The sequence below is a fragment of the Balneolaceae bacterium genome (genome assembly GCA_034521495.1).
Lineage (GTDB): Bacteria > Bacteroidota > Rhodothermia > Balneolales > Balneolaceae > Rhodohalobacter.
On sequence record JAXHMK010000009.1, the window covers coordinates 115,344 to 173,014 of the forward strand.

Here is a 57,671-nt window from a genome sequence, read left to right on the forward strand (position 1 = left end):
AGATAAGTCACCAACCAAAAAAAGATTATCATGAAAACCGTTGCACAACTTACCTATATACCCCTTTACACCGATCACCCGAAAGAAAAAGTACAAGACCTGATAGAGTTCGTTGCCCAACATGATGTAGAGGTCGATATCAACTACCTGTCCACGAGCGTGAAGGGGGATACAGATGTTGTTTTCGACCTGATTAGGGAAATTTACGATACCATGACTCTTGAAGATGAAGCCTTTCGTTTTCATGTGGAGCTGCTAAGCCCGACGGAAGATTAATTTCAGAGTTGAGAAATGAGACCTGAGATGTGAGAAGGCAAAACGCAAAAGTGAAAAGGCACATGTGAGACGTCATTGGGTGGAAACGACAGCGATGAAGCTGCAATTTACAATCGTAAAGATGACCTTACTCGAAATCATATTTGAGGATTGGCGAACTTCATTCAATTTGTTAGCTCCGCTTGCAATGACACATTTACTTCTCACGTTTCACTTTTGCCTTTTCACTCAAACTAAAAGAGATAACATTTCGCTGTAATGACCGTTTCGAATTTGTATATTTAAGGCTTCAGTAATTTTAGTCTTTTTCTTATTTGAATGAAGAATATTCGGAACTTTTGCATTATTGCGCACATCGATCATGGCAAATCTACGCTGGCCGATCGTCTGCTTGAACGCACCGGCACCATTAGTGAAAGAGAGATGCAGGAACAGGTTCTCGATGATATGGACCTGGAACGCGAGCGTGGAATCACTATTAAAAGCCATGCCATCCGAATGGATTACAAACGTCCTAACGGAGAAGTAGTAACCTTCAACCTGATCGACACACCGGGTCATGTTGATTTTTCGTATGAGGTGTCTCGTGCCCTGAAAGCATGTGAAGGTGCATTGCTGGTAGTGGATGCCGCGCAGGGGATTGAAGCGCAGACTATTTCGAATCTCTACCAGGCACTTGACCAGGAACTGGAGATTATACCGGTTCTCAATAAGATTGATCTTCCCGGTGCAGATATCGAAGGCGTGGGACAGCAAATTGTAGATCTGATCGGTGGGACACATGAAGAAATTTTGCATGTATCTGGTAAAACCGGTGAAGGAATTGAGGACCTTCTGGAGGCGATTGTTGAACGAATTCCGCCTCCTAAGCAGGAAGTTGACAAACCTCTGAAAGCATTGATTTTTGATTCCATTTTTAACACCTACCGTGGCTCTATCTGTTATGTTCGGGTGATGGAAGGTGTTCTCGAAAAAGGAGAGGGCATCACGTTTATGGCGACTAAAAAGGAGTATGATGCCGAAGAGATCGGTTACCTGAAGCTGAAAAAGGAGAAAACGGATAAACTGGAAGCCGGTGACGTTGGTTACGTGATCGGGAGTGTAAAATCTCTTCAGGATGCAAAAGTGGGGGATACAGTTACAAATACGAAAAACAAAGCAGATTCTCCCATCCCCGGTTATAAAGAAGTGAAACCGATGGTGTTTAGCGGAATTTTTCCTACCAACTCAGAAGATTTTGAAGATCTGCGGGGAGCACTTGAAAAACTTCAGTTAAATGATGCATCTCTTTCCTATCAACCCGAAACCTCGAAAGCACTTGGTTTTGGTTTTCGGGCGGGATTTTTGGGACTCCTTCATATGGAAATTATCCAGGAACGGCTCGATCGTGAGTTCGATATGGATATTATTACCACAGTCCCCAATGTTCGGTATGAAATTGACCTTGAAGACGGAGAGCGAATCAAAGTAGATAACCCCAGCGAAATGCCGGAGGTCGGTAAAATTGATTCCGTTTGGGAACCGTATATCAAAGCGAGTATCCTAACGCCGGCGGATTACATCGGGCCTATTATGTCGCTCTGCCAGGATCGGCGGGGAGTTTACGTCAATCAACACTTTATGCAGAACAACCGCGTTGAGATAACGTACGAACTGCCGATGGCCGAGGTGGTGTTCGACTTTCTACGATCGGCTGAAGAGCGGAACACGCGGATATGCATCGCTCGATTATGAATTTTTGGAATACCGAAAAGGCGATCTGGTACGTTTGGATATTCTGTTGAATGGCGACCAGGTGGACGCACTCTCGAGCATTACGCACAGGGATAAAGCGTACTACCTGGGCCGCAAGATCTGTGGCAAACTGAAGGAACTTATTCCGCGACAGCAGTTTGAAGTAGCAGTGCAGGCGGCAATTGGATCGAGGGTGATTGCCCGCGATACAATTCGTGCACTGAAGAAAGATGTGACTGCCAAATGTTATGGCGGCGATATCTCCCGAAAACGAAAACTCATTGAAAAACAGAAAGAAGGTAAAAAACGAATGAAACAAGTGGGATCGGTTGAAATTCCCCAGGAAGCGTTTTTGGCTGTACTTTCAATGGATGAAGAAGATTAAATCATTAAAAACATATGATGAGAAAGTTATTTTTAGTTGTTCTTTTTCTTTTTGGCTCGGTCTCAATTGCCTTTGCTCAATTTGAAGATCCCGAAATTGTAAAAGTTGAACCATCTGAAAAGAGCCAGTTCGAAAATCGATTTAGCGATATTAAATGGACCGGCCAGGGGCTATACAATCCAACTACAATAGATAGAATTCCAACCATTGAGCTCCGGTCACGATTGCAGGCTGTGTTTGGGGAACCAACTCAAACCATTGGAGATCTTATTAACGAGCAAAACTTCCGTCCCGGAAAGGCGATCCAGTTTGAGTATTGGTTTGTGGTAGACGGCCAGATGCCGCTGATGATTTTGGATCTTGATGGACCATTTGAAAATGGGCTTGTATATGTAGGAGCCAGCCGTTTTATTGATTTGATGCCACAGGTAAAACGAACGTTAAACAGACTTTTAATGAGTGAACAGGGCGATCCGGTAGAATTTCAGGATTATTTTTACTCGCCGGAGCGGAAACAATGGTACCTTGTTCAGTACGAAGACGGCGAATTCCAGCGGGATATGATCGACCGTCCAACATTTAACTAACAGTGTCTCTAAGAAAACGTCAATCTCTGCGTTTCGCTTCGCGGGATAAAAGAGGAGCACTCGCCCCAAAAATGCTTCCCGAGCAGTCGGGACGTTTTTTTGGGACTTCGTGCGCCTTGATCTTGACGTTTCCTTAGGACACTATGAGTTTTCTTACAAACACTAACTAATTTTTAGACATTGAAAAACAATAAAAGCTCTTCGGGGAAACGGTCAGCGAGATCGGAACGAAGAAAATCAGAAGAGACAAAAGCAAAACATTGGGCAAAAGAGTGGCTGGACGCGCTGATTTGGGCGGGTATAGCTGCCATTATTCTACGCACATTTTTCTTCGGAGCCTACCGAATTCCTACCCCAAGTATGGAAAAAACCCTTCTTACCGGCGACTTCCTGATCGTAACAAAGCTGGCATATGGTCCGCGAACACCGATGACGCTTTCTGTTCCATTTACCGATATCTATATGCCGGGCGTAAACTTGCCCTGGACTCGAATTCCTGGTTATACCGATATCAAACGAAATGACATTGTGGTATTCAACTACCCGATTGATGTAGCCCCGATCTCCGTTAAAACCAATTACATTAAGCGAGCAGTTGGGGTACCGGGTGACCAGTTACGACTTGATGACAAAGTACTTTACGTGAATGGAGAAGAAGCTGAAACGTTTGATACATATATGTATAACTATCGCGTGGATGTTCGGGAACGAATTCGCTTAAGCCCCTCAAAAGTACGAGAAGCCGGAGCTGAAATTGTACAGAATGGGAATGGATTTCACATCATAAATATGACGGAACAGATCGCATCTGAACTGCGCGAATGGCCGGAAATTGATAATGTTCAGAAGTTTGTATTACCCGATGATTACGACGGCTTTAGCCGACGCGGATTTAATTTTTCAGACGGATTTGCCAACCATGATAATATGAAGGAATTTACTGTTCCCGCTGAGGGAATGGAGATACAACTTACGCCGGAGAACTGGCATATCTATGAAGATATACTTCTTCGATACGAGCGAAATTTGGTTGAGCGAAATGGCGATCAGTTTATCATCAACGGTGTTGAGACCAACAGCTATACCATCCAGCAGGATTACTATTTTATGATGGGAGACAACCGCGATGACAGTGAAGACAGCCGCTATTGGGGTTTTGTACCGCAGGATCACGTGATCGGTAAGGCCGGAATTATCTACTTCTCATGGGATGGCGAAAACTGGCTGCCTCGATTTAATCGAATTTTTGATCTGATTCATTCCTAAACTGTAAGAAGGTTTTGCAAAATTCTGACCGTCATTCTATACTTGATTCAGGATCTCCAGATACTGGCTATAAAGACGAATGGAGAATCTGAATCGAGTTCAGATTGACCAATAACCACGGTTTTGCATAGCCCTCTGTAAATGACTCAAAAGTCATAACAGTTAGCTTTCTTGGAGATTTACATCTTGTTTGTAAACAGTAACGCCAACTCTCCTGATATGATCGAGTAGTTCAGGATTGGTAATATTGTGAAAAATGGACACATCGAACTTCCAGGGAAGCAGAAGGTCATCCAGTTCATTTTCAAGCCTCAGCTGATCTTTTGTAGTGATCTCTTCTCCTTTCAAAACCAGATCGATGTCTGAAGCCTCTTTGTGTGTACCTTTCGCCCTGGAACCATAAAGAATCACCTCTTCAATCCGATCATTTTTTTTCACGCAACTGATAATTTGATTCCAAATATGTGGCTTCAGGCCGTATTTCATTTCAGGTTTTCCATTTTTCTATTAAATGAATCAAAAAGGTTGAAATAAACATTTACGATGTTTTCTGCGATCTCCTGAGCGGTTGCTTCATTGTACAGATGTGCTGTTTGATTTCGGCTTTTAATCATCTCCATCCAACCTTCTCCCTCTGAAATAATTTCCTTTTGAAACGATTCCCTGATAGCATCTCTTGAGCCTGTTATGCCTGTAATTCCCTGAAATTCAAGGTAATCTTTCATTACTTTCCAGGCTAATTCATAGGTATACTCAAATCTTTGAATAAGACCTTCTTTTTCTAAGTCTGTCAGCTGACCCAATGTTTTGTTCTCAACGACTTCGGCAAGTTTGCCAAATGCTTTTTGATAATTTGAGAATCGTTGTTTCCATCGAATATCTTGATCAGGCATTGTATCTTTTTTTATGATAGAGTTTATTCAATTTGCTCATACATTCCAATAACATCAACTATTACTGTAAAATGAAAAATAGAATGAATGAAAAAACCCGCTGCGAATGGGCCGAAGGCCAGTTTGACGAATACATCCAATACCACGATGAAGAGTGGGGTGTGCCGGTTCATGATGATCAAACGCATTTCGAATTTTTGATATTGGAGGGAGCCCAGGCCGGGTTGAGCTGGTCCACGATTTTGAAAAGAAGAGAGGGCTATCGACAATCCTTTGCCAATTTTGATCCGAAGAAAGTGGCCAAATTTGATGAAGAGAAAATCCAGGAACTGCTTCAATTTGAAGGGATCATTCGTAACAAACTGAAAGTTCGGTCAGCCGTAACCAACGCTCAAAAATTTCTCGAAATCCAGGATGAATTCGGCAGTTTCGACGAGTACATCTGGCGATTTGTCGACGGAGAGCCGATCGTCAATCACTGGAAAAGTTTGAAAGAAGTTCCGGCCACAACTAAAGAATCCGACGCCCTCAGCAAAGACCTTAAAAAGCGCGGGTTCAAATTCACGGGAAGCACCATTATGTACGCTCACATGCAGGCTTGCGGCCTGGTCAATGATCATACTGTGGATTGTTTCCGGTATGAAGAACTGGTAGGTTTAGCATAGTTAGTTTCTGATTAACCTGAGTTCAGGTTAAGAACGTTGAAGATGAAATCCCCTCCTATGATTAGGAGGGGTTAGGGGAGGTAGAAAGGAGATTTAAACTTTAAAACAAATGTCTGTTTCTCCGTTGGAAGCCTTTGGTGCAACCACCCCTAAGTGAGGCTGTCCAAAAAGGATGTGCTTTAAGCATATAAACTCAATTTTGTCATGCCGGACCCCGATCCGGTATCTCCAAGCATAGTTAAAGAGTGGAGATTCTGAATCGAGTTCAGAATGACATCCTTTTTGGATAGCCTCATTTTTCCATATCAATTTTAATATTCTTATGCCGAACACACGTTTTTTAAAATGATGCATGATGGAATATCGAATTAAGATAGTGTACTGCACCCAATGCCGATGGCTTCCCCGAGCCTGCTGGATGGCCCAGGAACTGCTGACCACGTTTGAACAAGAGTTGGATGAAGTGGCGTTGGCTCCGGGAACCGGCGGTACATTTGATATTTTCCTCAACGGTGAGATGATCTTTTCAAGAGCTGAAAAAGATCGTTTCCCGGAATCGAAGGAATTAAAGCAATTGGTTCGGGACCAGATTAATCCCAACCGTGATTTGGGGCACAGCGATCGTTAAAGTGTTCTTTTATCAACGAAATTAGGTTAGCCGTCAGACCGCTCCAAGCGGTCAGACGGCTCTTGTGCTCTCAAAAAACTATTCACTCCATGGCGGTACAATTCCATTCATCCGCGCATAGGAGATGGATTGACCCACATGCTCACTCTTATGCGTAATAAGCTGCATCAGCACAGCCTGCCCGTTTACGGTTCTTCCATACATCTCCGTTTCTTCCAGCAGCTTTGACTCAGGCATCGCTCCGATATGTTCTTTTACATGCTCAATGGAGCGCTCCAATATTTCTAACACATCTTCTTTACCGGTAATAGATTCCATATTCTCAACATCCAGATCCTCGGGTGCCGGGATACCAAGCGATTCTTCCAGGTAATAGAAATTGTATCGTGCAATGTGGGTATAAACTTCTTCCACCGAAAAGACACCCTCGTCAGGCCGCCACGAATACAGATCGGCAGGCATTTCTTCAGCCAGCGACAGCACACGAGAGGCATAATTAAAATGTTGATTAAACTGGCTTTTGAAATTATTTGATTCTTGAGCCTGTATCATTTGCGCAGATAAAGCTACAATCAAAAAGGATGATAAAAATATGTTTGCTAATTTTTTCATGAATATCTGATTGGTTTCGAGTTGAGATAATCCTTCAAATACAGCTTCTAATGTAAGAAAGGAAATTACCAAAGATCTATTAACTCAAAATTCATGTGTTAGATCTCCAAAAAACTAAAATTTTTGCCTACTGCCTACTGCCTACTGCCTACTGCCTACTGCCTACTGCGCCTCATATTCACTCTCCACAAACTCAATTCGCCCGGCAATCTCTTCCCATTTGTGCATTAGATCTGTGAGGTCGGTTTTGATCGTTTCATATTCCAGTGAAATCTCTTTTACCTCATCAGAATCATCATAAAAATCGGGCTGTGCCATTATCTCTTCGATCTCAGCTTTTCTTTCTTCCATCGTTTCTACTTTACTCTCAATGGTTTCAAGACGTTTTTTAAGCGGTTTGAGTTTTTTAGAGAGTGCTTGCCGTTTTTGAGCCTCAATCCTTCGCTCCTCTTTTCGGCTGAGTTTCTTTGGTTCATCAGATTCTTCATTTGACTCCAAATCAACCGAGTCATCAAACGACTTTTTATCAAGATAATAGCTGATATTTCCAAGCCAGGTTTTAATATGTCCGGGTTGAATTTCAAGTGTTTTATTGACGATGGGATCGAGGAAATCACGATCGTGGGAGACGATCATAAGCGTACCCTCAAACTGATCGAGAGCTTGCTGAAGAATATTTTTTGAGCGCATATCCAGGTGGTTGGTCGGCTCATCAAAGATCAAAAAATTACCGGAATTCAACAGCATTTTAGCCAGGGCAAGACGACTCTTTTCACCGCCGGAGAGCACTCCAACTTTTTTAAAAACATCATCTCCCTGGAAAAGAAAACATCCCAAAATGGTTCTGAGCCGGGTTTCCGATTCTCTCGATCCAGCCAGTTGCATCTCATCCAGAGCAGTGTTTTTTGGGTTCAATTCTTCCGCTTGATGCTGGGCAAAATATCCGGGTGTTACATTGTAGCCCAGCTCCCGTTTCCCGGAGGTTATCGGCTCAAGCCCTGCCAGTATTCGAATCAACGTTGATTTCCCGGCACCATTCGGCCCCACAACTGCAATCTTATCCCCGCGCTCTACTTCATAATCGATGCCATCGAATACGGTATTCTCTCCATATTTTTTAACAACATCTCTGAGTTCAATAACCACCTGCCCGGATCGATCAGGCGGCGGAAACTGAAATGTAATTTCCGATTGCTCCTCTTCAAGCTCAATCTTCTCCATCTTTTCAAGTTGCTTGATTCGGCTCTGTACCTGTTTTGCTTTGGAAGCTTTATACCGAAATCGGTCGATAAACTCTTCAGTTTGTTTAATCTCTTTCTGCTGATTTTCATATCGTTTTTTCAGCAGTTCGAGCTCCTCCTCATGTTTTTTGGTGTAATAGGAATAGTTACCGGCATAATCCTTCAGATCTCCGTGCTGAAATGCCAGCGTCCGGTTTGTCACGCTGTTCAAAAACGCTTTGTCGTGCGAAACGAGAATGACAGCTCCATCATAATTATTCAAAAAGTTTTCGATCCAGCGTAGCGATTCAATATCCAGGTGGTTGGTCGGCTCATCCAAAAGCAGATAGGTAGGTTGTTTGAGGAGAAGTTTCGCCAGTGCAATTCTCATCAGCCAACCACCGCTGAACTCAGTTGTGGGACGTTTAAAGTCTTCTTCATGAAAGCCCAATCCTTTCAATACACGCTCAATATCAGCCCCGAGAGAGTAGGCATCCCTGTTTTCAAGTTTATGCTGAACAGTTCCAAACTCTTCCAATGCCTGGGCATGTTCCTCAGAATCTGACGAATAGGAGTTCATCTTTTGCTGCAGTTCGGTCTGGCGATCTTTTAATGCAAGGATCTCTTCAAAAACCCGTTCAACTTCTTTAAAAACTGTCAGATTCGGATCGGGTTCCACACCATCCTGTGGTAAGTATCCCACTGTATCTGCATTTCCCATTTTTACATTGCCACTGTCGGGATTCAGTTCGCCTGCAATAATTTTCAGCAGTGTAGATTTACCCGCACCGTTGGGACCAACCAGCCCGATTCGTTCTCCTTTATTAATTGTGACGGAAAGGTTTTCAAAAAGTGTATGTTCACCGAAGTGCAGCGATAATTTATCGAGTTGTAACATTCAGGTCTTGAAGGGTTCAAAAATACAGTGGACGTAAAAATAAGAATCAAATTGGAAGGGAAATAGATAAAATGAAATTAAAAATTCGGACGTGATTCAGGGGACTCAACGGATGAGGGTTTTGAGGTAGACTTTAGATAACAGATGAGTACACTTATCCGATGAATGAGAGATATTTTCAATCGAATCGGCTGCAGAGTCCATCTCGGTTCATTCGTGAGAGGGGGGTCGGCAGGTGATTAACCCAATCGCCGAGAGGTTATGGGATTGTAAAATTCGGCAGTTGAAAAAAGCAATCAACAGCCGATAAGGTAGAAGTTTTTTTATGATCAAATGTCAATTAAGCCGAACAAAGTTAGCATATCCGGCGGGAGTGGAGTATTTTCAAACCTTGATGAACTTTCTGATAAGTTAATGCAGATTTGTTGATGTTTAAAAAAGCAGTTCTACTACTTTCCGTAATTCTTTTTGCCATCTCTTGCGAGGAACAACCTCTTCAGCGTCCGCTCATGGAATATGTGATGAGTAATCCCGCTCAGAGCGGATCAAGATATCCCCATTTCTATAAAGACAATTCCGGCCGCCTGTATATGAGCTGGATGACCATAATAGAAGAGGAAATTTTTGCCCTGCAATATTCTACCTATAAAAACGGGCGATGGACGGAACCACAAACGGTTCAAATAGATATGAATTTTTTCGTGAACTGGGCTGATTTTCCATCGGTTGTTGGTTTGAATGGAACCGAACTTGCAGCGCATCGGCTCCGGAAAATACAGGGTGGACCTTACGCCTATAATGTTGAACTTTCATTTTATAATGAAGCCGACGGAGGCAGTTGGGGCGAAGGTATCACTCCTCACCAGGATGGAACAGCTACAGAACACGGTTTTGTTTCATTGGAACCGATAGATTCAGACAAGGTACTTGCTGTTTGGCTGGATGGCAGAGAAACAGAAGACCGCGCAGATGATGAATATGCTGATACCAGTAAATCGATGACGTTACGATCGGCCGAAGTATCGAGATCGGGCGAGATTATCAACAAACAGGTGATTGATCATACAGTTTGCGATTGCTGCCCGACAGATCTTGCCAAAACAGATGAGGGATACGTAACTGTCTACCGGGGGCGAAGTGCTGATGAAATTCGCGATATTAAAATTGCCCGGTATAACTCTGAAAGTGGTAATTGGAGTGATCCGGTAACCGTTCATGATGACAACTGGAAGATAATGGCATGTCCTGTGAATGGACCCAGTGTGTCGTCTACTGGAAACAGTGTGGCTGTTGCCTGGTACACCGCAGAAAATGATAATCCGCGAATTCTGCTTGCGCGTTCAACAGACAGCGGGCGAACTTTCAGTGAACCAATTCAGGTCAACAATACAGATTACAGGATTTTGGGCCGAACCGATCTTACAATGAGTGAAGACGGAACCATCTATGTAAGCTGGATGCAGGAGTTCGAAGGTTTAGGATACGTAATGATGCGGGAGATTCATCCTGATGAGACAATGTCGGCCCCTCAAACAGTGGGAATTACAGATTCATCTCGTGCAAGTGGTTTCCCTCAAATTTCTTTGATAGATAATTCTCTTCTCTTAGCCTGGACGCAAACCAAGCCAATTCTCCGTATTCGCACAGCAAAAATTGATCTGAGTCAATAGATTGGCAACTCTTTTAAATATCACATAAATAAAATGGTATGTATTCATTTTTAAGAAAAATCAGTCTTAGTTTTTTCATTTTTACTTTTCTGTTAACCGGCGTACTCTACTCGCAAGACAGGGAAGATTACCGGGATGAAGCAATCGAGATTTTGGAAAGTGTTCCTCTATTTGATGGACATAACGATACACCCTGGCAGTACAGAAACCGGGCATCATACAAATTTTCAGAGCTCGATTTTTATGATACAACACAGTTTGAAAATCCCATGCATACGGATATACCCCGTTTGCAAGAGGGGCGGGTTGGAGCGCAGTGGTGGTCGGTTTATGTAAATGCTCATATACCAGAAAATGAGGCGGTTGTTCGAACGATGGAACAGATCGATTTTGTGAAGAGGATGGCTCATACATATCCCGATCTGTTTGAGATGGCCTATACCGCTGATGATGTAGAACGGATTTTTGAGGATGGTAAAATCGCATCACTGATCGGGATGGAAGGCGGGCACTCCATTGCCAATTCACTGGGAGTGTTGCGACAATTTTACGATCTGGGCGCACGGTATATGACGATTACCCACAGCCGAACGCTTGACTGGGCCGATGCTGCCAGTGACAATCCAGAGCACGACGGACTGAGCGAATTTGGAGAAGAGGTAATTCGCGAAATGAACCGTCTTGGAATGCTGGTGGATCTCTCTCACGTAACACCCGCTACCATGCGCGATGCGATAGAAATTTCCGAAGCCCCCGTAATGTTTTCTCACTCCTCTGCGCGAGCCGTTTCGGGACATGTACGAAATGTGCCCGATGAAATTCTTCCTCTTGTAAAAGAGAACAACGGCATTATAATGGTTACGTATGTGGGTTCGTTTGTATCCGAAGAACTGAGGCAATATTACGCCGATCGTGCTGCATATCAGAGAAGAGTGGAGTATCTCCATCCCGGTGAAGTGGATGTGATTGCAGAAAAGATGGAAGCTTGGGATGATAAGCATGAAGCTCCAACCCCGACATTAAATCAGCTTGCCGATCATATTGATCATATTCGTGATGAGATTGGAGTCAATCACATCGGCATTGGTGCAGATTACGACGGAACCTCTGGTTTACCCGAGGGGCTCGAAGACGTCTCAACCTATCCCGACCTGTTCGCCGAACTGCTAAAACGCGGATATTCTGAGGAAGACCTAAAAAAAATCGCCGGACTTAACATGCTTCGGGTAATGAGAGGTGCAGAAAAAACGGCGAAAAGATTACAAGAAGAGCAAGAGCCTTCCGAAGTGCTGATTTCAGATTTTGAATAATGTACAACGGGCAGCTTGCCCGTTACTGACGTACGTAAACCGACTTCTGAATGCAGATTAGATTATCTGTTCACAGTCCTATCTTTTGAATTTGCATTCTCTTTAGGCATACAGATTATCGTACAAGTACAACGGGCTGCCAGCCCGTTACTGATCAACTCAATTCCATTGATATTCGTGGAATAGGATGCCTGAATTTTATTCAAAGACACGACCACTTGCTTTGTATAGGAACTAAATATGTACGAGTGCGCGTCGTACAACGCGCTGCCGTTACTGATCAACTCATTCATGATACTCGATTCAGATTCTCACATTCGTCTTTATAGCCAGTATTCGATGGACTGATCTCTGAATCGATCAGTTCAGGATCACGGTCAGAGTTTTGCAAAACCTTCTGTATAGGAACTAAATATATCGTGCCGGACAGGCTGTCCGGCGTACTATTTTTAAACAGCCTTCTCCATCAACTCATCCGAGTAATACGCGTTCACTTTATCCCTGAGATTAAACCCACTGCTCATGACTTCGCCATAAGCACCAGCGCTTCGGATGGCAATAAGATCTCCGCGCTGCACTTTGGGCAGTGAAATTCCTCTTCGGAATGTATCGGAAGATTCACAGATCGGGCCCACTACATCATAGGTAGCCGGTTCTTTGCTGCTTGTGAGAACCTCAATAGAATGTTTTGCCTGGTACAAGGCGGGCCGGATCAGTTCGGTCATACCGGCATCGATCACCGCGAAATGAGTGGATACCCCTTCTTTGATGAAGAGCACTTTTGAGATCAAACTGCCACATTGACCGACAATGCTTCGGCCGAGTTCGAAGTGGACTTCCTGGTCATCCTTAACCTGAAGGTGCTCATCAAACAGTTCAAAAAACGATTTAAAATCGGGTATTGCCTCCTCTTCCGGATTTTCATAATTGATACCTAAACCACCACCCAAATTGATATGCTGGAGATTGTATCCCTTTTCTTCGAAGATTTTTTGAAAATCATTCACCCGTTCGCAGAGTTGGCGGTAAGATTCGAGATCTCTTACTTGTGAGCCAATGTGAAAATGAATGCCCGTCAGGTTAATTGCGTCCAGCGTAGGCAGCAGTTCAAACAGTTCAGAAAACCGGTCCGGGTGGATGCCAAACTTGTTTTCATGAAGGCCGGTGGTAATATATTTGTGTGTTTTTGCGGATACATTTGGGTTGAGTCGAAGTGCAACTTTTGCCGTTTTCCCGGATTTTGAAGCCAATTCGTTCAAAATTTCCAACTCCTGGAGCGATTCGCAATTGAATGAAAAAATATCGTGATCCAAGCCAGTTTGAATTTCTTCATCGGTTTTACCAACACCGGCAAATGCAATCTGATCGGGGCTAAATCCGGCTTCAATGGTCCGTTCTATTTCCCGACCGCTCACGCAGTCTATTCCAAAACCGGCCTTTAGCATCTTCTCCAATATCCTGAAGTTATAATTGGCCTTAATCGCAAAGTGAATATGATATCCTTTCGACTGTCCGTGTTCCTTTACCTGATCAATGGTTCGATCGAGCAGATCCATATCATAAAAGTAAAACGGCGTTTTTAGCGACTTGAAATGTTTCTATTTGGCTTTTGTGTAAACATCAGATTGATTTATTTAGCAGGATGCTAAGAATACAAATTTTAGAAATGAAATGTGATATGTACAACGGGCAGCTTGTCCGTTACTGATTAACTCAATTCCTATCGATGCTTGTGGAACAGGATGCCTGAATTTCGTTCAACAACACAACCTCCCGGACTTTGCCAAAACTAAAGTCTGCCAGTGCCGGACAAGCTGTCCGGCGTACAAGGAACCATTCAATCCCATAAAGCTGAACACCTTCATCTTCATACTCATCTCCTGAAACCCAGAAAGGTGCTTCGGCAGCATTTGCAATTTGTTGAGCCGAAAGAATATATGCTCTTGCATAGTTGGTTACATATTCAAAATTGATTGTACTTGATTCATCCGTTGGCTGATGGTAGTAATATCGAAGTTCCTCATTGAATGCAGTAAATCCAAGACTAAACGTCGGGGCAGGTATTCCCTGTCGTGCAAAATGCACATTGTCCGATCGGTTGAAAAGGCCCAATTCCGGTACCGGGCTTGGAATGGCTTCAAGGCCAAATGCTTGTACCGAAGATTCAAAAATGGATTCCGCATCGGTTCGTTCCAGTCCCACCACGGTTACTTTTGTAGTGTCGTTATACCCGGCTCCGTCGATATTCAGATTGTAAACAATTTGATCCAGAGGTACAGCAGGATTTTCGGCAAAATAACTGCTCCCGATTAAGCCAATTTCCTCTGCGGTCCAGAGTGCAAAAATAACGGATCTCTTTGGGGGATGATCCGCAAAATATTTTCCGGCTGCCATCACCGTGGCAACACCCACGGCATTATCGCGTGCACCATTGTAGATGGAATCACCCTCGGCGGTTGCGGGTCCAACTCCAACATGATCGTAATGAGCGGCCAACAACACGTATTCATCACGAAGATCGGGATCTGAACCCTCAACCACACCGATTACATTTTTACTTTTTACGACAGATGAGTCCCGCAGTGTAACATCGAATTCCTGGAAATAGGAATTGTATCCGGGAGCTGTTGAAACCTCATAAGTCCGGAACCAATCCGCGATAAATCTGGCTGATATATCAAGTTCGGGAGTTCCGGTAGCACGGCCTCTCAGTTCATCAGAAGAAAGAAAATGGATTTTCATTTCAAGATCGTCCTGTGAAACCGCAGTTTTAATTTGTTCGACGGAATCCTGGGCCTGGCTGCAGGAAACGGACCAGATAGTTGCAAGAATAATTGATATGACTGTAAACTGTTTCATGAAGAAAATTTCAAGGAATAATCAAAACGCCTGTTACGGTTAAGATCAATAAGTGTTTATTTTCTATCGTAGAAGGCTTTGCAAAACCGTGGTTATCGGTCAATCTGAACTCGATTCAGATTCTCCATTCGTCTTTATACCCAGTATCTGGAGATCCTGAATCGAGTTCAGGATGACGGTCAGAGTTTTGCAAAGCCTTCTCGGAATTATTTGGTTGATAAATATAAGAAAAGAGAGTAGAAGAATTGCAGTGGGTCAGATTCAATTTTAGGTACCAACGATCAAGAAAATCTGATAGAACCGGATAACAGGATCAACTAAAAAGATATGCAGGAACTGATTTTTTATTCCAACTGTAAAAACCTCAGTTTTACATTCTTGTGAATTTTAGTACAATAAGAGTAGTTATAATGATTAAATGCCAACATGAATAAAAGAGTATCAGGAAGGAGATCGCCTTTTTTACTATGATTTGGCACGTATGGATCGGAGTATTTCTGTTTGGAGTTTTGATTATCACGAGGGTTGATTAGCATTTTTAGTTTAATTCACTCATTAAATAGATTGCCATGGAAAAAATTGAGACGTTTTTTCTGCCAATAAAACCACATTGGAACTTCCTGTATATCGCTCTTTTTTTAATTGCAGTAAGTTGTACGGGAGCCCGTGAAGCGGGTGTGAGTGGAGGTGATAATGGCTACTACAAGAATCATCTGCAGTCGCAAGTGGTCAGGGATCAGATCAATGAAGGCTTCAGATCAGTTGTGCGAATTCAGAACAATGTGATCTACAGGACCTACCAGTTTTATGTGGATGACCTGCCTCTCAGATCAGAATTGGAAGGTGAAGAGTTTGAAGATGTAGCAGCCCAATCGTACCTGGACGATCAGTCGACCGCTGGAACAGCCATCGTTTTGAGTGAGTATCGAGGCAAATATGCTATGCTAACGGCATCTCATACTGTTTTTTACCCGGATACAATTTGGCATTATCGCCCTGCACCAGCGAATGAAGGTGGACGATATGTGGAGGCTGTTTCTGTAAGAGAATCGGTGAATTATATTTTACTGAATGAGAGAGGAGTAATAAAATTGGAGCTCGTTGCGTATGATACCAGCCGTGACCTTGCTGTGATGACAAACTCCGAATCACGTGAAAACTTGATGACTTCCCTGTCGCTTCCTGTCGGCGAGTCTGATGAACTAAGCTGGGGAGATATCGTCTATGCGTTGGGTTATCCAAAAGGAGCGAAGATGGTAACGATGGGTATCGCCAGCCGCAGTGACCATCCATCCCGAAGTATTCTAATTGATGCGTCGTTTAATCGCGGATTTAGCGGCGGAGCACTTTTTGCTGTTCGCAATGATGGATCGGGTCTGGAATTTATAGGCATCGTTACATCTGCATTGGGTCAAAGTGAAACCTACCTGGCCCCCGAAACTATCCAAAGAGATGAGTATGATCCGGATGTTCCGTATACAGGTGAGGTTTTTGTGCGTACAGCACCACGAATTAATTATGGAATTACCAATGCCGTAGATACAGAAGTAATCATGGAGTTTTTCAGAGAGAAAGAGGATCAATTAAACGATTTTGGGTTGATCGTTCCAAGGCAATAATTGCTAAAGTTTATTGGGTATTTTACCAAATCCGCCACCACCGGGAGTTTCTAAAACGAATATATCGCCGGAGTTTAGTTTAGCGCCGTCTCGCCAGGAGAGTTTTTGTTTTGTTCCATCTTTTCGAATCAGTTTTTGTTGCCCAGTTTTTCCATTTTTACCACCTTTCAAGGCCATAGGGAGGAACGGTTCTGTGTTGGGTTAACACCGAAAGAGTTACCGGTTCCGTAAATTTCATCTCTCGAATGATCCCGTTGCCGCCTTTCCATTTTCCGTTTCCACCTGATTTCTTTCGGATTTGATATCGGTTGAGGATCACCGGATAGCGATGTTCCAGAATTTCGGGATCGGTGGCACGGGTGTTTGTCATATGTTGGTGAACCGCATCCGCTCCGTGGAATCCATTCCCGGCACCTGTTCCGCCTGCAACCGTTTCATAGTATCCGAAGGAATCATTTCCAAATAGAACGTTATTCATTGTTCCGTAACTGCATGCAGCCATATTGAACGCTTTGAGAAGCGTATCTGTCAAGCGCTGGCTTGTTTCAATATTTCCGCCAACCACAGCCGGGCATTTTGTAGGATCTGAGGGAAACTCGGGATTCAGCATACCCCTTGGAATAGTGATCTCAACAGGTTCCAGTAAACCGTCATTCAACGGAAGAGGTTCGTCAATCAAAAGTCGAAGAACATAAATAATTACACTGTTTACAATAGATGGATTGGCATTCAGATTACCAGGATGAACACCGGATGTGCCCTCAAAATCGATCGAAAGTGAACTGCCGGATACCATACATTTCACTGACAGTTCAGACTTGTCATCCAGCTGTTCAGTTGCCTGGTAAACTCCATCTTCTATATTTTTCAGGGTTGATTTCATCCGCTCTGAAGCATACGATTTCAGCTTGTCCATATATCGAAGAACTTCAATTTTCCCGTAATTTTTAACGAGCTTTTTTAGCTCCTCTGCTCCCCTGTAGTTTGCAGCAACCGCCGCGCGGATATCCGCCATATTTTCATCGAAAGAACGGGTTGGATATGGATTTTCTTTGAGCAGGTTTTCAAGTGTTGACCAATCATACTCTCCATCTTTTGCGATCTGTGTTGGCGGAATCACAACACCCTCTTCAGCCAGGTTATTCGCATCCGGGGGCATGGAACCGGGTTGTTTTCCGCCAATTTCAGCGTGATGAGCGCGGCTGGCCGTAAATCCTATTCTTTCTCCATCCACAAAAACGGGTGTTACAACGGTTACATCCGGCAGGTGAGAGCCGCCGAACCCGGGGTGATTTGTAACGATAACATCACCTTCTGCCAGACCTCCAAAGTTTTGGAAACTTTGGAGGTCTCGAATGAGCGTTCGTACGCAAGTTCCCATTGCTCCAAGATGAACCGGAATATGAGGTGCATTCACCACCAGATATCCGTTGGCATCAAGGAGAGCGCAGGAAAAATCCAACCGTTCTTTTACGTTCACGGAGATGGCCGTTCGCCGAAGCATTTCTCCCATCTGGTCGGCAACGGACGTAAACCGGTTCGTGTACAATTGCAGGTTGATGCTCTCGGATTTTTCATAATCACTTTTTATTCCACTTTGTGAAATCTGTTCAAACTGCCAGGTGCCGTCTGCTCTATAGATTCCTTTCCAACCCGGTTCAATGACCGTTGTGCTATGTGGGTCTAAAATCAGGGCCGGGCCTTTGAGATTCATTCCAGGTTTTAGGGATTCTTTTCGATACACGGAAGCAGTTTGAGCCTCCCCGTTATGGATAATTCCGGATTCTTTAAATGGTGAAATCGCAGCAGATTTTTCTTTCTCTGAAGAGAATGTGTTATCTACTTTTTGATCAGATTTTATTTCAGAAGCAATCACCCGAATCGCCTCCAATTCAATCTCCCGGTTTTCCACCCAGTGTCCATACTGCTGCTTGTACTCTTCTTGGAAACGCCCCTCTAAATTTTCAAGATTTGCACCATCAATTTCCAGCGAGGTGTCCTGTCCTTTTAACCGCAGGAATAAGATTCTCCTGGAAATTTCGATCTGATCCTCAGAAAGTCCCTGCTCCTTTATTTTTTGGGTAGCTTCCTCGGTTAATTCATTAAGCCAATCATTGAGTGAACCGGACACTTGAGTGAGCGGTTTTAGAATTTGCCTGGATGTGATCTCTTCGATCCGGGCTTGCTGCAATCCATATGCGCTCAGCAAACCGGCATCTGAAGGCACCAGTACTTTTGTGATGTTCAATTTTGCTGCCACCGACAACGCATGCTGTGCTCCCGCTCCACCAAATGCAATCATTACATACTCGGACGGATCAAACCCTTTTTCGATCGAAATTTTGTGAATTGCCTGGGCCATCCGTTCATTGGCAATATCAAGAAATCCCTCCAGAATTTTATTTCGGTTGATCTCTTGAGAACCATCCGCCTCTTTCATTTTATCAATCAATTTTTCGAATGCCTTTTTTGATGCATCCGGATCGATGGTAATATGAAAGTTGGATGGATCGAGCCGGCCGGTTAGCAAATTCACGTCCGTAATAGTCAGCGGACCGCCCTGGCCATAGCATGCTGGACCGGGATCAGCCCCGGCGCTTTCAGGCCCAACGGTCAGGCTTTTTCCGTCAAAGTCGCAAATCGATCCACCACCGGCCGCAACCGTTTCAATCTCAATGGCGGGCGAGGAGAGTGTGGCATCTCCCACGGAGTGTTCAAAAATGTAATCCATCTGGCCCTCGTATCGCGAAACGTCGGTGCTGGTGCCGCCCATATCAAACGAAATGATTTTAGAGTATCCGTTTCGTTCGCCAATGGCAGCGGCACCAATCACCCCGCCGGCCGGACCGCTTAACAAGCCGTCTTTGGGTTTGTAATGATTGACGTCAATCAAACTACCGGCGCTGCCCATCACCCGTAATGTGGTGTTCTCGGCTACAGCAGAGATTTTGTCGAGGTATTTCTGCATCACCGGTGTGAGGTAACTGTTGATATCAGTGGTAACAGCCCTCGGTACAATTTTAATCGTTGCACTCAGATTGGATGAGCGGGAGATAAATTCAAAACCCATCTCCCGAAGCAGTTTCTCTACTTCTTTTTCGTGATGAGGATTCAGGTAGCTGTGCATCAGGCAGATTCCTGCGGCTTCAATGTCGGATGGAATGGAATCCAGCCTCTTTTTTAATTTATCCAGATCCAGTTTTTTCAGAATATTTCCTTTTGAGTCGAGCCGCTCGGGCACCTCAATGATATGGGAAGCAAAGGGTTCGGGTTTATCTATGTTGAGAGAGAACAAGTTGGGCCGCTGCTGATTTTTAATACGAAGCAGATCTTGAAAACCCTCCGTAATCAAAAAAAGAGTTTTGGCACCTTGCCGCTCCAACAAGGCGTTTGTTCCTTTTGTGGTTGATAATCGTAATTGGAGCGGTGGGAGAGATTCTTTTAAAGGAGTATTTGTGATCAATCGTGCAGCTAAAATCGGTGCTTCCTCAGGGCTTTGAATTTCAACCGGAAACGGTTTGTCAGAAGAAAGTTCATCGGGCAACAGGGACTCAACAGAAAGCCGGTTCTTTTTTGAATGGGTAACATCAAACGTTTGATCTAAAATACCTGTGAGCCGAAGTTGATACCCCACAAAAAAATGGTCGGATGGATCGACATTTTCATGGAGTTTAATCTCAATAGTTGAACTGTCGATTCGTTTTCCCGAACCGCGCAGTGCACTGTTGCTCAATACTTTAACGCGGTTTATGATATTTCCATCGGAATCTGCAGCAATAGTATCCGTAAATGTTCCTCCTGTATCGGTATACAGATGGATGCCCGAATTTCTGGCTGAGATGCTCATTGTAAAAGCGGGTTAAAAAAGATTAAGATGTTTGGCTATTGGACCTGTTTCTTTACTCCAATCGAATATAAATTATCTTATCATCTTTTGTGGGGATATTCGGGTAGTCAATTGTAACCGGATGCAATTCATTATTTGAGGTAATATGAAAGAGCGGGATTTTTTGCCCCTTTTTTTCATCTCCACTTTTGAAATCTGAAAATGTATAATCGCCGGTTAGTTTTGTTATCTGCAGATCATCTTCAGACCGGATCCGATTTGCTAAGTATGTGTAATTGAAATCTCTATCGAAAAGAATACGACCGCTGAGATGATCGGATACTTCATCATTCTCTTCGTTTCTTTTATTGTTTGCCGGTAATTGAAAAACGTTGGAACGCCCCAGTATATCACTAAACCGAAGTGTGGCCAGCGAGTTGACCTCATCGTTTGGAGTGAACGCCACCATTTTGCCAATTCCGTCCAGATTTATATCATCGAGAGCAAATTCAGACAAGACATTACCATGGAATGTATCAACATCTTCAGAACGTGCCTGGGTCGCATTGCTCAGGTTGGCGTCTGCCATCAACACTTTTACCCCTTCCTCTTTCAGTTTTTTGGCGACCAAAATAGACCAATCTTTTGCACCAAGAATAAGAACTCCTTTGGGAACAGGTTTAGCAACTCCCAGTTTTCGTGCCACCCACGCGGCCGGTAAGCCATAAATAGCAACAGTAAAAATAATGACGATGAACACAATGGGCACTAATTGATTGGCCTGCTCAAAGCCGTTTTGTGCCAGGCTGATTGCAAAAATGGAGGAGATAGACGCAGCAACAACTCCGCGCGGCGCCATCCAGGAAAGAAACAGTTTCTCTTTCCAGTTTATGTTTGAAAACATGGTTGATACATAGACGGAGAGCGGGCGGGCTATCAAAATAATGATGCCGAGAAAAGCCAATACATTCCAGTTGAGATGCGCTAACAACTCCGACAACTCAACCCGCGCAGCCAAAAGGATAAACAGAGCTGAGAGCAGCAGAACCCTGAGGTTTTCTTTGAATTCAATAATGTGATGGATGTAAGCGGCCTTCTGATTAGCGAGAACAATGCCCATAAGGGTGGTGGCCCATAATCCTGATTCATGTTGAAACTCATTTGAAACGGTAAACACTAACACTACAATCATCAGGCTGACCGGGTTTTGCAGAAAATCGGGCAGCATGTGTTTTTTTAGTATAAAGTAGATGATTCCCGCGCCCGCTAATCCACAGAGTGTACCCAGGAAAATGGTTTTAACAATACTCATCAGAATGGCACTGGTGGCAGAACTTACACCAGTTGTTAAAATCACTTCAAAAACCAGAACAGCGAGCATAGCACCAATAGGATCAATCACAATCCCTTCCCATTTCAATATCGACCCAACCTGGCCTGATGGGCGAACTTGTCTCAACAATGGAATGATGACTGTGGGGCCTGTAACAACCAGGATGGCGCCCAGGAGTATTGAGAGTTCCAGCCCGAAATCTAAAATCAGGTAAGATGACAGTGAAATCACAACCCAAGTAATCAAAACGCCAATACTAACCAGGTTTCCGATCACACCACCTGAATCTTTCAGCTCGGAGAAACGAAGACTCAGCCCGCCTTCAAAAAGAATAATGGCAACAGAAATCGATATAAAGGGTGTGAAGAGGTCGCCCATAAGGGCATCCGGGTCAAGCAGGCCAAATACCGGTCCGGCCAAGATACCTGAAATAAGCAGCAAAAGTATAGCCGGCAGATGAAACCGCCAGGCGATCCACTGCGCACCAATTCCAAAAACAAAAATACTTGTTATGGAAATAAGAAAATGTTCAGCCATAGATGTTTTAAAAAACCTCTTTTATGGAGGGTTCAATACAGTCGATAAAAATAAGAATGATAAGATGGGTAACCTACTACTAATTCCCAAAGCTATAATTTTCATCAGGCAGGTAGGAAAGGAACTCCTTAGAATTGAGAAATAATTAGTATTATAAAAAGAGCTGAAGTTGACTCAAACCAAAGGTGCTATGAAAAAAAAGCTTCGAAATACTGTAATAACTGAGACATTGTGGCTGCTTGGACTTTTACTGGTAGCCGCAGTTGTTGAGTACAGTATTATTGAACTATTTGATCTTCATCCTGTGTTAAATGTAAAAATTCAGGGATTTATCGGGCTTCTGTTGATTGGGTATTCCATTCGAATGGGCGCCAGGCTTTGGAAATCATTTAAAGCGCAGGAACTGGATAAAACCGATTAAATAAACATGATGAGATGTAGGGTATAAATTTAAACCAATCTAAGAGGCCGTCATTTTCACGTCTTGTTACAGCGCAACAAGACACCAATCTCTATCTGATAAGCTAAACTTTACCTGTGCCGGAAGAATCAAAAAAATTAAATAAACAGCTTGGGAGAAACGGGGCCTTCGGTTTTTCTCGTCTACCTGGTTTCGGGGTTTTTAGTGATTCCTACTATGCTAAGTAAAGCCGAATTGGCCACTGCTTTGCCGCGATCCGGCGGTACATATTATATCATCGATCGGGCATTTTATCTTGTCCAGGGATTCTCACACCTTGATTCCGCATCAGCCATTTTTTTCTGATAACAAAAAGGAACTGTTTCACACATAAAATAATTATAAATCATTCATCAGATAATTTAATACAAAAGATTTAAACTTTGTTCATCGCCATGTTAATTTTTGGGGGTTCGGATAATAAACTATCGAAAAATTGCCTCCTCTCCGTTATTCGATGGTAATATCATTAAGAGATTTGAACACTTTTGAAATATGAATGAAGCATTAAATTTTACCCTGCCTTTTTCAAACCCGGTAATGATCTTTGCCCTGGTGATGCTGATCATTTTGCTGGCGCCTATTCTTTTCTTCAACCAAACAGCGGTGAACGCCGTGGTGATTTTGATTCTCATTACCTGTCTGGTCGGTCCGTGGCTGGTGGAAAAATATGGCCAGGATGTTGCCGTCCAGGAGGAAAGCAAGCCCTATGAACCTTCGGAAGCACCCCAGCGAATTTTGGTCCCGCTGGCCAATCCCGAAACGTCAGATACCTTGATGGATATCGCCTGTATGATCCGGAAAAAAAATCTGATCAACCTGTTTTTCCGCTTACTGTAGCGAGAGATGGAAAAGATGTGGATGCACACACCTCATTGGTGGATCGTCAAATGCTGTTTGTTGGTCTTGTTAAAGAAGGGTTGCAAATTCCTAAAGCATCAACTCGTGCTCAGGTGGTATTAATGCTTCTAAGCCCGAAAGAGATGACTGTAAATGAGCACCTGAAAGGAGTGAATGCAGCAGCGCGATTAATACGTCCGGGAAAAAAAGTTGAAAAGTTAAAAGAGGTAACAAGCCCGGATGAAGTTTATAAAGTGATTATTAATCAGTGAAATTCTTAGCATTGGTTATCTATTGTTGAAGTTGAGTTGTAAGTAATATGATTTATCAGGTTCTTTACATTTCAGATTTTAAATCCCAATCAACAAGAAAATTAAGTGGCAAAAATAAATAAGAATAAAAGGCTTAAAAAACAGCTAAAACTCTTTGATGTGTATGCCATCAGTACCGGTGCTATGTTTAGTTCCGGTTTCTTCCTGTTGCCGGGGCTGGCGGCAGCTCAAACAGGTCCGTCGGTTATTTTGGCTTACTTTGTTGCCGGTATATTAATTTTACCGGCCATGTTTAGTGTTGCCGAGCTGTCTACAGCTATGCCGCGGGCAGGGGGTGCCTATTATTTCATTGACAGAAGTCTCGGTCCGCTGTTTGGAACGGTTGGAGGTATTGGCTCCTGGCTTGCGCTTATCTTTAAAAGTGCATTTGCTTTGATTGGAATGGGGGCATACATCGCTATTTTTATCGATTTGCCAATCGTACCGGTCGCACTGACTCTTACGATCGTTTTTGGAATAACAAATATTGTAGGTGCTAAAGAGAGCAGCTGGCTGCAGAATGTTCTTGTAGCAACACTCGTAAGTATCCTGTTTTTCTATGTATTCCAGGGAATGTTTGCAGTTGTAAACGTGGATTTTTTTGATGTTTTACGTAGTGAGTTCAGTCCTTTTTTCCAGTTTGGTGCCCAGGGATTTTTTGCAACTATCGGCTTTGTGTTTGTATCGTATGCCGGTTTAACAAAAGTGGCCAGTGTATCAGAAGAGGTGCAAGACCCCGATCGGAATATTCCGATGGGTATGATGCTCTCGCTGGCAACAGCGACGTTTATCTACGTGGTTGGAGTATTTATCATGGTTATGTTGCTTGATCCGGAAGCTCTTCATTCAGACTTAACACCCGTAGCAACAGCCGGCGAAGTATTTATGAACTGGCTGCCCGGTGAGGTTGGATTGATACTGGTTGTTGTGGCGGCCATTGCAGCGTTTGCTTCCACAGCCAATGCGGGGATTATGTCGGCCGCCCGATATCCTTTGGCGATGGGCCGCGACCAGCTGATTCCAAAAGTATTTTCGGAGCTGGGGCGTTTTGGAACACCAACCGTCGCAACGCTGTCTACCGTTGGGGCGATGCTTCTTTTGATTCTTCTTTTTAATGTAGAATCGGTAGCAAAACTCGCAAGTGCATTTCAGCTGATGTTATTTGGGATTTTGAATGTTTGCGTAATCGTTATGAGAGAGAGCGAAATTGAGGGATACGATCCCGGGTTTAAATCTCCCTGGTATCCATATATGCAAATTGCCGGCCTGTTTATTTCAGGTTTTCTGATTGCGGAGATGGGATTTCTGTCGATCGCATTTACTCTTGTGATCGCAACGGTTAGTGTTATTTGGTACTTCAGTTATGCACAAGACAAAGTGGTTAGAGAGGGTGCGATCTATCACGTTCATGCACGACTGGGCAAATATCAATATGAAGGACTCGAAAGAGAGATGCGTGGCATCATGCGGGAAAAAGGCCTTCGAAAAGAAGATCCGTATGAGAAGGCTATCGGGCATTCTCTTGTATTCGATTTAGTAGATCCGATTAGCGTTTCCTCTGTCACAGATATGGTTTGTTCGATGATGGCGGAACGGGCCGATATCTCAAAAAAATCACTGGTGGATATGTTTTCACAGAATACTGATGACAACATTATTTCTGTTGGCAACTCAACTGCACTGAAACATGTTCGCATTGATAGTGATATTGATACAGAAGTTGCTCTGATTCGTCTTCAAAATGGTTTAGATACCGAAAATGATGCGAAGGAAAACAATAAAATTCATTGCCTGATCTACCTCGTCAGTTCAACCGAAAAGTCAGGTCAGCATCTGCGAATTCTGGCGCATCTTGCTGAAATGATTGACAATCCCGATTTCAAAAAACGATGGCTTAAAGCCAAAGATGAAGTAGAACTGCGCGAAATTCTTTTACGGGATGAACGGTTTATTAACATCACAGTGAAGAAGAATTCCAAGACGGAAACAATAATCGGTAAACAGGTGAAAGAGTTAGACGTTCTGCTGCCCGGTGAAAGCCTGATAACGATGATAAAGCGGAAAGGTGAACTAATTTTTCCCCATGGAAATACTGTGTTTCAAGAAAATGACGAGCTTTCCATTATTGGTGAGAAAGAAGATATAGAAGAGATTAAAAGACATACTGAATTAGGGCAGGATAACCGCAGAAGCATGGAATAGTTTTCTTAAGATGAGAAGTTACCCCAATATTTTCAAACTATAATATTTAAGATCCATATAAACAGTATTTTATAATATCCTTTAAGTGGAAATAATGATTTTGGAAGAATAGTTGGCCTTGAATCGTTGGCGGAAAAAAGGACACCGATTGAACCGTGAGAAGAATCCTTTCGTACCGGCGAGAAACGGAATTAAAGGGCTATAAGCGATATGGACCATTGGAAGGATTCCACGGTGAACTCGTGTCCGCCGCCAAGGATTCACAGCCTTGACCTTTTGGTTCCTTTTGGGTCAAGCCAAAAGAACATAGAACTTGTAATACTTTTGCATCAAAAAAATGGGTAAGTCCTCTTCTTAAGATTCATTGATTCTGCTTGTGATTGAGAATCGTATGTACTCTGATGATTTCCTGATCCAGTTCGTAGATTACAGATTGATGCTTTGTAATGACGGCTCTTCTGAGACACGGAAATTTCTTAGATGCTGGATAAATTTTGGGATAGTGAGTCACTAATTTTTCAAAATGTTGGAGTCTCTTGATGAAATATTTTACCTCGTTTTCGCTCCACTCTTCATAAAGATACTTTTTAATAGAGGTAATTTTTGTTGAAGATTCTAAAGACCATATAATTTTTTTGATTTTAGGCATGTTTAGCCCAAAACTCCTCACTCGAAAGAGTGTTACCTTGAATGTGATCTTTACGTCCTTTTTCTATGGATTCTTTCTCTGAATCCGTCAGATCATTCATCCAATCTCTTGTAGACGATTTTTCCTTCATAAGTCTGAGAGTTTCTAAGAGATCTTCATTCTCAGGCTTTGAAATCCATTCCACAATATCTTGTTTTATTCTGTTTTCCATATAAGCGTATTTTGTTCTGCTACAAATATGATAAAAACCGCAATATTTTAAAACTATAACGGCAAAAAGAACACAACGTTTTATCAGTTGTGGAGGGCTTTGCAAAACCGTGGTTATTGGTCAATCTGAACTCGATTCAGATTCTCCATTCGTCTTTATAGCCAGTATCTGGAGATCCTGAATCAAGTTCAGGATGACGGGCAGAGTTTTGCAAAGCCTTCTTGTGAATTCACTGTACTCTCTGTGGTTTTCTCCTTTACCTCGTGAGTAACTGTTTAAAAATCTCATCCATAGAAAGGGCTTCTTCCTCGCTCTCTTTCATATCACGGAAAGTGAATTTCTCACTCTCCAGTTCGTGATCTCCCACGATAATCGCATACCGGGCATTTTCACGATCCGCGTCTTTCATCTGGGCTTTCATCGAACGGCCTTTGTAATCCATGGTTGCGGATAGACCCTGAGCACGAAGTTTTGGCAGGTGACTCAATCCCCACTTTCTTGCGGCATCACCCAGCGTAACGATATAAACATCTACCGACTTCTCGGTACCAAGTTCAATTCCCAACTCTTCGCACGCAATAAACAAGCGTTCCATTCCCGCTGCAAAACCGACGGCCGCAGTTTTCGGTCCGCCGATCTCTTCAACCAGCAGATCGTACCGACCGCCGCCGGCCAAAGCATCCTGCGCACCCAAATCAGGGCTGATCAGTTCAAATGCCGTTTTCGTGTAATAATCCATCCCGCGAACCAGGTGCGGATCTTCCTCAAACGGAATCTCCAGATCATTCAAATACTCTTTTACCTTTTCATAGTGGTTCAAAGATTCTTCATTCAAATATTCTGTAATCAGAGGAGCCGATTCAATAAACGGCTGATCTTCCTCCTCTTTTGAATCAAGAATGCGAAGCGGATTTTTCTCAAACCGTTTTTTGGAGACGTCACTCAGTTTCTCATAATTCGGTTTGAGGTGATCTTTCAATGCTTGTTTATAAGCCTCACGACTTTCAGGATCGCCGATGGAATTCAGTTTCAGCGAGGTATTTGTGATTCCCACTTTCTTGTAGATGTGAACCATAAAGGCGATGATCTCAACATCCGCAATCGGGTCGTCGCTTCCCAGCACTTCAGCGCCGAACTGGTGGAACTGACGCTGCCGGCCTTTTTGGGGACGCTCGGCACGAAACATCGGTCCAATGTAATACAGTTTCTGCGATCCACCGCGCTGTTCCAAGTGATGTTCCACAAACGAGCGAACAACCGGCGCGGTCAACTCGGGCCGCAACACGTAATTGTCATCCCCACGGCTAAATGCAAAAATCTCTTTTGATACGATGTCTGTCAGCTGACCCACGCCGCGGACAATCAGTTCGGTCTGCTCCATGATGGGCGTTCGAATCTCTTCGAAGTTGAATTTTTCCGCCTCCTCATGAATCAGGTTTTCAAGATATTGCCATTTGCGAACGTCATCGGGCAGAATATCCACCATACCGAGGTGGGTTGTATATTTTGGCTGAGCCATAAATCAGTGAACAGTTATCAGAATTTCAGTTAACAGTTAAGTGGCACAAGATAAGGGGGATTGTGGAAAGAATCTGCTTTTAGTCCTGAGTCTTGAGTCCGGAGATCTCGACTGCCGAATTCGTCGGCTGTCGAGTTAATACTGTGCAACTATTGAATTGGAATAGAAAAAATGATAATCTGTAATAAGTAAAGTCATTCATTTGGGAGTTTCTACTTTATCAACGTCAATAATGAAAAAGATCATTTTTCCTTTTCTCTTGTTTCTCGTGTTTTATTCAGGCTGTTCTGAAAACCCATCTGAGTCAGATCCGGAGCCTGTGGATGAAATTTCAGGAGTTTATTTCGTTCACGGAGAACAGGTTAATCTTACGTACGATTTTCCTTGGCCTTCATGGGGAGGCGATATAGTGATTTTGTCTCGTGATACTATTGAGACCTCCTTTACATTAGAAATCAAGCTTGTTGAAAATCGACCAGATACAATTAGGTTTTTTGGTTTACATGGTGCAAATGATGGCAAAAAGGGAGCTCTTCCATGGACTTGTGATGAGTTTACTCCTTTTGATTGTGCATTTGCAAATCTAACAGGTAGTGAATTTGTCGTAGATATATCAAGTCCTCTTGGGACCTATGATGCTATGGGAAAATTAGAAAACGGGGAGATTACATTAGATGCACACTTTGAGTACAGAGGCATCGGTATCGACTATTCACTAAAAGGTGTAAAGGTGCAACCATGATTAAAATCCGAAAATCAAAAAACGATTGTACAGTTCCTTTTATAAATGTTGCAACATTATGTGTAGCTATACTCATGTTGATGGGTTGTTCAGGCAGTTCTACAGCACCTGGTAATGAATCGCCAATACCGGGAGTTTATTATCTGAGGGGTGAAAAAATAGTGTCAACGGTTTCTGCTGGGAATACCGGGGAAATTGAACAGGATACCACTTTTGTACTTCTAATTGTAAAAATCCAAAAGGTAGAGAATGAGCGAAACAGATTTCGATTTTACGGTTTGGATGGAGCTGATGTCAGTGAAGAAGGAAATCATCGCGTTTTCCCAGAGTGCAATGATCCGGAACAGTGCGAAATTTATGGAAGCATCGCCGGAGAAGATCTGCTGATAGACGTTTCAAATGGTGAGCGTTCTTATCATGCCTCCGGGAACGTGTATCAAACGTATGATCCTTACATTGATATCGAGGCGGAATACGAATACCAGGATGTCACCATTCACTATACATTAGAGGGCGATCAGAAAGTCGATACTCTTTAAAAGGAGGGGCTCCAGACTGCTGAATTTATCGGCTGTCGAGTTTTTCGTTGCAAGCAGTCATCCGATGAGTATTATTGGCTTAGAACAAGGATCAGGCTATCCTACTGATCATATAGTTGTTGATTCGGCAGGCGAAAAAGACAATCGCCAGCCGAACTTTTTACTTTTGCGTTTTGCCTTTTCACTCCTTCAACAATCCACCATAATTTTTTCTATTTTTGATCCGGTCTGATTCATCTAAATTCACATTATGCTTTCAAGAATTACACTCTTTTTTTGTCTGATACTTTTGTCAATCCAACCGGCTCACTCGCAAGAAGTAATGTATGATTCAGGCGGGGATTTAACCCCGGAACTTGCTGCTTACAACGTGAATTTTTATGATCTGAATCTGAAAATCAATCCTGCAGACAGCACCGTTTCCGGATTTGTGGATATCCATTTTGATGTGGTTCAGCCTACCAATGAAATCGCAGTTGCTCTTGATCCTCGTTTAGAGATTTCATGCCGTTGAGCGGATCCAATCAGATACGATGCAAGATCAATCCTGAATATTTCCAGGAGTGATACCACTCAGAACTTTTTTGTGAATTATCCGGCCACCCTTCAACCGGGAGAATCTGAGCAACTTCGAATTTCTTATAGCGGAAAACCGCGTGTAGCGCCAAATCCACCCTGGGATGGAGGTATGGTTTGGGATACAACCTCAACCGGTGAGCCTTGGGTGGCCGTGACGGTTCAGTCCGACGGCGCCTGGATCTGGTGGCCGAATAAAGATCATCCGTCAGACAAAGCGGATTCGGTTGCGATTAATCTTACCATGCCGGTGGATTTGGTGGTAGCATCGAACGGACGTTTGCGAGGTGAAACGAATCGTGAAGATGGTTGGAAAACATGGAACTGGTTCGTCTCAACGCCCATTAACAACTACAATGTTACGGTGAATGCGGCACCTTATGAGGTCATCGAAGAAATGTACACAAGCACGAGCGGGGATGAGTTCCCGGTAAAATTCTGGGTGTTGCCGGAAAATCTTGAGGAAGGAAAAGAGCTCTTTCCACAGTTTATTGATCAGCTTCGATTTCTTGAGGAGATATTGGGACCGTATCCGTTTCGGGCGGATAAATACGGAGTGGCTCACAGTCCGCATTTGGGTATGGAACATCAGACCTTGATTGCATATGGAGCTGGGTTTGAGAATGGAGCTTTATCAAATGGACAAGCACAGTTTGATGACTTGCATCAGCATGAACTGGCGCATGAGTGGTGGGGGAATCTTGTGAGTGCTTATAATTGGCGTGATTTTTGGCTTCACGAGGGAATCGGAACGTACATGCAGCCGCTCTATTCAGAGCATTTGGGTGGAAAAGAAGCATACAAGCGATCGATGGAATTTCTGCGGTTTCGGATGGCGGATGATCCGCAAATGGCCGTAGCCCCGCGCGAGTCGATGAGTACATATGAAATTACGCAGGGAACCCGCGGGGGAGATGTCTATTTTAAGGGCGCCTGGTTTTTACACACCCTCCGATATGTTGTTGGAGATGATGCATTCTTTACAATTCTGAGACGATTTGCCTATCCAACAGAAGAGATGGAATCGGTCACCGACGGAAGCCAGGTTCGATTTGCCACAACAGATGATCTGCTTTATTTGTCTGAAGATATTTCCAGACAGGAGTTGGATTGGTTGTTTGAGGTGTATCTTCGTCAGCCAAAACTGCCGGTTCTAAACGCCAGCCGAAATGGGAATTTAGTCACTCTCCGTTGGGAAGTCCCCGAAGGATTAGACTTTCCGATGCCGATTGAAGTAAAAATTGATGGTGAAATCGTTACCCTGAGTCCCGAAAACAAACGAATCTCTTTTGAAGTGGGTGCCAATGTTGAAGTGGAGGCTGATCCCGAGAACAAGATTTTGAAAGAGTTTCATTTGGTTGGGGCTGGATCGGATTCTGAGCAGTAAATAAGATAGCGCGAGCGTCTCGCTCGTGCTTGTCCATGTGAGGCATCCCGATGCTTCGGGACGCCATCTCAAATTGAACAACCTGGCAGAGTCCGAAACGAAGTGGAGGTCCTGCCAGAGTTGTGGTACTTCACTTAAAAATCGCAACTCTGCCAGGAATCTGAAAAGCACAGATGCTCTGGCAGGTTGCTTAGAACGGAATCGAAACCACCAGTTGGGTTCCGGTAAATTGAACGTTACTCACAAAGTCCATCAACTGGCTACTCTCAGATCGGTTCAAAAAATAGAGAATCGTATCAAATGCGAAGAGGAAAGCCACCCTGTAAAATGAGGGATTGCCCGTAGCCGGTCAGGCGATTGCTCTCTTTTCTCAACCCGCGCTCCCACAAGAAAAGCGCCGAGTGCCATGTATCCCACATCAAGTCCGGCATTGAATAGCAGAATTTTTTCAAAACTGTGGAATTCAGAAATAGTTTCGGAGAGTGACATGCCTACATCCTGATTCCTTAACCCGTAGTAACCAAATCCTGCGATCGTAAGATTTACGGTATTCCACACGGCATTCATCTGGTGGAAATATTTAGTCGTACCATTTGTCTTTGCCATTCCAATTCCGCCGACAATCATATTGCTGACCGCCCATCCGCCCAACATCAGCATTCCTTTGCTGTTCAACCCAATCCGGTTTTGGTTGATGGTTTCAAGATCAGGCTCTGTTGACTGAGCGAAAAGGAGTCCGCTAAACAGAAGTTGAAGGATCAGAAAAATGAAGATTTTTCGTCGTGCAGAAATCATAATCATTAGATTGAGTTCATCCCTATCAAGAGAATAAATGTTCAAATCGTTTGCAAGATCAATCTATTTTTCATGATATTGATGAACAACCTGACAGCGTCCGAAGGTCCTGTCAGCGTTGTGGTTCACGTAAAATACGTGACGCTGTCAGGAGTTACCACACGCTGACAGGTCACTACATACTCAAGACTTAAAAAAATGAGCCGATCATTTTCGCTATTGAAACAGCTATCATTATTATTTTTCATCGTTTTCTTTCTAAGTAAACCCGTTTTCACGCAAACCGTAGAAGATCCCGATCCGCTTCGATTTGAGGAGGAGATCAACCGGTTTGAAGAGTGGGACAGCAAAAACAGCTTTCCCGAAGATGCGATCCTTTTTGTGGGAAGTTCCAGCATTCGGCTCTGGAAAACAGCTGATGCCTTTCCAAATATGCCGGTGATCAACCGCGGATTTGGAGGTTCTCATTTTTCGGATCTGCTGTATTATTACGATGAGCTGGTTCTTCCTTACAATCCATCCGTGGTAGTTTTGTATGAGGGAGATAACGATGTGGCTTCCGGCAAATCAAATGACCAGGTTTTTGAGGACTATATTGAATTTACAGACCGATTAACCAGTGATTTTCCGGATGCAAGACTTGTATTCGTCCCCATCAAACCAAGCAGCAGCCGATGGGACAAATGGCCCCAGATGAAAGAGGCGAATCAGCGGATCAAGCAGCACATGAGTGAGAATGAGCAGTTTTATTACGTAGACCTGGCTACGCCAATTTTAGGAGCAGACGGTACGCCGGACGACTCCCTGTTTCTTGATGATCTTCTGCACCTGAATGAAGATGGCTATGCGAAATGGAATGCGGCAATTCGGCCAACTCTTGAAAGATTGATGAACGAGTAAAAGTAGTCTGTCATTTTGATAGCGCGAGCTTCTCACTCGTGCTTGTCCTTTATGGCACAAGCGAGACGCTTGCGCCATCTCTTAATATAACTCAACAATACTTTCCTCCACCACAGCATAAATCTGCTCACCCTCATTAGGTTTGATATTGTAAAGTCCCGTAAACTCTCCAAATGCAGGCAGCAAAATCCTCTCATCCGAAAAAAGGAAACAGGGAAATCGTAACGCCTGACGTCCCTTTCCTTTGATGGATATTCCGGGATGAATATGTCCGGCAACAACTGTAGTGTTTGAGTCAGATTTCAGTGAATCCTCCGGATCATGAACAAATAGAAAATCGCCGATCTCAAGCGTCTTATGAACAGAGATATTGGCAGACTCGTAAAAAGATTGATGAAGCAGATCGTGATTTCCGATCACTAATTGAATATCCAAATCCTCAAAATTTTCCAGCCATTCTTCAAACTCCAGCCATTCCCGATTGGCCCGGCTGTGAAAGAGATCCCCCAAAATTAACAGGGTTGAAGACTGATGTTTTCGAATCAATTTCTCAAGTCGTTCAAGGTTTTTTGTGTTGATCGTTGATGGCGCGGCAATCCCCGCTTTTCGAAAATGACCGGATTTTCCAATGTGCAGATCTGTTATGATTAGAGTTTCTTTCTCTTTCCAATAGATCGCTTTTTCCGGGAGTAATTTCCAAGTTTGGTTTTGTATGGTTTTAGTGAATGAAGATGACATTAATTTATAAACGGTAATTTGAAAAAATCCCCCTTCGAAGGGGGAATGTGAATCCGATCCGATTTATCGGAATCGGAAGAACTCGGGGGATGTACACCCCTCCCGACTAAAGTCGGACTCCCCTCAAGGGGAGAATTACTCTACCTCCAAGTGCTTCTGCATTTTTTTTACTCGATCAATCAGTTTTTCAGAAGATAACTTTTCCCGCAGGCGATCTACAAATATGGGGAATGCGAAAGGTGAAAATCGGTCTACATGTTTCAATACGATTTCCTGTTTTGCGATTCGCTGTAGTGCCTGACGAAGCCGGGCTTCATCCAACTGGTATTGGAGGACTTCATCGTGGGCTTGCTGAAGTAGTAAATTGTCTGGCTCGTGTTCGGAAAATACATCAAAAAAGAGTCCGGATGACATCTGCAGATGACGGCTCTTCTTTTGATTCCCCGGATATCCCGGAAAGACCAATCCTGCAATCTGACTGATTCCCCGAAATCTTCGCTTTGCAAGTTCCGTACTGTTGAGGCTTCCGCGAATATCTCGCACCAAATCCTTCTCAGAAAACAGATCATGTTTCAATGCTTCTTCGATTGGAATATCCTGATCAGAAAGTAACTCAAACCCATAATCATTCATCGCAATGGAGAATGTGATCGGCATTAACTTGGAGATGCGATGTGCAACTAAGGCCGACATTCCCTCATGAACATATCGTCCCTCAAATGGAAAAAAGAAACAATGGCAGCCTTCTTTGGAGTACGATTTTTCAATTAAAAACTGCTCATTTCCCGGAAGAATGGATCGTTTTTTCTGAATATCGAAAATAGGCTGAATCGTTTTTAAATCGATACTGTCATGATTCTTATTCACTGCATCTTGTAATTTCTTACGAAGCAGCTCTGACATATTTGACGAAAGTGACATTCGTCCCCCAAGCCACGCTGGGACTTTGCTGCTGGTTCCTTTTGTTTTTCGAACGTAAGCGGTAAGATCTTTCACCCGAACTAACTCCAGGTTCCGCCCTGCAAACCAGAATGCATCTCCAACATTTAATTGTGAAATGAACCACTCTTCAATTCGTCCCAGGGTTGAGCCTTTCATATATTTTACGCGCATCATCGAGGCACTTTCAATGGTACCAATGCTCATTCGGTGCCGCCGTGCAATTCGTCGATCAAAGACTTTCATCAACCCATTTTCATCAGGTTCCACTTTCGAGAATTCATCATACCGGGACAGAGATTTACCGCCAAATTGTATGAAGTTCAGAATCCAATCCCATTCATTTTCCCGCAATGTTTGAAAGGCGAAGGTTTGTTTGACCTCCCTGTAAATTTGCTCGGGATCGAATCCATCAGATACAGCAAGCGTGACGAGATATTGAATTAATACATCAAACGGTTTTAAAACCGGAATTCTGGATTCTACTTTTTCATCCTGAACGGCTTCTTTCAATGCAGCTGCTTCAATCAATTCAAGTGCATGTGTGGGTACAAACCAAATTGTACTCACAGAATTCGGCTGATGGCCACTCCGCCCGGCGCGTTGAATAAATCGTGCCACACCTTTCGGGCTTCCAACTTGAACGACCGTATCCACAGGTGTGAAATCAACGCCGAGATCAAGGCTGGAGGTGCAGACCACAGTTTTCAGATCTCCTGAATGAAGTGCTCCTTCAACAAAATCTCGAACATCACGACTAAGAGATCCATGATGAATTCCAATCTCGCCGGCCAAATTTGGATTCGCCTCTAACAATTTCTGAAACCAGATTTCGCACTGCGAGCGGACGTTGGTGAAGATCAACGTAGAGCCACTTTTGTCCAGAATGGGTAAAACTTTGTGAAGTAGATTTGTACCCAGATGCCCTGACCATGGAAACTTCTCGACATCATCCGGCAGAACGGTTTTTACGTCAATCTTTTTTCGAATATTCGCTTTGATGATCACTGCATCATCAGGAGATGGAACACCAAGAAGTACATCAAAAGCCTCATCAAAATTTCCAATCGTTGCCGAAATTCCCCATGTTTGCAGATCCTTATTCATTCCCCGAAGTCGTGATAAACCAAGTTCCGTTTGAGTTCCTCTTTTTGAGCCGAGGAGTTCATGCCATTCATCAACTACAACAGATTTCAGAGATTTGAATCGTTTTGGATATCCTTTCTGAGCCAGTAAAACATGCAGACTTTCCGGGGTAATGATGAGCACTTCCGGCATCTGTTTTTTCTGCTTCTGTTTGACGGAAGAGGAAACATCACCCGTTCGCCGCTGAATACTCCACGGAATTCCGAGATCATCCACAACCTCCTGCATAATCTCTTCCAGGTTTCGGGCCAGTGCGCGGAGGGGAGTCATCCACAAAAGTTGAAGTCCGTTCTTTTCTTTGGTTTGATAATCGTCAGGATGAGCTTCAATCCATCGCATAAGCGTTGGCATGAAAAGAGCGAATGTTTTACCACTGCCGGTTGGGGCATTTAGCAGGCCGGATTTTCCAGCCAGAAACGCTTTCCAGACCTCCCGCTGCCAGTCAAACGGAGACCACTCCTTTGACTCAAACCAGTTTTCAACGATGGATTGTGCTTGCTGCATACGTTGTTTTTGTAGCCACTAAATCACGAAAGAAGCCGTCAGATCGCTCAAAGCGGTCAGACGGCTAAACTAAATCTCAAAAAAAATTCTTGTTTTTGTGTTTTCGTGGCAGAAATTAAAATGGACTTATTAGGAAACCCAAGAGAAAGTAACGATGAATCACACCTGAATCGTTTTCTTGAAAAACAGTCTTTTTTATATGGTCTTGAAAAAAAGAGAAATAGATTCATTTTTTTCTTGAAAATGGGTGTAAAAAACGTCAACATAGAAGCGCTTACGAACTTTAAAAACCATAACATAGAAATAAATAGATTTACTGAATATGTGGCTCAATATTAAATCATATGAAGAGTACAAAGAGGTTTACCAGGAAAGTGAAGATGACCGGAAAAAATTCTGGGAGCATGAAGCCGGTACGTTTTATTGGAGAAAAAGCTGGGATAAGGTTAACTCCGGTAGTTTCGAGAAAGGAGATATTAAGTGGTTTGAAGGTGGAAAACTAAATATCACCGAGAATGCACTCGACCGCCACCTGAATACAATTGGCCACAAAACGGCATTTATTTTTGAACCAAATCACCCCGACAGCTTCCGCCGGACAATTACTTATCGACAGTTGTATGAGGATGTCTGTAGGTTTGCAAATGTACTGGAAAGTAAAGGAATTGAAAAAGGCGATCGCGTCTGTATCTATATGGCGATGACGCCGGAGCTGATTATCTCAGCATTGGCATGTGCGCGAATTGGTGCGGTTCATTCCATCGTGTTTGCCGGATTTTCTGCGCAATCGCTGTCTGAGCGAATCAACGATTGCGATGCCAAAATGCTGATTACAAATGATGGGCTTCGTCGCGGAGACAAGCATGTTCCCCTGAAAGATATCTCTGATGAAGCGCTTGAAGACTGCCCGACGGTTAAGAACGTAATCGTATGTCAGCGTACGAACCGGGAGATCGGCTGGGTTGAGGGCCGCGATGAATGGTGGCATATGCTGATTCGAAATGCATCCAAAGAGCATAAAGCTGTTGAGATGGATGCCGAAGATCCGCTCTTTATTCTGTATACGTCCGGTTCAACCGGTAAGCCAAAGGGTGTTCTTCATACCTGCGGCGGATATATGGTTTATACAAGTTACACGTTCCGGAATGTATTCCAGGTATCAGAGGAGGATATTTATTGGTGTACGGCAGATGCGGGATGGATTACGGGACACTCTTACATTATTTATGGTCCGCTATTTCAACGGAGCCACGGGAATTATTTTCGAGGGTGTACCGACTTATCCCGATGCAGGACGATTCTGGGAAGTGGTTGAGAAGTATAAAGTCACTCATTTCTACACCGCGCCTACAGCCATTCGGGCCCTGATGAGTTATGATTTAGACTTTGTGAAGAAATATGATTTGAGTTCTCTGAAAGTGCTTGGAAGTGTAGGTGAACCGATTAATGAAGAAGCCTGGCACTGGTATCACGATCATGTGGGCGGCGGAAAATGTCCCATTGTGGATACATGGTGGCAGACGGAAACTGGCGGCATCATGATTTCACCACTTGCGGGAATTACGCCAACAAAACCCGGTTTTGCAACCTTGCCGCTTCCCGGAATTAAACCGGTCTTAATGGATGAAAACGGCAAGGAGATTGAAGGAAATGGTGTAAGTGGAAATCTCTGTATCAAACATCCATGGCCCGGGATTGCACGAACCGTTTGGGGAGATCACGAGCGATACCTTCAAACCTATATGAGCAGTTATAAAGGATACTATTTTACAGGTGATGGCTGCCGCCGTGATGAGGAAGGATATTACAGAATTACCGGCCGTGTGGATGATGTTCTGAATGTTTCGGGTCACAGGCTTGGAACGGCTGAGATCGAGAACGCGATTGATGAACATCCGAATGTGGTGGAGACAGCGATTGTTGGTTATCCGCATGATATTAAAGGACAGGGTATTTTTGCCTTTATGATTTGTGAGGACGAACCGAAGAATAAAGAAGATTTCAAAAAAGAGATTCATAAACTCGTAACAAAGATTATCAGCCCGATTGCCAAACCGGACAAAGTTCAGATTGTAGCCGGTCTGCCGAAGACACGTTCCGGAAAAATTATGCGGCGAGTGTTGAGGAAGATTGCAGCTAACGATCTCGAAAACCTCGGCGATACATCTACGCTTCTGGATCCATCTGTGGTTGATGAGATTAAGGAAGGCGAGGGCTTTTAGAGATAAACCCACCCTCCGGCTCCCTCCCTATGGCGAAAGACACGCCACAAGGAGGGAGTGAATTTTTTGTATTTTTTTAAACATTCATTTCATTTGGCAAAGTCCCTCCTTGTTTCGCTTCTTTTGGCGAAATAGGGAGGGATTTAGGGTGGGTTTTAAAAGTTGCATCCGCATCTTTTCCCAAGCTGGCGCAAGTGTTAAATCCGGTATTTAAAACATACATTGGAATAAGGTAGAAGTTTATCTTGATGGAAGAATTATTCTACTATCCGTACGTCAAGGATGTCACTTGTGCCTTTTTCGCAAAGGGAAAGGAGCACAAGTGACGCTTCGCTTAACACTTGCGCCAGTCGGGGATTTAGGGTGGGTCCAAAAATTATCTAATGATGAACCCAATCAAAAGCAGAACCATACTCACGGTGAAAAGAAATAGACGAAACCGGGTGCTGATGATAATCGAATGAAAAAGTAATCCGTAGGTGAGGGGAAACTCTTTTAGCCAGGAATAATAGTGATGACGATGTGCGGCACCAAGTGCCATTGTTACATGACCATGCAGGATAGTAAGCATAAATGGCAATCCAAAAATTATTGAGCCCGGAAAAGAGATTATTTTATGGATGTAAAAAATTTCACACAGAAAATAGAATGGCCATGAAAAAATCAACAATAATGGAACCGATAACACCCAATTGATATAAGCAATGCGCCGATAATTACTTTCACTTAATTCGGATGAAGGCATTGGACAGATTAGTGTTTAAAGTTAAAAAGCTTCAGTTCAACAGATTAACGAGTAGTTTTAACGAATTATTTACCCGTCAGACCGCTCCAAGCGGTCAGACGGGTATACTTTTGCCTTTTCACGGTTTACTCCTTTCAAATCTGACTTGCAATTAATGCTTCAATATCGCGGAAGGGCATATCAAACTGTTTAGAGAGGGCTTTTTTGGTGAGATAATTTTTATATGTGTAAACACCATTTCTCAGAGCCGTATTTCTCCAGAGGCAATCATGAACATCGCCGGCATCACCCAGTTCAATCAGGTAGGGAACGATAACATTGTTAAGTGCATAGGTTGCCGTTCGGGCTACATTTGATGGTATATTTGGTACGCAGTAATGAATAACATCATATTTTGTAAAAACGGGATTTGAATGAGTGGTAGGTTCGCTGCTTGAAATACATCCTCCCTGGTCAATCACAGTGTCTACAATTACGCTTCCCGGTTTCATGGATTGAACCATTGGGTCAGTAACCCAGCAGGGAGCACGCTCACCTTCGGTCATTGCGGCACCAATTACAACATCTGCGAAGCCAAGTGCCGTAGAAAGATATCGGTGATTTGCAGTAGCTGTGACGATTCGGCGATCGAGAGCATTTTCCAGGTGCCGAAGCATGGCTAAATCATTATCCATCACAAATACCTGTGCTCCATAGCCCAGGGCCGTGCGGGCTGCATACTCTCCTGTAATTCCGGCTCCTAAAATAGCAACTGTTGCCGGTGGAATGCCTGATATACCACCGAGCATTATTCCCTGCCCGTCACTACTGTTTTCAAGATAGTGAGCTGCGATTTGAACAGACATCGAACCGGTGATTTCATGCATCATCCGAACAATTGGAAACTCTCCGTCTTCCGCTTTTAAAAATTCATATCCAATGGCACAGACTCCTTTTTCAATTAGACTTTGCATGAACTCCTGGTTCATATGGCCAAGATGCAGAGCCGATAATAAAATCTGATTAGGTTGCATCCAGCTGAGTTCAGTTTTGGTAGGAGGAGCCACTTTTACAATCATCTCTGAATTGCTGAACAACTCTTCTGCACTGTATGAAATTTCTGCACCGGCTTCCTGGTATTCATGATCTGAAAAATGAGCATCAATTCCGGCATTTTTTTCAACAAAAACCTCGTGGCCATTTGCTGTAAGAATGGATACGCCTCCGGGGGTGAGGGATAATCTCCGTTCATCGTTGGAGGTCTCTTTCGGTAGTCCGATCTTTAAAGAATTTTTTGATTCCGATTTCATCAAACTCTTTTCCAGAGTTTTAATACCGAGTTGTTCTGAATCGAAAGGGCTTAGCTCCATAATAAAAAGTCAAATTACCAATTTGTATAGCGTAAAAAATCAATCACTTATAAAGTGATAAAATTCAGGTATATTGCAAATGAAAATTAAAGTATAATAATGTGATTTAACAGAATTTGGAAACGATAAGAATAGATATTTTTATTGAGTATTCAGCTGTCAGTTACCTCCAATTATAATAGTCCAACAATTTACAGCTCCTCTAAAATAGTGTCTCTAAGAGTTTTCTTACCAATACTAAAGTAGCAAACTTTCATGTCAAAATATCCAAGAACAAAGAAGAGTCTCGGCCAACATTTTTTAACAGATGGAAATATCATCCGAAAAATTGCAGATGCCATTCCGGCAAAAACAGACGACCTGATTGTAGAAATAGGTCCCGGTTCGGGAGCGGTGACAAAAGTACTACTTGAAAAATTCAATCATGTGAAAGCAATTGAGCTTGATCAACGGATGGTTGAGTATTTGTCTGAAGAGTATCCGGAACTGGAGGTTATTCACAAAGATGTCCTGGAGTACGATTGGAGTGTGCATGAAGATGAGGATCGAGACATTCATGTGATAGGTAATCTGCCTTATTATATAACCAGCCAAATTATGTTTGGACTGTTTGAACATCGGTCGGTTCTTTCAAGTGCTACATTAATGATGCAGAAAGAAGTTGCTGAACGAATTGTTGCCGAGCCGAGGTCTAAACAGTATGGAATACTTAGCGTGCAGTCTCAATTGATGAGTTCTCCGGAGATTTTGTTTGATGTATCACCGCATGTTTTTTCACCTCCGCCAAATGTTCACAGTTCGGTTATTCAGTTTATGTTTGATAAAGCTGAGTTGGCCTGCACCGATGCTCATCTGAAGGAAGTGGTACGGATGGCATTTAACCAACGAAGAAAAAAACTGAGTAACGCATTAAAAAGACTCGATGCAGAATTGCCAGCCGATGAGTTCAATTTCAACCTGCGGGCTGAGGCATTAAAACCATCTATGTATGAAAAGTTGACAGCACGGCTGGAACAACTTGGCACCTTTCAGTAAAAATCCGACAGAAAGTTTAGTACTTCGGATTCATTCAGAAGATAAAAAGCAATTTAAGGGATTCTTTTGTCATTGATATTACTTTGGTACGGAAGTTGCTACACTACAACACAGAACGCACTATTGTTCAGTGCATAAAAATTTTAACAACTAACAAATAACAAAAACAAGGAGTCATCATATGGCCACCATAAAACCTTTAAGCGATCGTGTCTTGGTTCGTCCGGTCGAAGCTGAAGAGAAAACAAGTTCAGGAATTATCATTCCGGATACCGCAAAAGAAAAACCACAAAAGGGAACCGTTGTATCAGCAGGTCCCGGCAAAGTGGAAAATGGAACCAAGATAGACATGTCCGTTTCTGAAGGAGATGAAATCCTTTATGGTAAGTATTCAGGTACTGAAGTATCTCTTGACGGAGTAGATTACCTGATTATGAGAGAATCCGATATTCTCGGAATTGTATCATAAAAAACATTTAACCAAACATTTTAAATACTAACTAAATCAAATAAAGAATTATGTCAGCAAAATTAGTTCATTATGATGCGGATGCTCGCGACGCACTAAAACGTGGTGTGGATAAGCTTGCAAACGCTGTTAAAGTTACATTAGGTCCGCGTGGAAGAAACGTTGTGATTGAAAAATCTTTTGGTGCACCGACGGTGACCAAAGACGGTGTAACGGTTGCTAAAGAGATTGAGCTTTCCGGTAAAGTTGAAAATATGGGCGCACAGATGGTGCGTGAAGTTGCATCCAGAACCAGCGATAACGCAGGTGACGGAACAACGACTGCTACTGTATTGGCTCAGTCTATTATTCAAACCGGCCTGAAGAACGTAACTGCCGGTGCCAACCCAATGGATCTGAAACGAGGCATTGAAAAAGCAGTTGTAGAAGTTGTTAAAGAGCTTCGAAATCAAAGTAAGCCTGTAGGAGACAGTCTTGACAGCATTCGCCAGGTAGGTACTATTTCTGCCAACGGTGATGAAGAGATTGGCGGTTTCATTGCACAGGCAATGGAAAAAGTTGGAAAAGATGGTGTAATTACTGTTGAGGAAGCTAAAGGAACAGAAACATACCTCGATACAGTTGAAGGTATGCAGTTCGACAGAGGATATCTCTCTCCATATTTTGTAACCAACAGTGAGACAATGACCACTGAATTGGAAGAGCCCTACATTCTGATCTTCGACAAGAAGATTTCCAACATGAAGGATCTGCTTCCTATTCTTGAGAAAGTGATTCAAACCAGTAAGCCCCTCTTGATTATTGCTGAGGATGTTGAAGGCGAAGCTCTCGCTACTCTGGTTGTGAACAAACTGCGTGGTTCACTGAAGATTGCTGCTGTGAAAGCTCCTGGCTTTGGAGACAGAAGAAAAGCGATGCTCGAAGATATCGCAATTCTTACCGGCGGTACAGTTATCAGTGAAGAGCGTGGATACAAGCTCGAAAATGCTACTCTTGATTTCCTCGGCCAGGCCGATCGCCTGAACATCACCAAAGATGATACAACCATTGTTGGCGGCCAGGGAAAAGATGAAGATATCAAAGCACGCGTAAATCAGATTAAATCTCAAATTGAGACAACCACTTCTGATTACGACCGTGAGAAGCTGCAGGAACGACTTGCTAAATTAGCAGGCGGCGTTGCAGTTCTTTACATCGGTGCTGCTTCTGAAGTTGAAATGAAAGAGAAGAAAGCACGGGTTGAAGATGCTCTGCACGCAACACGAGCTGCTGTAGAAGAGGGTATTGTTCCCGGCGGTGGCGTTGCATTCCTCAGAGCACTCAAAGTGTTTGAGAAACTCAAAGCAGATAACGGCGATGAGCAAGTTGGTTTCAATATTGTGAAACGTGCTCTTGAAGCACCATTGCGGGCAATTGCCAATAATGCGGGTGCTGAAGGATCTATCGTTGTTCAGAAAGTACTCGAAGGCAAAGGTGCTTTCGGATACAATGCACGAACTGAAGTGTACGAAGATCTCATTAAAGCAGGAGTTATTGATCCTACGAAAGTAGCCAGAACAGCTCTTGAAAATGCATCTTCAGTAGCCGGACTCATGCTTACCACAGAAGCCGTTGTTGTAGATAAACCATCTAAGGATGGCGACGATGATGACGACGGACCTGCCGGCGGCGGAATGCCAGGCGGTATGGGTGGAATGGGCGGCATGGGAGGAATGGGCGGCATGATGTAAAATCATCCGTCAACTCCATATACGCTTAACGCGTTTACAAGCCTCGTTCCTTTGTTGGAGCGAGGCTTTTTTTATGCAATTCCTTATTTTTGGTGATTTTTTTTACTCGTTCAGAAGGTCCTCCTTCGGAACGCCAAACCGAAGCTCTGCTTCCATTTTCATCTCATCCAAAGTAGAATTAAACTCTGCAGATGATTTACTTGAAGAAGAGCTTCTATGCGTATGTTCCGAAGGAGACCTTCGGAACAAGTAAAAGAAGACAGGCTTTTAGGCAAAATAAAGTGGTTCTGATTGATTCGATCTTTTAAGAAACCCATTGTAAATACGGCTCCTCAAAAACAATCAATTGCTGTTCTGTTCACTTTGTATATTTTAGGGAAGGCAGATAAAAAAAGTTAACCATAACAAAACAGATTCAGACATGTCGAAAAAGATGGATCGTGGAGATTTTATAAAGATAACCGGAGCGGCAGGATTGGGATTATACACCCTTGGTGCCCCGGCGATACTGAAAGGTCAGTCGCAAAACAGTAAAGTGACGGTAGCCGTAATAGGCACAAATAATCGGGGCAATGCTCACGCAAGCGGGTTTGCCCGGCATCCAAATGCCGAGGTCACTTATATTTGTGATGTGGATGAAAATGCCATCAAGAAAGGATTGGATTCGGTTAAAGAAGGCGGACAAGAAAATGAACCGGAAGGACTTACTGACTTTCGAAACGCACTGGAAGATCCGGATCTGGATGCGGTTGCTCTCGCCATGCCGATCCATTGGCACGCACCGGCGGCTATTCTCGCTTTAAAAGCGGGTAAGCATGTCTATATCGAAAAACCGTGCAGTCATACTCCGGAGGAGGGAAAGCTTTTGGTGGAGGCCGCCGAGAAATACAATCGCATTGTTCAGATGGGAAACCAGCGTCGTTCATGGCCGAATGTGATGGAGGCGATGTCGTTACTTGAGGATGATATTATCGGGCGTCCTTACTTTGCGAGATGCTGGTATGCCAATAGTCGACAATCCATCGGATTCGGCAAACCGGCGCCCGTTCCCTCAAATCTCGATTATGAGCTTTGGCAGGGGCCATCAACTCGAAAAGCCTATAAAGACAACCTGATTCACTACAACTGGTGGTGGCACTGGCACTGGGGTGCCGGTGAGATTCTGAATAACGGTGTGCATTATCTGGATATGGCCCGATGGGGATTGGGTGTTGATTATCCTACGAAAGTGACAGCCACCGGCGGACGATATCATTGGAAGGATGACCAGGAAACACCGGATACATTGGTTGCCACTTACGAATTTCCGGATGATAAAACGGTAGCCTGGGAGGGCCGAAGTTGCAATCCCCGCGGAATTGAGGGCTCTTCAACAGGTATCTCTTTCCATGGTGAAATGGGAAGTCTTGTGATCGGCAGCGGAAATGAATACGTGGTTTATGATAATGATAACAACGTGATAAAACGTGCAGAAAGCGGCAGTGTTGATGCCACGGATACATCCGGTCTCGGGTTTGACCTGGATAAGGATCATCACGATCACTTCATAAAATGCATTCAGAACAGTCAGCGGTCCCGAACTCATATCGCCGATGCCAATATCAGCGTTCATAATTGCCATTTGGGGAATATCGCGTACCGAACGGGCCGGACAATCTACTGTGATCCACATGATGGAAAGATTATCGGGGATAAGGAAGCGATGAATTATTGGACCAAAGAGTACGAACCCGGCTGGAAGCCAACGGTTTAGAAGTATTCCCCCTTCGAAGGGGAACTTGAGTTTATTACCAAGTGAATAGGAATCAAAGAATTCCCTCCTCCAAGGATGAAGCAGAGGTGGTTGAACAGACATGCCTTCGCGGATCTTGAATTCGGGCTACCTTCCCCAGACTCCCTCCTTACAGCAGGAAGGAGCGCGATGAATGCAACAAAGATTATAGTCAACTAAATTCGAAAACAGAGAAAATGTCAGAATACAACAGAAGATCATTTTTAAAATCAGTAGCTGCCGCCGGAGTGGGACTTGCAACCGCGGGAAGTCCCTTTCTATCAAAAGCGAAAACCACGCAATCGCCAACTCCGATAGGAATCATCGGGCTGGACACATCTCACAGCCCGGCCTTTACGGATATCATCAACAACTCACCGGATATTACCGATTTCAGGGTAGTGGCGGCTTATCCGCACGGAAGCCGAACGATTGAATCGAGCTACAGCCGGATACCTGAGTACACCGAACAGGTGAAGGAGATGGGCGTAGAGATCGTCGATTCGATTGATGAATTGTTAGACAGGGTAGAAGTCGTGTTACTGGAAACGAACGACGGACACCCTCATCTCGAACAAGCACTCCCTGTTTTAGAGGCGGGAAAACGGCTGTTTATTGACAAACCGATTGCCGGAAGCCTGGAAGATACCATTGCAATCATGGAAGCATCAAAAGAATACAATACACCGATTTTCTCATCTTCCTCTTTACGATATATTGAAAAAGCACAGGCCGTCCGCCACGAGAATTTGATAGGTGATGTGTTAGGTGCCGATACATATAGCCCAGCAGTTCTCGAAAAATCTCATCCGGATTTCTTTTGGTATGGTATTCACGGTGTTGAAATTCTTTACACGGTGATGGGCACCGGCTGTGAATCCGTCAAACGTGTGAGTACAGAGGATACGGATATCGTAACCGGAAAATGGAAAGATGATCGGCTCGGCACCTTCCGCGGTACTCGATCGGGTCCGCACAGTTACGGCGGAAGAGCCTTCGGTTCAGAAGAGATTCTTGATCTTGGAACTTACGAAGGATATGAGCCCTTACTTTTAAAAGTGCTGGACTTCTTTCGAACAGGACAGTCTCCGGTCAGTATGGAAGAAACATTGGAGATCTACGCATTCATGGAAGCCGCCGATGAAAGTAAACGCCGGGATGGCGAGGCCGTCACTATCGAAGAAGTTCTCACAAAAGCCCGCGGTTGATGCAGCAACTGGATTGGATTGTATTGGCGCTGTTTTTCCTGGTGATGGTTGTGATCGGGTTTTGGTCGTTCAATAAGGTTGGCGACTCCGGTGACTTTTTCGTTGCCGGAGGGGAACTGCCGTGGTGGCTGTCTGGGATTTCACATCACATTTCCGGGTATAGCGGGGCCGTCTTTGTTGCCTACGCAGGATTGGCCTACACGCATGGATTTGCAATTTACGTCTGGTGGGCATTTACCATTTCTGTGACCACCATTTTTGGCGCTTTTTTCATTGCTCCGCGATGGTCGAGACTTCGGAATAAACTGAATATTGAATCTCCAACGGAGTACCTGAAAACCCGGTACAATCTGCCCACCCAACAGTTGATGGCATGGAGCGGTGCCTTGCTCAAACTCTTTGATGTTGGTGCCAAATGGGCTGCCATTGCCGTTCTGTTGAATGTGTTTACCGGAACATCGCTGCTCTTCGGTATTTTGCTGGCGGGAGGTATTTCGTTGATCTATATCACCGTTGGCGGGTTATGGGCTGATGTCTGGACCGATTTTGCACAATTCATCGTCCAGATTGTTGCGGGATTTGTCATGTTTTTCGTCACCTTAAACATTCTGGGAGGGTTTGATTCTATCTTTACCATGTGGGATCAGCTACCATCGGATCACGGGAACCTCTTCAATGATCCCTATACTCCGGGCTTCGCTTTGGCTTTCCTGTTCATTAATTTCATGAGTTACAACGGCGGGACCTGGAACCTGGCTACCCGGTATATTTCTTCGCCGATGGGTTCGGATGCCCGGAAAGCTGCTATTTTTTCAGGACTCCTGTATCTGATTTGGCCGTTGATCCTGTTTTTCCCGATGTGGGCTGCGCCGATACTTTTGCCAGGGCTGGAAGATCCTACCGAATCCTACGCTTTGTTGACTCAAGAACTTTTGCCACCGGGCTTGGTGGGATTGGTGTTGGCCTCCATGTTTGCCAATACGATGTCCATGACCTCATCCGATGCCAATACCATTTCAGCGGTTATTACACGGGATATCTTGCCGAATCTCTCTGTGAAATTTCAGGATATGAAGCGGGACCAATCCCTGTTATTGGCACGAATTTCCACGTTTGTCTTTACGGCATTAACACTTGTCATTGCCATCAATGCAGAATCGTTTGGTGGAGTTTTAGGGTTGCTTATTTCCTGGTTTGCTGCCATAGTCGGCCCCATTTCCATCCCCATGATTTTAGGACTTGTTGCCACAATTTCGTCACTGCGATTCCAAAGCAGCAATTATTTCAATCACGGGTGGTTTGATGAGTTTTATCGTTGTGAAGTATTTGATCGTATCGATCCAGGTTGTGCAAATTGCCACCCCGTTTTTTGTATCCTTTATTCTGTTTTTACTGATGGGCTGGCTGAACAGAAACAAAGACGTTTCAGAAGAAGTGGATACACTGTTGGATCATTTAGAAGTTGATTTTATCGATTAATTGAATAATGTGAGTATTTTGGGGTTGAAAAGTAATTTGAAAGAATTCGATTTGAGATAACATGTTAATGAAAGAGGACTTACTAAAATTCTATAAAGATCATTTGGTTGATGAGTTCATTCCGTTTTGGTCCAATTCTTTAGATCAGAAGCATGGAGGTGTGTTCACCTGTTACGACAATCTTGGGAAAAATCTTGTAAGCACGGATAAGTACACGTGGTCGCAGGGAAGGTTTCTATGGCTTTGGTCAAGAATTGCGAGAATGATTTTAGAAAATAAGTTACCCGGAATGGTCGAAGAATATCAGTTTCATCTTGAAAAAACAGTTTCTTTCATAGAGAAAAATGTTTTCCTGGAAAATGGTAATTGTGCTTTTTTACTAACAGCAGATGGTAGAAAAAAAGAAAGTATTCCTGGGAAAGGCTATGATACTAGTATATATGCAGATTGTTTTATTGTGTTAGGCCTGTCTGAGTATGCAGCGTTAAAATGTGACAAACAGTTGTTTGAGAAAGCATTAACGTTGTATAAAAGTATCCGAAATAGAGTAGAAATTGGTAGCATCCGTAGTGAACCTTATGAAATACCTGAAGGTTTCAAAGCGCATTCCATCCCAATGATTTTACTAAACGTAACGCAATGTCTATTTAACACTTCTCAAATAATCAATCATTCAAAACAAGATTTAATAAGGGAGTATAAAATTGGGTATATGCAGCAAATTATGAACGTTTTTTATCAGGATGACCATAAAATAGCTGAATTCATACAAATGAACCCCTCAACGAGTTCTAATAGCCTGTTAGAACGCCATATAAATCCAGGGCATGCAATAGAATCTATGGGTTTTGTATTACAATCAGCTCAAGAGGAAAAGCATTCAAACTATATTTTAAAAGCTGTTAGTGCTATAGAAAAAGCTGTCAATGTAGGTTGGGATTCAAGGTATGGAGGAATCCTTAGGTTTACAGATGATAGTGGAACAGAACCTACTTGTGAAAAACCTGATTTTTCTTACGAAAAACTGATATTAGAAAGCTGGGATCTGAAATTATGGTGGCCGCATTCAGAAGCACTTTATGCCACTTATTTCGCTTATCATTTAACGGGGAGCGAAAAGATGCACAAGTTATTCAAGAAGATACACGACTATACGTTCAAAACATTTCCAAATCCTGATAAAAAAATAGGTGAGTGGATCCAGATTCGTGACAGAAAAGGTAAACCGAAAGAAACAATAGCTGCCCTTCCTGTTAAAGATCCATTTCATATAATGAGAAATTTATTACAAATGATAGAGCTTCTCACTTCAAATCAAAATAAGTAACGCTTATAAGAGTAGAATTATAATTATATGAACATTCAAATTTTCGACACTAAAAAAGAGTTAGGTAAACAATCAGCGGCAGATGCGGCTGAAAAGATACGATCTGCCATTCAGAAAAAAGGAGAAGCCAATATTATTCTGGCCACCGGGGCCAGTCAGTTTGAAACATTAGGCCATCTTGTTAAGGAGTCTGATATCGATTGGTCAAAAGTTACCATGTTTCATCTGGATGAATATGTGGGTCTGCCTGAAACCCATCCTGCAAGTTTCAGGAAATACCTGAGAGAACGGTTCGAACAAAAAGTACCGCCATTGAAAGATGCACACTATATTAGTGGAGACAGTGGTAATCCGAAGCAGGAGTGCCGGCGATTGAATGAAATTATATCAAAAATAGATATCGATGTAGCGCTTGTAGGGATTGGCGAAAACGGACACTTAGCATTCAATGATCCGCCAGCGGATTTTGAAACTGAAAAACCGTATATCGTTGTGGAACTGGATAAAGCTTGCCGGCAACAACAGATGGGAGAAGGATGGTTTGATTCGATTGAAGATGTTCCCAAAAAGGCGATCAGTATGTCGATCAAACAGATCATGAAATCAAATCATATTGTCTGCTCTGTGCCCGATCAAAGAAAAGCGGAGGCTGTAAAAAATTGTTTTGAGAGTGAGGTTACAAATATACACCCGGCATCTGTCCTGCAAGTTCATCCAAATTGTACGGTCTATTTAGACCAGGAATCGGCTTCGATGCTGACGCTGGATTACAACTAATTTATGCAAAAAATGAACATTCCCGGATTTGTTGATCTCCAGGTAAACGGATACAAAGGCGTTGATTTTTCAAGTTCTGATCTGACCGTAGAACGATTCCAGTTTGCTTGTTGGGAACTCATCAAACAGGGCACGATTTTGTTTCTCCCTACCATTATCAGTAGCTCAGAAGAGATCTATCAACAGAATCTCAAATTGATATCGGAAGTCATTGAGGAAACAGATCTCAAAAATTACATTCCCGGTATTCACCTCGAAGGCCCTTTTATTTCTGATGTGGACGGGGCCCGGGGAGCACACAATCCAAAATGGATCAAAAAACCGGACTCTTATTTCTTAGATCAGTTGGTGGAATGGTCTGGCGGGAAGATAAAACTGTTAACCATTGCCGCGGAGCTGGATGGTGCCGATGAATTATGCAGACATGCCACCGATTTGGGAATTAAAGTTTCATTGGGGCATCAAATGGCGAGCCAAGCTGATCTTCAAAGACTTTCCGATTCTGGCGCAAGCTTGCTGACGCATCTGGGAAATGGAATCCCTCAAATAATTGATCGCCACGATAATCCAATTTGGGCTGGGTTAGCAAATGATGATCTCACAGCGATGATCATAACCGATGGACATCATTTACCGCCTTCATTGATTAAGACAATCCTGAAGGTTAAAGGAGCTTCAAACACAATTATCGTCAGTGATGCTTCCCCCATAGCAGGTCTCTCTCCCGGGAACTATTCAACACTTGGAAATAAGGTGATCCTGAAGGAATCAGGCCGTTTGTATAATCCTGAAACCGGATATCTGGTGGGTTCTTCATCTACGATGATCGATTGCATGAACTATCTGCATTCATTACAACTCTTGAATAAAAAAGAGTTGCTTGATGTTGGATTTTTTAATCCTTTGAGATTCCTAAAGATGGATCCAGATGAGATTGCAGACCGATTTAACTCGCGGATAGAACTCGACGAATATTTTATTTTTTTTGATGACTCAATTTTTTAGATTCTCCCAAAGAAAAGAATTCGAAACTAATCTGAGATATATCTGTTTTCTATTTTTATGCTTTATCTGCTAACTAAAAACACCAGTTTATGAGATCAACCGTTGAACGACGAGATAGTATTATTCAAATTATTCAAAAAAATGGCAAAGTTCGGGTCGATACATTAAGTGATAAATTCGATGTTTCAAGTGTTACTATTCGTAATGATTTAGATTTTTTGGAAAAAAAAGGAATCGTCCATCGGACACATGGGGGAGCTCTTCTGCGAAAAAGTGTTTATGAAGATCCCAGTCTTGAAGAGAAACAACAACTTTATCGAAAGGAGAAACAGAGAATTGGTGAGAAAGCCGTAGAGCTTATAAAAGACGGGGATTCGATTCTACTCGATTCAGGAACAACCGCTATGGAAGTTGCCCAGTGTTGAAATGGTAAAAAAAATCTCACTGTCATGACGAATGCGATCAATCTGGCATTAAAACTCGGAAATCTTGAGAGTGATATTAATGTAATGCTGACAGGTGGAACAATCCGTAAGGAGTCGTATTCGCTGGTAGGTCCTGATGCCGAAAAAATGATCAGTAACTACTTTTTTGATAAACTTTTTTTAGGGGTAGACGGGCTTGATATAGAGCATGGATTAACTACCCCTAACCCTATGGAAGCACAGTTAAATAGAATAATGGTTCAACGTGCTCAAAAAGTTATTGCTGTAACCGATTCAAGCAAGTTTGGCCGGCACAGCTTTTCATATATTTGTGATTTAGATGTAATAAGCAGTCTTATAACCGATAAAAATATTACTGAAGAGTTTGAAAGGCAGTTGTTTAAACGAAATATTGAGGTTATAAAAGTATAGGTATAATATCGGACAGTTCTTGAGGATAGGACTCTTGTGGCTTTGTTTCTCTTTTATCTGTTTTCATTTCTAAAAGGCAAAACTCATAAGCGGCCAAATGTTCTTTTTGTAATCAGATAAGACCAATATAAGGTATTTGATTTGAGGATATGCGGCACCCGATTATATAGCAGTGTTTATAAAGCGGTTTTTCGGGATTTTAAAAATTCAGAGATAATATTTCAGAACATTATCTCAAAAATTTTAAAAATATTTTTGAAAGTTCGGATCCATTAAGAAATTGAATTCTGTTACAGGCTGATTTCACACCCTTTGATGCTTTGAGATTTAATTTCTGTCGCTATCTGAAGTGGAAGTTAGTAGTTTTTAGAATCTCATTGTAAAAATCTTAAATAGTGATGTCATATTTCATTCTGCTAAAACTTCGTCAACTTTTTCGTCAATCTCTTCTACTTGCTCTGTGCTCTCTTCAACAATAGCCAGAAGGAAAGTGGCTATGATGGCAACAATCATTCCAATCAGTGTTACCGTATGTGGAAAAACGGAGTAGAGCACAAGAGATATTACAATTGTAATAACTGGCGCAATGGCATTTGTAAGCGGTGATACTACAATGGCTTTACCGTATCGGTACGCAAAAACAAGACACAAGGCACCAATTGAATTCAATATTTGAATTAAAAAGGCGAGGTAAGGACCTTTGAAACCCCAGTTAATTTCTTGTGAAAAGTCTGTCATCATAATGGCGATAGGGGAGAGCAGAACTCCTGTCAGGGCCATGTAGAAAAAGATACTTTCGGCGCTCATGGTTTCGTTGGCAAATTTCATAAAGAATCCCTGAATTCCCCAAGCAAAAAATACGCCCAGAGCTAACACCAACCACCAGTATCCTTCTACAGTAGTATTATCCGGTGGTTGATAGGAGAGAAGTGGAATGGCAATCAATGCCAGTATAATTCCAATCCATCCTTTGGTATTGGTTTTTTCTTTCAGGATAAGAATGGAAAGAAGAACTGTGATAACGGGAGAGAGGGCTATAATCGGAAAAATAATATATGCCGGCCCGATACTAACTCCATGAAACAGGATTAGCTGACCACCGGCACCTAAAAATCCGATGGCTGTCCCAAGTAGAATAGAACGTTTGTCGTATTCAATTTCCCAATCTACAAGTTTAAGAGCTATTAGAGCAGGCGGGATCATGGTTAGAGACCAAACTACGTAGCCAAGTGTGGCCGGGAAACCGGCTTGTTCTGTGATTTCAATAAACGCTCCCCAAACACCCCAGAATATTGTGGTAACAAGGGCAAATATCAGCCAGACTTTAGATTTCATAGCATCGGTTTATTTTAGTTATTAATGAATTCCTGCAAAGATTCTTTCAGGCCTGCGGTTGATTGATCATGTTCAATTTAGCCTGAACCAGGTGGTTCACTTGCTCAATGGCAGAAGGAAACACCTTTCTCAAATCGATCTCGTCATTGTCTTTTAGATCCTTTTGCAAGGTATTCATAAACATATCTTTGATTTCTGTGGCAAGGTTAATTTTTCGAATACCAAGCGGAATGCTTTTTTTAATTTGAATATCGGGAATGCCGGAGCCGCCATGAAGTACGAGCGCAGCAGGTGTGGCTTTATTAATTTTGGACAATCGATCCAGGTCGAGATTGGGTTCCGCTTTGTAAAAACCATGTGCCGATCCGATGGCCACAGCCAACGCATCGACACCGGTTAGGTCAACAAATTTCTTTGCTTCATCCGGATCTGTGAAGCCTGATTCTTTCTCCTGGGCCTGTCCTAATTTTGCCACATAACCAAGCTCAGCCTCAACATTGGCGTTATACTTTTTTGCCAGATCAGTGACACGAGAGGTAATCTCTACATTATCAGAAAACGACTTTTCACTTGCGTCAATCATTACTGAGTCATAACCGGCCTCCAGACATTGTTGAATTAGTTCGTAAGAGTGAGCGTGATCGAGGTGAAGCCATCCCTCCACATTGTGTTTTTTAAGGGCAGATCTTGCAAGAGCAACGGCAACATCTAATCCAAGATAATCAAGAGTGCTGGGGCTGGTCTGTAAAATGATGGGAAAACCGGTGGCTTCAGCTGCTTTAAGTACACCGGTAAGTGTTTCGTAGTTATAGAAATTTGTGGCAAGTAAAGCCTTTCCTTCATTTTCAAGCTCTTTAAATTTTTCCTGTAAAGTCATATGATTTTGATCTTATTGTTTAAATTCTTTTGCTGTTTCTAATACTTGATTATAGCTTTTTATGGCACTAATACCACCGGGCGCTGTCGTTGATACAGCCGCTGTTTTATTTCCGAATTCTAAACACTTGCCTAATTCTAATCCCTTTAAATGGGCTTGAATAAATCCGGCATTAAAACTATCGCCCGCTCCTATCGTGTCAACTATATTAGGAACTGGTAGTGATTTTAGTTCAGTTCTATTCCCATTGTTAAACATTAAAACTCCCTTTTCTCCTCGTTTAATTACAAAACAAGTATCGTGATGAGCCACCGAGTTTAATGCACTCTCAAGATCAGCTTGGTTGGTGAGCTGAATAAATTCTTCTTCATTAGGTAAGAAGAAATCTAAATTTGGCAGGATGTTTTCGAGATCTACATCCCATAGCTCGTTGGGATCCCATTGGGTATCCATAGAGGTTGAAACTCCCAAATTTTTTGCCCTTTCAAATAGTTGACTTAACTCTTTCTTCAATAATGGTTGAAAAAAAATGGCAGATGTATGGATATGTTTTGAGGATCGAAGTATATCATTTGAAATTTCATCCACAGACAAATGCTCCATAGAACCTGGGTAGGTTACCATCATTCGATCATCATCAATAAAAAGAATAATGGTTGCACCGGTTCGAAGAGAATTATCTACAATAATTGAGTCGATACCCACATGGTTTAACCTCAATTTATTTAAGAGAAATTTTCCGAAAGAATCATCTCCCAATTTTGAAATAAACTCTACTTTTGAACCAAGTTTTGCAATATTACAAGCAAAAATTGCCGTTGAGCCACCCATCGTTAAGTCCATCTCTCTGGCCATTTGCTCTTCCCCTATTTGCGGTGGTTTGTTGATTTTATTCAAAATCAGATCAACATTTAAATCGCCAACAACCAGAACATCAATTTTTCTTTTTTCCATGTTAACGTACACTTTCTACAGTTGTCTTTTTTTCAAACTCTATTACGTCAGAGAGTTGCAGCATTCCTAAATCAGGGTTAATGCAATTTGCGGCTCCACAGGCGGTTGCTGTTTTTGCAATGGTAGAAAGTTCTTTCTCTTTATACCAGGCATGAAGCAGGCCAGCGGTTAAACAGTCACCGCTTCCAACTGTGCTTACTATATCCTGCACCTTGCAAACTGCATGTAATATTGAATCTTGATATCCCAAAAAAAGACCATTGGCTCCATCCGTCAGAGCAACAACATTGCAGTAGGTTAATAGTTTTTCGGTGTATTCAACGGGATTGGTATCTGTCCCCAATAAATCTTTAGCTTCTTTTTTATTAATGTGAATTCCGAAGGGTTTTACGTCAAGAGCTTGTTGTAATCTTTTGCCACTTGCATCAATCCAAAGGTCCGTGTTATTCCGTTCACAAATTGAAGAAAGTCTTTGATATACATCTTTCGGGCAATTTTTGGGCCAGGATCCACTGACACACATTGCTTTTACTTCAACTGTCTCTTTCTCAATGACCTTGAAAAAATCATTAAGAGATTGATTTGAAATTCTGGGACCAATTTCGAGGATTTCGGTATTGTCCGTTTTATTATTTTCTGAAGTTAGAATTGTTAAACAAGTTCTGTTCCAACCTTCAACATGAACTCCAACGCTGGGGACATTATATGAGCTGCATTTAGTCTGAATCCAATCTCCTGTAGGCCCACTCCAGAAACCAGCTATTTTTGTATCTGTTTGTAATTCTTTTAAAGCAAGTCCCACATGCACACCTTTTCCACCGGGATAGAATTTTTCATCTATGCATCGGTTTACTTTTCCTGTTTGAAGTCGCTTAAGATGAAGAACCTTATCAACTGACGGATTTGGACAAATAGCCAGAAGTGATTTATTAACATTTTCTTTTGTAATAAGTTTAGATATAATATTTCTTAAAGCTGGAATTGCCATGTTTTATAATTTAAATTTATAATTTTTAATGAAAATCAGTTGTAAATAGTTACTCCCTTCACGACCCGGGATATTACATTGTTTTGTGAAGGTGCGTCGGGATCTAAGCCCAGATCAAGTGATTTGTAATATCCAAGTATTTGAGCCGGGAGAACATATAAAACAGAAATGAAGGGCGACACTTTTGCTGAATTGTTGAGGTTAAAAATAATTTTTTGATCCAGTTCAACTTCTTTTGCCTGATTTTTATCACAAAAAACACCCATACAGTGCATTGCTATCCCGTCTTGTTGTATTTCATTAACAAGATCTTTCTCATACCTAAAAACTTTTTCGTCTGGCGAAAATAGAAATACAATAACGGTTTTATTATTTACAACCGCTTTTGGACCATGCCTGAATCCAAGAAAAGAATCGTGCTTGCCAACAACCTTACCGTCCGTTAGTTCCTGGACTTTGAGATGCGATTCTTTTGCAATTCCCTCCAGAGGCCCCGATCCCAGGAATACAATTCTGTCAAATGACTTGAATGAAAGATTTTTTAATCCTGTGGAACAGCTCTTAATAACCTTTTTAGCACTATCGGAAATATTTTCAATAATTTGAGCATGACCATCTGATTTCTGTGAAGTGGCAATGTATAATGCTGTTAGAATCATTGATGTAAAGCTGCCGGTCATAGCCAATCCTTTATCTTCAGATTGCGGCGGCAAAATAATAGTCAGTCCATTTTCTAATTTGCTTACCGTTTGAGCAAGTTTACCATG

The 57,671-nt window shown here is 42.9% G+C and carries 51 protein-coding genes and 2 pseudogenes (1 of these 53 only partly in view); 32 read left to right on the forward strand and 21 right to left on the reverse strand.

The genetic code is table 11. The features are described 5' to 3' along the window. The first annotated feature begins 30 nt into the window (after nucleotides 1-30). The 5 genes from U5K72_05450 to lepB all read left to right on the forward strand — a co-directional run bounded on the left by U5K72_05450 (nucleotide 31) and on the right by lepB (nucleotide 4,248). Complete coding sequence (locus U5K72_05450; GenBank protein MDZ7718250.1) at nucleotides 31-276, forward strand: YkoF family thiamine/hydroxymethylpyrimidine-binding protein; 246 nt, start codon at nucleotides 31-33, stop codon at nucleotides 274-276. A 318-nt stretch (nucleotides 277-594) separates the two neighbouring features. Then, entirely contained in the window at nucleotides 595-2,010 is a 1,416-nt protein-coding gene (gene lepA / locus U5K72_05455) for a translation elongation factor 4 (GenBank protein MDZ7718251.1), read from the forward strand. 4 nt (nucleotides 2,011-2,014) lie between these two features. Next, a complete protein-coding gene (locus tag U5K72_05460; protein ID MDZ7718252.1) occupies nucleotides 2,015-2,395 on the forward strand; it encodes a hypothetical protein in 381 nt (126 codons plus the stop codon). A gap of 14 nt (nucleotides 2,396-2,409) precedes the next feature. Further along, on the forward strand, nucleotides 2,410-2,982 hold the full coding sequence (locus U5K72_05465) for a hypothetical protein (protein MDZ7718253.1): 573 nt from the start codon (nucleotides 2,410-2,412) through the stop codon (nucleotides 2,980-2,982). Nucleotides 2,983-3,162: 180 nt separating this feature from the next. Then, entirely contained in the window at nucleotides 3,163-4,248 is a 1,086-nt protein-coding gene (gene lepB, locus U5K72_05470; GenBank protein MDZ7718254.1) for a signal peptidase I, read from the forward strand. Nucleotides 4,249-4,410: 162 nt separating this feature from the next. Here lepB and U5K72_05475 read toward each other — a convergent pair whose 3' ends face one another. Beyond that, nucleotides 4,411-4,734: a nucleotidyltransferase domain-containing protein gene (locus tag U5K72_05475; protein MDZ7718255.1), complete on the reverse strand. Its 324-nt coding sequence runs from the start codon at nucleotides 4,732-4,734 to the stop codon at nucleotides 4,411-4,413. Continuing rightward, nucleotides 4,731-5,141: a nucleotidyltransferase substrate binding protein gene (locus U5K72_05480; protein ID MDZ7718256.1), complete on the reverse strand. Its 411-nt coding sequence runs from the start codon at nucleotides 5,139-5,141 to the stop codon at nucleotides 4,731-4,733. Before U5K72_05480 ends, U5K72_05475 begins: the two co-directional genes overlap by 4 nt. Nucleotides 5,142-5,224: 83 nt before the next feature. Between U5K72_05480 and U5K72_05485 the strand changes: the two genes are divergently transcribed. After that, on the forward strand, nucleotides 5,225-5,806 hold the full coding sequence (locus U5K72_05485; protein MDZ7718257.1) for a DNA-3-methyladenine glycosylase I: 582 nt from the start codon (nucleotides 5,225-5,227) through the stop codon (nucleotides 5,804-5,806). A gap of 352 nt (nucleotides 5,807-6,158) precedes the next feature. Beyond that, nucleotides 6,159-6,434 (forward strand): SelT/SelW/SelH family protein, encoded by a 276-nt coding sequence (locus tag U5K72_05490; protein ID MDZ7718258.1) that lies wholly within the window; start codon nucleotides 6,159-6,161, stop codon nucleotides 6,432-6,434. Nucleotides 6,435-6,512: 78 nt separating this feature from the next. Here the strand turns inward: U5K72_05490 and U5K72_05495 are convergent, their stop codons facing one another. Then, nucleotides 6,513-7,046 carry a DinB family protein gene (locus U5K72_05495; GenBank protein ID MDZ7718259.1) on the reverse strand — a complete coding sequence of 178 codons (534 nt, stop codon included), beginning with the start codon at nucleotides 7,044-7,046 and terminating at the stop codon, nucleotides 6,513-6,515. A gap of 162 nt (nucleotides 7,047-7,208) precedes the next feature. Beyond that, nucleotides 7,209-9,164 (reverse strand): ABC-F family ATP-binding cassette domain-containing protein, encoded by a 1,956-nt coding sequence (locus U5K72_05500; GenBank protein ID MDZ7718260.1) that lies wholly within the window; start codon nucleotides 9,162-9,164, stop codon nucleotides 7,209-7,211. A gap of 428 nt (nucleotides 9,165-9,592) precedes the next feature. On the opposite strand from U5K72_05500, the gene U5K72_05505 reads away from it, so the two are divergent. Then, nucleotides 9,593-10,834, forward strand: a complete 1,242-nt coding sequence (locus U5K72_05505; protein ID MDZ7718261.1) for an exo-alpha-sialidase — start codon at nucleotides 9,593-9,595, stop codon at nucleotides 10,832-10,834. A gap of 38 nt (nucleotides 10,835-10,872) precedes the next feature. Further along, nucleotides 10,873-12,144 (forward strand): dipeptidase, encoded by a 1,272-nt coding sequence (locus U5K72_05510; GenBank protein ID MDZ7718262.1) that lies wholly within the window; start codon nucleotides 10,873-10,875, stop codon nucleotides 12,142-12,144. A 449-nt stretch (nucleotides 12,145-12,593) separates the two neighbouring features. Here the strand turns inward: U5K72_05510 and lysA are convergent. Beyond that, nucleotides 12,594-13,715: pseudogene (gene lysA, locus U5K72_05515) on the reverse strand (diaminopimelate decarboxylase). Nucleotides 13,716-13,857: 142 nt separating this feature from the next. Next, nucleotides 13,858-15,003 carry a M20/M25/M40 family metallo-hydrolase gene (locus tag U5K72_05520; GenBank protein MDZ7718263.1) on the reverse strand — a complete coding sequence of 382 codons (1,146 nt, stop codon included), beginning with the start codon at nucleotides 15,001-15,003 and terminating at the stop codon, nucleotides 13,858-13,860. 569 nt (nucleotides 15,004-15,572) lie between these two features. Between U5K72_05520 and U5K72_05525 the strand changes: the two genes are divergently transcribed. Continuing rightward, nucleotides 15,573-16,622, forward strand: coding sequence for a serine protease (locus U5K72_05525; GenBank protein MDZ7718264.1), 1,050 nt, complete (start codon nucleotides 15,573-15,575; stop codon nucleotides 16,620-16,622). A 3-nt stretch (nucleotides 16,623-16,625) separates the two neighbouring features. Here U5K72_05525 and U5K72_05530 read toward each other — a convergent pair whose 3' ends face one another. From U5K72_05530 to U5K72_05540, 3 genes are read right to left on the reverse strand one after another with little or no spacing between them, the layout of a single operon-like run. Then, complete coding sequence (locus tag U5K72_05530; protein ID MDZ7718265.1) at nucleotides 16,626-16,799, reverse strand: hydantoinase B/oxoprolinase family protein; 174 nt, start codon at nucleotides 16,797-16,799, stop codon at nucleotides 16,626-16,628. Then, complete coding sequence (locus U5K72_05535) at nucleotides 16,780-20,469, reverse strand: hydantoinase B/oxoprolinase family protein (protein ID MDZ7718266.1); 3,690 nt, start codon at nucleotides 20,467-20,469, stop codon at nucleotides 16,780-16,782. The genes U5K72_05530 and U5K72_05535 overlap by 20 nt, the downstream gene beginning before the upstream one ends. A 52-nt stretch (nucleotides 20,470-20,521) precedes the next feature. Next, complete coding sequence (locus U5K72_05540) at nucleotides 20,522-22,318, reverse strand: cation:proton antiporter (protein MDZ7718267.1); 1,797 nt, start codon at nucleotides 22,316-22,318, stop codon at nucleotides 20,522-20,524. A 190-nt stretch (nucleotides 22,319-22,508) separates the two neighbouring features. Between U5K72_05540 and U5K72_05545 the strand changes: the two genes are divergently transcribed. From U5K72_05545 to U5K72_05560, 4 genes are all read left to right on the forward strand, one after another. Further along, nucleotides 22,509-22,739: a hypothetical protein gene (locus U5K72_05545; GenBank protein ID MDZ7718268.1), complete on the forward strand. Its 231-nt coding sequence runs from the start codon at nucleotides 22,509-22,511 to the stop codon at nucleotides 22,737-22,739. Nucleotides 22,740-23,273: 534 nt separating this feature from the next. Next, the gene (locus U5K72_05550; protein MDZ7718269.1) at nucleotides 23,274-23,618 is read left to right on the forward strand and encodes a hypothetical protein; all 345 of its coding nucleotides are present in this window, start codon (nucleotides 23,274-23,276) and stop codon (nucleotides 23,616-23,618) included. Between the two features lie 17 nt (nucleotides 23,619-23,635). After that, nucleotides 23,636-23,890, forward strand: coding sequence for a hypothetical protein (locus tag U5K72_05555; protein MDZ7718270.1), 255 nt, complete (start codon nucleotides 23,636-23,638; stop codon nucleotides 23,888-23,890). Between the two features lie 105 nt (nucleotides 23,891-23,995). Beyond that, on the forward strand, nucleotides 23,996-26,131 hold the full coding sequence (locus tag U5K72_05560; GenBank protein MDZ7718271.1) for an amino acid permease: 2,136 nt from the start codon (nucleotides 23,996-23,998) through the stop codon (nucleotides 26,129-26,131). Between the two features lie 641 nt (nucleotides 26,132-26,772). Here U5K72_05560 and U5K72_05565 read toward each other — a convergent pair. After that, nucleotides 26,773-26,991: a hypothetical protein gene (locus tag U5K72_05565; protein ID MDZ7718272.1), complete on the reverse strand. Its 219-nt coding sequence runs from the start codon at nucleotides 26,989-26,991 to the stop codon at nucleotides 26,773-26,775. Nucleotides 26,992-27,247: 256 nt separating this feature from the next. Next, nucleotides 27,248-28,510 (reverse strand): histidine--tRNA ligase, encoded by a 1,263-nt coding sequence (gene hisS, locus U5K72_05570; protein ID MDZ7718273.1) that lies wholly within the window; start codon nucleotides 28,508-28,510, stop codon nucleotides 27,248-27,250. Between the two features lie 232 nt (nucleotides 28,511-28,742). Here hisS and U5K72_05575 point away from each other — a divergent pair, with 232 nt between their 5' ends. The 5 genes from U5K72_05575 (at nucleotide 28,743) to U5K72_05595 (ending at nucleotide 31,754) form a co-directional block, all read left to right on the forward strand. Beyond that, entirely contained in the window at nucleotides 28,743-29,252 is a 510-nt protein-coding gene (locus tag U5K72_05575; protein MDZ7718274.1) for a hypothetical protein, read from the forward strand. Continuing rightward, the gene (locus U5K72_05580) at nucleotides 29,249-29,791 is read left to right on the forward strand and encodes a hypothetical protein (protein ID MDZ7718275.1); all 543 of its coding nucleotides are present in this window, start codon (nucleotides 29,249-29,251) and stop codon (nucleotides 29,789-29,791) included. Before U5K72_05575 ends, U5K72_05580 begins: the two co-directional genes overlap by 4 nt. A 64-nt stretch (nucleotides 29,792-29,855) precedes the next feature. Then, nucleotides 29,856-30,023, forward strand: a complete 168-nt coding sequence (locus tag U5K72_05585) for a hypothetical protein (protein MDZ7718276.1) — start codon at nucleotides 29,856-29,858, stop codon at nucleotides 30,021-30,023. A gap of 18 nt (nucleotides 30,024-30,041) precedes the next feature. Further along, nucleotides 30,042-30,305, forward strand: a complete 264-nt coding sequence (locus tag U5K72_05590) for a hypothetical protein (protein ID MDZ7718277.1) — start codon at nucleotides 30,042-30,044, stop codon at nucleotides 30,303-30,305. Between the two features lie 39 nt (nucleotides 30,306-30,344). After that, nucleotides 30,345-31,754 (forward strand): M1 family metallopeptidase, encoded by a 1,410-nt coding sequence (locus U5K72_05595; GenBank protein ID MDZ7718278.1) that lies wholly within the window; start codon nucleotides 30,345-30,347, stop codon nucleotides 31,752-31,754. A gap of 276 nt (nucleotides 31,755-32,030) precedes the next feature. On the opposite strand, the gene U5K72_05600 is transcribed toward U5K72_05595, so the two are convergent. Then, a complete protein-coding gene (locus U5K72_05600; GenBank protein MDZ7718279.1) occupies nucleotides 32,031-32,549 on the reverse strand; it encodes a hypothetical protein in 519 nt (172 codons plus the stop codon). Between the two features lie 198 nt (nucleotides 32,550-32,747). Here U5K72_05600 and U5K72_05605 point away from each other — a divergent pair, with 198 nt between their 5' ends. Further along, nucleotides 32,748-33,449: a GDSL-type esterase/lipase family protein gene (locus U5K72_05605; GenBank protein ID MDZ7718280.1), complete on the forward strand. Its 702-nt coding sequence runs from the start codon at nucleotides 32,748-32,750 to the stop codon at nucleotides 33,447-33,449. Nucleotides 33,450-33,530: 81 nt separating this feature from the next. Here the strand turns inward: U5K72_05605 and pdeM are convergent, their stop codons facing one another. Together pdeM and U5K72_05615 are read right to left on the reverse strand one after the other, a co-directional pair. After that, entirely contained in the window at nucleotides 33,531-34,187 is a 657-nt protein-coding gene (gene pdeM, locus U5K72_05610) for a ligase-associated DNA damage response endonuclease PdeM (protein ID MDZ7718281.1), read from the reverse strand. 135 nt (nucleotides 34,188-34,322) lie between these two features. Further along, a complete protein-coding gene (locus U5K72_05615; GenBank protein ID MDZ7718282.1) occupies nucleotides 34,323-36,776 on the reverse strand; it encodes a ligase-associated DNA damage response DEXH box helicase in 2,454 nt (817 codons plus the stop codon). A 322-nt stretch (nucleotides 36,777-37,098) separates the two neighbouring features. Here U5K72_05615 and U5K72_05620 point away from each other — a divergent pair, with 322 nt between their 5' ends. Further along, the gene (locus U5K72_05620; GenBank protein MDZ7718283.1) at nucleotides 37,099-38,091 is read left to right on the forward strand and encodes an AMP-binding protein; all 993 of its coding nucleotides are present in this window, start codon (nucleotides 37,099-37,101) and stop codon (nucleotides 38,089-38,091) included. Beyond that, entirely contained in the window at nucleotides 38,003-38,998 is a 996-nt protein-coding gene (locus U5K72_05625) for an AMP-binding protein (GenBank protein MDZ7718284.1), read from the forward strand. Before U5K72_05620 ends, U5K72_05625 begins: the two co-directional genes overlap by 89 nt. Before the next feature lie 376 nt (nucleotides 38,999-39,374). On the opposite strand, the gene U5K72_05630 is transcribed toward U5K72_05625, so the two are convergent. Together U5K72_05630 and U5K72_05635 are read right to left on the reverse strand one after the other, a co-directional pair. Continuing rightward, nucleotides 39,375-39,743 (reverse strand): hypothetical protein, encoded by a 369-nt coding sequence (locus U5K72_05630; GenBank protein MDZ7718285.1) that lies wholly within the window; start codon nucleotides 39,741-39,743, stop codon nucleotides 39,375-39,377. A gap of 134 nt (nucleotides 39,744-39,877) precedes the next feature. Continuing rightward, the gene (locus tag U5K72_05635) at nucleotides 39,878-41,092 is read right to left on the reverse strand and encodes an alanine dehydrogenase (protein MDZ7718286.1); all 1,215 of its coding nucleotides are present in this window, start codon (nucleotides 41,090-41,092) and stop codon (nucleotides 39,878-39,880) included. Nucleotides 41,093-41,347: 255 nt separating this feature from the next. Here U5K72_05635 and rsmA point away from each other — a divergent pair, with 255 nt between their 5' ends. From rsmA to agaR, 10 genes and pseudogenes are all read left to right on the forward strand, one after another. Next, nucleotides 41,348-42,127, forward strand: coding sequence for a 16S rRNA (adenine(1518)-N(6)/adenine(1519)-N(6))-dimethyltransferase RsmA (gene rsmA / locus U5K72_05640; GenBank protein MDZ7718287.1), 780 nt, complete (start codon nucleotides 41,348-41,350; stop codon nucleotides 42,125-42,127). A gap of 181 nt (nucleotides 42,128-42,308) precedes the next feature. After that, complete coding sequence (gene groES / locus U5K72_05645; GenBank protein ID MDZ7718288.1) at nucleotides 42,309-42,596, forward strand: co-chaperone GroES; 288 nt, start codon at nucleotides 42,309-42,311, stop codon at nucleotides 42,594-42,596. A gap of 50 nt (nucleotides 42,597-42,646) precedes the next feature. Then, a complete protein-coding gene (gene groL, locus U5K72_05650; GenBank protein MDZ7718289.1) occupies nucleotides 42,647-44,326 on the forward strand; it encodes a chaperonin GroEL in 1,680 nt (559 codons plus the stop codon). 421 nt (nucleotides 44,327-44,747) lie between these two features. Further along, a complete protein-coding gene (locus tag U5K72_05655) occupies nucleotides 44,748-46,079 on the forward strand; it encodes a Gfo/Idh/MocA family oxidoreductase (protein MDZ7718290.1) in 1,332 nt (443 codons plus the stop codon). Between the two features lie 215 nt (nucleotides 46,080-46,294). Continuing rightward, a complete protein-coding gene (locus U5K72_05660) occupies nucleotides 46,295-47,305 on the forward strand; it encodes a Gfo/Idh/MocA family oxidoreductase (protein MDZ7718291.1) in 1,011 nt (336 codons plus the stop codon). After that, a complete protein-coding gene (locus U5K72_05665) occupies nucleotides 47,305-48,771 on the forward strand; it encodes a sodium:solute symporter family protein (protein MDZ7718292.1) in 1,467 nt (488 codons plus the stop codon). Before U5K72_05660 ends, U5K72_05665 begins: the two co-directional genes overlap by 1 nt. Before the next feature lie 74 nt (nucleotides 48,772-48,845). Further along, complete coding sequence (locus U5K72_05670; protein MDZ7718293.1) at nucleotides 48,846-50,111, forward strand: AGE family epimerase/isomerase; 1,266 nt, start codon at nucleotides 48,846-48,848, stop codon at nucleotides 50,109-50,111. 27 nt (nucleotides 50,112-50,138) lie between these two features. After that, entirely contained in the window at nucleotides 50,139-50,888 is a 750-nt protein-coding gene (locus U5K72_05675) for a glucosamine-6-phosphate deaminase (GenBank protein MDZ7718294.1), read from the forward strand. Between the two features lie 12 nt (nucleotides 50,889-50,900). Further along, a complete protein-coding gene (locus tag U5K72_05680; protein MDZ7718295.1) occupies nucleotides 50,901-51,893 on the forward strand; it encodes a hypothetical protein in 993 nt (330 codons plus the stop codon). A gap of 89 nt (nucleotides 51,894-51,982) precedes the next feature. Then, nucleotides 51,983-52,750 (forward strand): annotated as a pseudogene (gene agaR, locus U5K72_05685) (transcriptional repressor AgaR). Nucleotides 52,751-53,158: 408 nt separating this feature from the next. Here the strand turns inward: agaR and U5K72_05690 are convergent. The 5 genes in view from U5K72_05690 to U5K72_05710 are tightly spaced (at most 46 nt apart) and all read right to left on the reverse strand, a layout consistent with a single transcriptional unit that may run on beyond the window. Beyond that, on the reverse strand, nucleotides 53,159-54,085 hold the full coding sequence (locus tag U5K72_05690) for an EamA family transporter (protein ID MDZ7718296.1): 927 nt from the start codon (nucleotides 54,083-54,085) through the stop codon (nucleotides 53,159-53,161). 46 nt (nucleotides 54,086-54,131) lie between these two features. Further along, nucleotides 54,132-54,962 (reverse strand): class II fructose-bisphosphate aldolase, encoded by an 831-nt coding sequence (locus tag U5K72_05695; GenBank protein ID MDZ7718297.1) that lies wholly within the window; start codon nucleotides 54,960-54,962, stop codon nucleotides 54,132-54,134. A gap of 12 nt (nucleotides 54,963-54,974) precedes the next feature. Beyond that, a complete protein-coding gene (locus tag U5K72_05700) occupies nucleotides 54,975-55,916 on the reverse strand; it encodes a carbohydrate kinase family protein (GenBank protein MDZ7718298.1) in 942 nt (313 codons plus the stop codon). Nucleotide 55,917: 1 nt separating this feature from the next. Continuing rightward, nucleotides 55,918-56,904: a PfkB family carbohydrate kinase gene (locus U5K72_05705; protein ID MDZ7718299.1), complete on the reverse strand. Its 987-nt coding sequence runs from the start codon at nucleotides 56,902-56,904 to the stop codon at nucleotides 55,918-55,920. A 35-nt stretch (nucleotides 56,905-56,939) separates the two neighbouring features. Beyond that, nucleotides 56,940-57,671, reverse strand: partial view of an SIS domain-containing protein gene (locus U5K72_05710; protein MDZ7718300.1) — the 3' portion only. Its footprint extends 408 nt past the window's final position; the window shows 732 of its 1,140 coding nt (coding positions 409-1,140); its start codon lies off the right edge, out of view — the gene reads right to left on this strand; it ends in the stop codon at nucleotides 56,940-56,942.

Coding starts and splice junctions, on each gene's coding strand:
- U5K72_05450 (MDZ7718250.1), top strand. CDS start 31: ATGAAAACCGTTGCACAACTTACCTATATACCCCTTTACACCGATCAC.
- lepA (MDZ7718251.1), top strand. CDS start 595: ATGAAGAATATTCGGAACTTTTGCATTATTGCGCACATCGATCATGGC.
- U5K72_05465 (MDZ7718253.1), top strand. CDS start 2,410: ATGATGAGAAAGTTATTTTTAGTTGTTCTTTTTCTTTTTGGCTCGGTC.
- U5K72_05475 (MDZ7718255.1), bottom strand. CDS start 4,734: ATGAAATACGGCCTGAAGCCACATATTTGGAATCAAATTATCAGTTGC.
- U5K72_05480 (MDZ7718256.1), bottom strand. CDS start 5,141: ATGCCTGATCAAGATATTCGATGGAAACAACGATTCTCAAATTATCAA.
- U5K72_05485 (MDZ7718257.1), top strand. CDS start 5,225: ATGAATGAAAAAACCCGCTGCGAATGGGCCGAAGGCCAGTTTGACGAA.
- U5K72_05490 (MDZ7718258.1), top strand. CDS start 6,159: ATGATGGAATATCGAATTAAGATAGTGTACTGCACCCAATGCCGATGG.
- U5K72_05495 (MDZ7718259.1), bottom strand. CDS start 7,046: ATGAAAAAATTAGCAAACATATTTTTATCATCCTTTTTGATTGTAGCT.
- U5K72_05500 (MDZ7718260.1), bottom strand. CDS start 9,164: ATGTTACAACTCGATAAATTATCGCTGCACTTCGGTGAACATACACTT.
- U5K72_05505 (MDZ7718261.1), top strand. CDS start 9,593: ATGTTTAAAAAAGCAGTTCTACTACTTTCCGTAATTCTTTTTGCCATC.
- U5K72_05510 (MDZ7718262.1), top strand. CDS start 10,873: ATGTATTCATTTTTAAGAAAAATCAGTCTTAGTTTTTTCATTTTTACT.
- U5K72_05520 (MDZ7718263.1), bottom strand. CDS start 15,003: ATGAAACAGTTTACAGTCATATCAATTATTCTTGCAACTATCTGGTCC.
- U5K72_05525 (MDZ7718264.1), top strand. CDS start 15,573: ATGGAAAAAATTGAGACGTTTTTTCTGCCAATAAAACCACATTGGAAC.
- U5K72_05530 (MDZ7718265.1), bottom strand. CDS start 16,799: ATGGCCTTGAAAGGTGGTAAAAATGGAAAAACTGGGCAACAAAAACTG.
- U5K72_05535 (MDZ7718266.1), bottom strand. CDS start 20,469: ATGAGCATCTCAGCCAGAAATTCGGGCATCCATCTGTATACCGATACA.
- U5K72_05540 (MDZ7718267.1), bottom strand. CDS start 22,318: ATGGCTGAACATTTTCTTATTTCCATAACAAGTATTTTTGTTTTTGGA.
- U5K72_05545 (MDZ7718268.1), top strand. CDS start 22,509: ATGAAAAAAAAGCTTCGAAATACTGTAATAACTGAGACATTGTGGCTG.
- U5K72_05550 (MDZ7718269.1), top strand. CDS start 23,274: ATGAATGAAGCATTAAATTTTACCCTGCCTTTTTCAAACCCGGTAATG.
- U5K72_05565 (MDZ7718272.1), bottom strand. CDS start 26,991: ATGGAAAACAGAATAAAACAAGATATTGTGGAATGGATTTCAAAGCCT.
- hisS (MDZ7718273.1), bottom strand. CDS start 28,510: ATGGCTCAGCCAAAATATACAACCCACCTCGGTATGGTGGATATTCTG.
- U5K72_05575 (MDZ7718274.1), top strand. CDS start 28,743: ATGAAAAAGATCATTTTTCCTTTTCTCTTGTTTCTCGTGTTTTATTCA.
- U5K72_05580 (MDZ7718275.1), top strand. CDS start 29,249: ATGATTAAAATCCGAAAATCAAAAAACGATTGTACAGTTCCTTTTATA.
- U5K72_05585 (MDZ7718276.1), top strand. CDS start 29,856: ATGAGTATTATTGGCTTAGAACAAGGATCAGGCTATCCTACTGATCAT.
- U5K72_05590 (MDZ7718277.1), top strand. CDS start 30,042: ATGCTTTCAAGAATTACACTCTTTTTTTGTCTGATACTTTTGTCAATC.
- U5K72_05600 (MDZ7718279.1), bottom strand. CDS start 32,549: ATGATTTCTGCACGACGAAAAATCTTCATTTTTCTGATCCTTCAACTT.
- U5K72_05605 (MDZ7718280.1), top strand. CDS start 32,748: ATGAGCCGATCATTTTCGCTATTGAAACAGCTATCATTATTATTTTTC.
- pdeM (MDZ7718281.1), bottom strand. CDS start 34,187: ATGTCATCTTCATTCACTAAAACCATACAAAACCAAACTTGGAAATTA.
- U5K72_05615 (MDZ7718282.1), bottom strand. CDS start 36,776: ATGCAGCAAGCACAATCCATCGTTGAAAACTGGTTTGAGTCAAAGGAG.
- U5K72_05620 (MDZ7718283.1), top strand. CDS start 37,099: ATGTGGCTCAATATTAAATCATATGAAGAGTACAAAGAGGTTTACCAG.
- U5K72_05625 (MDZ7718284.1), top strand. CDS start 38,003: ATGGTCCGCTATTTCAACGGAGCCACGGGAATTATTTTCGAGGGTGTA.
- U5K72_05630 (MDZ7718285.1), bottom strand. CDS start 39,743: ATGCCTTCATCCGAATTAAGTGAAAGTAATTATCGGCGCATTGCTTAT.
- U5K72_05635 (MDZ7718286.1), bottom strand. CDS start 41,092: ATGGAGCTAAGCCCTTTCGATTCAGAACAACTCGGTATTAAAACTCTG.
- rsmA (MDZ7718287.1), top strand. CDS start 41,348: ATGTCAAAATATCCAAGAACAAAGAAGAGTCTCGGCCAACATTTTTTA.
- groES (MDZ7718288.1), top strand. CDS start 42,309: ATGGCCACCATAAAACCTTTAAGCGATCGTGTCTTGGTTCGTCCGGTC.
- groL (MDZ7718289.1), top strand. CDS start 42,647: ATGTCAGCAAAATTAGTTCATTATGATGCGGATGCTCGCGACGCACTA.
- U5K72_05655 (MDZ7718290.1), top strand. CDS start 44,748: ATGTCGAAAAAGATGGATCGTGGAGATTTTATAAAGATAACCGGAGCG.
- U5K72_05660 (MDZ7718291.1), top strand. CDS start 46,295: ATGTCAGAATACAACAGAAGATCATTTTTAAAATCAGTAGCTGCCGCC.
- U5K72_05665 (MDZ7718292.1), top strand. CDS start 47,305: ATGCAGCAACTGGATTGGATTGTATTGGCGCTGTTTTTCCTGGTGATG.
- U5K72_05670 (MDZ7718293.1), top strand. CDS start 48,846: ATGTTAATGAAAGAGGACTTACTAAAATTCTATAAAGATCATTTGGTT.
- U5K72_05675 (MDZ7718294.1), top strand. CDS start 50,139: ATGAACATTCAAATTTTCGACACTAAAAAAGAGTTAGGTAAACAATCA.
- U5K72_05680 (MDZ7718295.1), top strand. CDS start 50,901: ATGAACATTCCCGGATTTGTTGATCTCCAGGTAAACGGATACAAAGGC.
- U5K72_05690 (MDZ7718296.1), bottom strand. CDS start 54,085: ATGAAATCTAAAGTCTGGCTGATATTTGCCCTTGTTACCACAATATTC.
- U5K72_05695 (MDZ7718297.1), bottom strand. CDS start 54,962: ATGACTTTACAGGAAAAATTTAAAGAGCTTGAAAATGAAGGAAAGGCT.
- U5K72_05700 (MDZ7718298.1), bottom strand. CDS start 55,916: ATGGAAAAAAGAAAAATTGATGTTCTGGTTGTTGGCGATTTAAATGTT.
- U5K72_05705 (MDZ7718299.1), bottom strand. CDS start 56,904: ATGGCAATTCCAGCTTTAAGAAATATTATATCTAAACTTATTACAAAA.